This window comes from Xenophilus sp. Marseille-Q4582, from assembly GCF_916700565.1.
In the GTDB taxonomy this organism is placed as follows: domain Bacteria; phylum Pseudomonadota; class Gammaproteobacteria; order Burkholderiales; family Burkholderiaceae_C; genus Xenophilus.
The window spans coordinates 548059-604244 of record NZ_CAKAKO010000006.1 but is presented as its reverse complement, the minus strand read 5'-3'; the positions used below and the strand labels follow the sequence as shown (position 1 = coordinate 604244).

General features: G+C 70.2%; 50 protein-coding genes (2 of these 50 only partly in view). 34 read left to right on the top strand and 16 right to left on the bottom strand.

What is annotated here, in order from left to right; translation table 11 throughout:
• The 6 genes in view from LG388_RS23070 to LG388_RS23045 are tightly spaced (at most 30 nt apart) and all read left to right on the top strand, a layout consistent with a single transcriptional unit that may run on beyond the window.
• On the top strand, positions 1-210 hold the 3' portion of the coding sequence (locus LG388_RS23070) for an ABC transporter ATP-binding protein (RefSeq protein WP_225784893.1). It extends 843 nt beyond the left edge of the window; the window shows 210 of its 1053 coding nt (coding positions 844-1053); its start codon lies off the left edge, out of view; it ends in the stop codon at positions 208-210.
• Between the two features lie 30 nt (positions 211-240).
• Positions 241-1275, top strand: a complete 1035-nt coding sequence (locus tag LG388_RS23065) for an ABC transporter ATP-binding protein (protein ID WP_225784892.1) — start codon at positions 241-243, stop codon at positions 1273-1275.
• Between the two features lie 20 nt (positions 1276-1295).
• Entirely contained in the window at positions 1296-2477 is a 1182-nt protein-coding gene (locus tag LG388_RS23060; RefSeq protein WP_225784891.1) for an amidase, read from the top strand.
• Between the two features lie 16 nt (positions 2478-2493).
• Positions 2494-3780 (top strand): Zn-dependent hydrolase, encoded by a 1287-nt coding sequence (locus LG388_RS23055; RefSeq protein ID WP_225784890.1) that lies wholly within the window; start codon positions 2494-2496, stop codon positions 3778-3780.
• A 2-nt stretch (positions 3781-3782) separates the two neighbouring features.
• Positions 3783-4289, top strand: a complete 507-nt coding sequence (locus LG388_RS23050) for an ureidoglycolate lyase (RefSeq protein ID WP_225785178.1) — start codon at positions 3783-3785, stop codon at positions 4287-4289.
• Positions 4290-4308: 19 nt separating this feature from the next.
• On the top strand, positions 4309-5091 hold the full coding sequence (locus tag LG388_RS23045; protein WP_225784889.1) for an aspartate/glutamate racemase family protein: 783 nt from the start codon (positions 4309-4311) through the stop codon (positions 5089-5091).
• Between the two features lie 43 nt (positions 5092-5134).
• Here LG388_RS23045 and LG388_RS23040 read toward each other — a convergent pair whose 3' ends face one another.
• On the bottom strand, positions 5135-6037 hold the full coding sequence (locus LG388_RS23040; RefSeq protein WP_225784888.1) for a LysR family transcriptional regulator: 903 nt from the start codon (positions 6035-6037) through the stop codon (positions 5135-5137).
• A gap of 162 nt (positions 6038-6199) precedes the next feature.
• Here LG388_RS23040 and LG388_RS23035 point away from each other — a divergent pair, with 162 nt between their 5' ends.
• From LG388_RS23035 to LG388_RS23000, 8 genes are all read left to right on the top strand, one after another.
• A complete protein-coding gene (locus tag LG388_RS23035; protein ID WP_225784887.1) occupies positions 6200-7723 on the top strand; it encodes a CoA-acylating methylmalonate-semialdehyde dehydrogenase in 1524 nt (507 codons plus the stop codon).
• On the top strand, positions 7720-8112 hold the full coding sequence (locus LG388_RS23030) for a lysozyme inhibitor LprI family protein (protein WP_225784886.1): 393 nt from the start codon (positions 7720-7722) through the stop codon (positions 8110-8112). Before LG388_RS23035 ends, LG388_RS23030 begins: the two co-directional genes overlap by 4 nt.
• Before the next feature lie 67 nt (positions 8113-8179).
• Positions 8180-9334: an acyl-CoA dehydrogenase family protein gene (locus LG388_RS23025; protein WP_225784885.1), complete on the top strand. Its 1155-nt coding sequence runs from the start codon at positions 8180-8182 to the stop codon at positions 9332-9334.
• 19 nt (positions 9335-9353) lie between these two features.
• Positions 9354-10469: an enoyl-CoA hydratase/isomerase family protein gene (locus tag LG388_RS23020; RefSeq protein ID WP_225784884.1), complete on the top strand. Its 1116-nt coding sequence runs from the start codon at positions 9354-9356 to the stop codon at positions 10467-10469.
• Positions 10470-10540: 71 nt separating this feature from the next.
• Entirely contained in the window at positions 10541-11428 is an 888-nt protein-coding gene (gene mmsB, locus LG388_RS23015; RefSeq protein WP_225784883.1) for a 3-hydroxyisobutyrate dehydrogenase, read from the top strand.
• 133 nt (positions 11429-11561) lie between these two features.
• Positions 11562-12467: a methionine ABC transporter ATP-binding protein gene (locus tag LG388_RS23010; protein WP_225784882.1), complete on the top strand. Its 906-nt coding sequence runs from the start codon at positions 11562-11564 to the stop codon at positions 12465-12467.
• Positions 12460-13122, top strand: coding sequence for a methionine ABC transporter permease (locus LG388_RS23005; RefSeq protein WP_225784881.1), 663 nt, complete (start codon positions 12460-12462; stop codon positions 13120-13122). The genes LG388_RS23010 and LG388_RS23005 overlap by 8 nt, the downstream gene beginning before the upstream one ends.
• A gap of 79 nt (positions 13123-13201) precedes the next feature.
• A complete protein-coding gene (locus LG388_RS23000; RefSeq protein ID WP_225784880.1) occupies positions 13202-14014 on the top strand; it encodes a MetQ/NlpA family ABC transporter substrate-binding protein in 813 nt (270 codons plus the stop codon).
• Between the two features lie 113 nt (positions 14015-14127).
• On the opposite strand, the gene bfr is transcribed toward LG388_RS23000, so the two are convergent.
• On the bottom strand, positions 14128-14604 hold the full coding sequence (bfr, locus tag LG388_RS22995; RefSeq protein ID WP_225784879.1) for a bacterioferritin: 477 nt from the start codon (positions 14602-14604) through the stop codon (positions 14128-14130).
• Between the two features lie 326 nt (positions 14605-14930).
• On the opposite strand from bfr, the gene ahpC reads away from it, so the two are divergent.
• On the top strand, positions 14931-15506 hold the full coding sequence (ahpC, locus tag LG388_RS22990; protein ID WP_225784878.1) for an alkyl hydroperoxide reductase subunit C: 576 nt from the start codon (positions 14931-14933) through the stop codon (positions 15504-15506).
• 135 nt (positions 15507-15641) lie between these two features.
• Entirely contained in the window at positions 15642-17258 is a 1617-nt protein-coding gene (gene ahpF, locus LG388_RS22985) for an alkyl hydroperoxide reductase subunit F (RefSeq protein WP_225784877.1), read from the top strand.
• 68 nt (positions 17259-17326) lie between these two features.
• On the opposite strand, the gene LG388_RS22980 is transcribed toward ahpF, so the two are convergent.
• Positions 17327-18148 (bottom strand): pyruvate, water dikinase regulatory protein, encoded by an 822-nt coding sequence (locus LG388_RS22980; RefSeq protein ID WP_225784876.1) that lies wholly within the window; start codon positions 18146-18148, stop codon positions 17327-17329.
• 190 nt (positions 18149-18338) lie between these two features.
• Between LG388_RS22980 and ppsA the strand changes: the two genes are divergently transcribed.
• The 8 genes from ppsA to LG388_RS22940 all read left to right on the top strand — a co-directional run bounded on the left by ppsA (position 18339) and on the right by LG388_RS22940 (position 25921).
• Positions 18339-20732 (top strand): phosphoenolpyruvate synthase, encoded by a 2394-nt coding sequence (ppsA, locus tag LG388_RS22975; RefSeq protein ID WP_225784875.1) that lies wholly within the window; start codon positions 18339-18341, stop codon positions 20730-20732.
• Between the two features lie 211 nt (positions 20733-20943).
• The gene (locus tag LG388_RS22970) at positions 20944-21411 is read left to right on the top strand and encodes a hypothetical protein (protein WP_225784874.1); all 468 of its coding nucleotides are present in this window, start codon (positions 20944-20946) and stop codon (positions 21409-21411) included.
• A gap of 161 nt (positions 21412-21572) precedes the next feature.
• A complete protein-coding gene (gene rpsF, locus LG388_RS22965) occupies positions 21573-21947 on the top strand; it encodes a 30S ribosomal protein S6 (RefSeq protein WP_225784873.1) in 375 nt (124 codons plus the stop codon).
• Between the two features lies 1 nt (position 21948).
• Positions 21949-22254 (top strand): primosomal replication protein N, encoded by a 306-nt coding sequence (gene priB / locus LG388_RS22960; protein WP_225784872.1) that lies wholly within the window; start codon positions 21949-21951, stop codon positions 22252-22254.
• An 18-nt stretch (positions 22255-22272) separates the two neighbouring features.
• Entirely contained in the window at positions 22273-22554 is a 282-nt protein-coding gene (rpsR, locus tag LG388_RS22955) for a 30S ribosomal protein S18 (protein ID WP_225784871.1), read from the top strand.
• A 10-nt stretch (positions 22555-22564) separates the two neighbouring features.
• Entirely contained in the window at positions 22565-23017 is a 453-nt protein-coding gene (rplI, locus tag LG388_RS22950) for a 50S ribosomal protein L9 (protein ID WP_225784870.1), read from the top strand.
• Between the two features lie 187 nt (positions 23018-23204).
• Complete coding sequence (gene dnaB / locus LG388_RS22945; RefSeq protein WP_225784869.1) at positions 23205-24611, top strand: replicative DNA helicase; 1407 nt, start codon at positions 23205-23207, stop codon at positions 24609-24611.
• A 155-nt stretch (positions 24612-24766) separates the two neighbouring features.
• The gene (locus LG388_RS22940; RefSeq protein WP_225784868.1) at positions 24767-25921 is read left to right on the top strand and encodes an EAL domain-containing protein; all 1155 of its coding nucleotides are present in this window, start codon (positions 24767-24769) and stop codon (positions 25919-25921) included.
• 48 nt (positions 25922-25969) lie between these two features.
• Here LG388_RS22940 and LG388_RS22935 read toward each other — a convergent pair whose 3' ends face one another.
• From LG388_RS22935 to LG388_RS22900, 8 genes are all read right to left on the bottom strand, one after another.
• Complete coding sequence (locus tag LG388_RS22935) at positions 25970-30511, bottom strand: cellulose biosynthesis protein BcsC (RefSeq protein WP_225784867.1); 4542 nt, start codon at positions 30509-30511, stop codon at positions 25970-25972.
• Positions 30487-31734 (bottom strand): cellulose synthase complex periplasmic endoglucanase BcsZ, encoded by a 1248-nt coding sequence (gene bcsZ, locus LG388_RS22930; RefSeq protein WP_225784866.1) that lies wholly within the window; start codon positions 31732-31734, stop codon positions 30487-30489. The genes LG388_RS22935 and bcsZ overlap by 25 nt, the downstream gene beginning before the upstream one ends.
• Positions 31731-34064 carry a cellulose biosynthesis cyclic di-GMP-binding regulatory protein BcsB gene (gene bcsB / locus LG388_RS22925; protein WP_225785177.1) on the bottom strand — a complete coding sequence of 778 codons (2334 nt, stop codon included), beginning with the start codon at positions 34062-34064 and terminating at the stop codon, positions 31731-31733. The genes bcsZ and bcsB overlap by 4 nt, the downstream gene beginning before the upstream one ends.
• Positions 34065-34066: 2 nt before the next feature.
• The gene (bcsA, locus tag LG388_RS22920) at positions 34067-36247 is read right to left on the bottom strand and encodes a UDP-forming cellulose synthase catalytic subunit (RefSeq protein WP_225784865.1); all 2181 of its coding nucleotides are present in this window, start codon (positions 36245-36247) and stop codon (positions 34067-34069) included.
• Positions 36248-36452: 205 nt separating this feature from the next.
• A complete protein-coding gene (gene bcsQ, locus LG388_RS22915) occupies positions 36453-37268 on the bottom strand; it encodes a cellulose biosynthesis protein BcsQ (RefSeq protein ID WP_225784864.1) in 816 nt (271 codons plus the stop codon).
• Between the two features lie 87 nt (positions 37269-37355).
• Positions 37356-37838, bottom strand: a complete 483-nt coding sequence (bcsR, locus tag LG388_RS22910) for a BcsR/BcsP family cellulose biosynthesis protein (protein ID WP_225784863.1) — start codon at positions 37836-37838, stop codon at positions 37356-37358.
• The gene (gene bcsD, locus LG388_RS22905) at positions 37835-38302 is read right to left on the bottom strand and encodes a cellulose biosynthesis protein BcsD (protein WP_225784862.1); all 468 of its coding nucleotides are present in this window, start codon (positions 38300-38302) and stop codon (positions 37835-37837) included. Before bcsD ends, bcsR begins: the two co-directional genes overlap by 4 nt.
• Before the next feature lie 130 nt (positions 38303-38432).
• Positions 38433-39446, bottom strand: a complete 1014-nt coding sequence (locus LG388_RS22900; protein WP_225784861.1) for a diguanylate cyclase — start codon at positions 39444-39446, stop codon at positions 38433-38435.
• Positions 39447-39740: 294 nt separating this feature from the next.
• Between LG388_RS22900 and LG388_RS22895 the strand changes: the two genes are divergently transcribed.
• The gene (locus LG388_RS22895) at positions 39741-41888 is read left to right on the top strand and encodes a sensor histidine kinase (protein ID WP_225784860.1); all 2148 of its coding nucleotides are present in this window, start codon (positions 39741-39743) and stop codon (positions 41886-41888) included.
• Between the two features lie 52 nt (positions 41889-41940).
• Here LG388_RS22895 and LG388_RS22890 read toward each other — a convergent pair whose 3' ends face one another.
• The 3 genes from LG388_RS22890 to LG388_RS22880 form a co-directional block, all read right to left on the bottom strand.
• On the bottom strand, positions 41941-43689 hold the full coding sequence (locus tag LG388_RS22890) for a PhoH family protein (RefSeq protein WP_225784859.1): 1749 nt from the start codon (positions 43687-43689) through the stop codon (positions 41941-41943).
• Between the two features lie 205 nt (positions 43690-43894).
• The gene (locus tag LG388_RS22885) at positions 43895-44371 is read right to left on the bottom strand and encodes a peroxiredoxin (RefSeq protein WP_225784858.1); all 477 of its coding nucleotides are present in this window, start codon (positions 44369-44371) and stop codon (positions 43895-43897) included.
• Positions 44372-44562: 191 nt separating this feature from the next.
• On the bottom strand, positions 44563-44958 hold the full coding sequence (locus LG388_RS22880; RefSeq protein WP_225784857.1) for an Mth938-like domain-containing protein: 396 nt from the start codon (positions 44956-44958) through the stop codon (positions 44563-44565).
• Between the two features lie 93 nt (positions 44959-45051).
• Here LG388_RS22880 and LG388_RS22875 point away from each other — a divergent pair, with 93 nt between their 5' ends.
• From LG388_RS22875 to moaD, 6 genes are all read left to right on the top strand, one after another.
• Positions 45052-46275, top strand: coding sequence for a pyridoxal phosphate-dependent aminotransferase (locus tag LG388_RS22875; RefSeq protein WP_225784856.1), 1224 nt, complete (start codon positions 45052-45054; stop codon positions 46273-46275).
• A 111-nt stretch (positions 46276-46386) separates the two neighbouring features.
• A complete protein-coding gene (locus LG388_RS22870) occupies positions 46387-47721 on the top strand; it encodes a homoserine dehydrogenase (protein ID WP_225784855.1) in 1335 nt (444 codons plus the stop codon).
• A complete protein-coding gene (gene thrC / locus LG388_RS22865; RefSeq protein WP_225784854.1) occupies positions 47721-49136 on the top strand; it encodes a threonine synthase in 1416 nt (471 codons plus the stop codon). The genes LG388_RS22870 and thrC overlap by 1 nt, the downstream gene beginning before the upstream one ends.
• 19 nt (positions 49137-49155) lie before the next feature.
• A complete protein-coding gene (gene mobB, locus LG388_RS22860; protein WP_225784853.1) occupies positions 49156-49701 on the top strand; it encodes a molybdopterin-guanine dinucleotide biosynthesis protein B in 546 nt (181 codons plus the stop codon).
• The gene (glp, locus tag LG388_RS22855; protein ID WP_225784852.1) at positions 49694-50971 is read left to right on the top strand and encodes a gephyrin-like molybdotransferase Glp; all 1278 of its coding nucleotides are present in this window, start codon (positions 49694-49696) and stop codon (positions 50969-50971) included. The genes mobB and glp overlap by 8 nt, the downstream gene beginning before the upstream one ends.
• On the top strand, positions 50968-51219 hold the full coding sequence (gene moaD, locus LG388_RS22850) for a molybdopterin converting factor subunit 1 (RefSeq protein WP_225784851.1): 252 nt from the start codon (positions 50968-50970) through the stop codon (positions 51217-51219). The genes glp and moaD overlap by 4 nt, the downstream gene beginning before the upstream one ends.
• Before the next feature lie 45 nt (positions 51220-51264).
• Here the strand turns inward: moaD and LG388_RS22845 are convergent, their stop codons facing one another.
• Positions 51265-52170, bottom strand: coding sequence for a 4-hydroxy-tetrahydrodipicolinate synthase (locus LG388_RS22845; protein ID WP_225784850.1), 906 nt, complete (start codon positions 52168-52170; stop codon positions 51265-51267).
• A gap of 307 nt (positions 52171-52477) precedes the next feature.
• Between LG388_RS22845 and LG388_RS22840 the strand changes: the two genes are divergently transcribed.
• Entirely contained in the window at positions 52478-52981 is a 504-nt protein-coding gene (locus LG388_RS22840; RefSeq protein ID WP_225784849.1) for a molybdenum cofactor biosynthesis protein MoaE, read from the top strand.
• Between the two features lie 287 nt (positions 52982-53268).
• Positions 53269-54231 carry an IS110 family transposase gene (locus tag LG388_RS22835; RefSeq protein WP_225784848.1) on the top strand — a complete coding sequence of 321 codons (963 nt, stop codon included), beginning with the start codon at positions 53269-53271 and terminating at the stop codon, positions 54229-54231.
• 16 nt (positions 54232-54247) lie between these two features.
• On the opposite strand, the gene ilvD is transcribed toward LG388_RS22835, so the two are convergent.
• On the bottom strand, positions 54248-55939 hold the full coding sequence (gene ilvD, locus LG388_RS22830) for a dihydroxy-acid dehydratase (RefSeq protein WP_225784847.1): 1692 nt from the start codon (positions 55937-55939) through the stop codon (positions 54248-54250).
• A 108-nt stretch (positions 55940-56047) separates the two neighbouring features.
• On the opposite strand from ilvD, the gene LG388_RS22825 reads away from it, so the two are divergent.
• A protein-coding gene (locus tag LG388_RS22825; protein WP_225784846.1) for a LysR family transcriptional regulator crosses the window boundary here: on the top strand, positions 56048-56186 show its start. Its footprint extends 824 nt past the window's final position; only the first 139 of its 963 coding nucleotides appear in the window; the start codon lies at positions 56048-56050; its stop codon lies beyond the right edge, outside the window.

The window sequence follows — 56186 nt, the reverse complement described above, 5'->3', positions numbered from 1 at the left end:
GCCGGCGACCCGCCCAACCCCATCAATCCGCCTTCGGGCTGCCGCTTCCATCCGCGCTGCCCGCAGGCCGCGCCGGTGTGCGCGCGCCAGGCGCCCGTGCTGGCGCCCACGAGCCTGCTGCATGCGGTGAGCTGCCTGATGCACGAGCCCGGCAGCGGCCACCCGCAGGCCCAGGTGCTGGTGCCGCGCGCTGCCTTGAAAGCCGCCTGATCAATCCCCCCCAGGCCAGGAGATACCGCCATGCCGAATCCCATCCCGGTGACCGAGAACGACCCGCCCATGGTGCAGGTGCGTGAGCTGCGCGTGACCTTCAGTGGCGGCCGCAAGCCCGTGCAGGCCGTCAGCGGCGTGAGCCTGACGGTGCAGCGCGGCGAGGTGGTGGCGCTGATCGGCGAATCCGGCTCCGGCAAGAGCGTGACCCTGCGCACGCTGCTGCGCCTGCACCCCGAACGGCGCACCCGCATGGAAGGCGAGGTGCGTGTGGCCGGCCGCAACCTGCTGGCCATGGGCGGGCGCGAGCTGGCCGATTTCCGCGGCAAGGTGGCGTCCATGATCTTCCAGGAGCCGCTGCTGGCGCTGGACCCGGTCTACCCGGTGGGGGCGCAGATCGTCGAATCGATCCGCCGCCACGAGCCGGGCGTGAGCAAGCAGCAGGCACATGCGCGCGCGCTGGCCCTGTTCGAACGGGTGCGCATTCCCAGCCCCGAGCGGCGCCTGCAGGCCTATCCGCACGAGATGTCGGGCGGCATGCGCCAGCGCGCCATGATCGCGCTGGCCCTGGCCTGCAACCCGCAGCTGCTGCTGGCCGATGAGCCCACCACGGCGCTGGACGCGACGGTGCAGATCCAGATCCTCTTGCTGCTGCGCGAGCTGCAGCGCGACCTGGGCCTGTCGGTGATCTTCGTGACGCACGACATCGGCGCCGCCGTCGAGGTGGCCGACCGCATCGCCGTGATGTACGCGGGCCGCATCGTGGAGGAGGGCACGGCGCGCGAGCTGATCCGCAGCCCGCGCCACCCCTACACCATCGCCTTGCTCAAGAGCCGCGCCCATGGCGCCCTGGCGCGCGGCACGCGGCTGGAAACCATCGGCGGTTCGCCGCCCGACCTGTCGGCCCTGCCGCCGGGTTGTTCCTTCGCCGATCGCTGTGCGCTGGCGGTGGACGCCTGCCGCGCGTCCCAGCCGCAGCCGGTCGAATTCGAGCCCGGCCATCGGGCACGCTGCATCCGCACGGCCGAGGCGAGCGCCACGGCGCCCACCCTGCTCGCCGCCTGAGCCCTTGCCCGTCCTCTGCCATGCCCCTGCACGACCCCGTCCACGCCTTCGTTCCCTATCCCGACGTGCCCGTCCCCCGTGCCGCGACCGGCCCGCTGGCCGAGCTGAGCTTCGGCGTGAAAGACCTCTACGACGTGGCCGGCTACCCCACGGGCGGCGGCAACCCCCTCGTGCTGGCGATGTCGGGCATCAAGACCGGCACGGCGCCGGCCGTGCAGAAGCTGCTGGACGCCGGCGCGCGCTTCGTCGGCAAGACCGTGACCGACGAGCTGGCCTTCTCGATGAACGGCAACAACGCGCATTTCGGCGCGCCCATCAACGGCGCGGCGCCGCAGCGTATCACGGGCGGCTCCTCCTCGGGCTCGGCCTCGGCCGTGTCGGCCGGCCTGTGCGACTTCGCGCTGGGCAGCGACACGGGCGGCTCGGTGCGTGCGCCGGCCAACCACTGCGGCCTGTACGGCATCCGGCCCACGCATGGGCGCATCCTCCTCGAAGGCGTGCTGGACCTGGCGCCCAGCCTGGACACCTGCGGCTGGTTCGCGCGCGACGCGCTGACTTTCGCGCAGGTGGGCGAGGTGCTGCTGGGCGAAGACAGCGCGCCCTTGCCGTCTCGCGTGCGCCTGCTGCAGCCCACCGACGTGTGGGCGCTGGCCGTGCCGGCCGCGGCCGAGGCGCTGCAGCCCGCGCTGGCGCGCGTGAGCGCCGTGCTGGACAGCGAGCTGCAGCCCACCGCCGCTGCGCTGGAGTCCTTCGAGACGATGTACTGGAACTTCCGCTACATCCAGTCGCGCGAAGCCTGGCTCACCGACGGCCCGCTGATCGAGCGCTTCGCGCCCCCTCTGGGGCCGGGCGTGGCCGAGCGCTTCGCCTGGTCCCAGGCCGTGAACGACGCGCAGGTGGCGACGGCCCGCGCCTTCCGCGGCCGCTTCCGCGCGCACCTGGCCGCGCTGCTGGGCACGGACGGCGTGCTGGTGATGCCCACCATGCCCGACATCGCGCCGCTGCGCAGCGAGAGCGAGGCGGCGCTGGAGGACTACCGCAACCGCGCGATCCAGATGCTGTGCATGGCTGGCCTGTCGGGCTTCCCGCAGATCAGCCTGCCGCTCGCCACGCGTGAGGGCGCGCCGCTCGGCCTGTCGCTGCTGGGGCCCGCGGGCAGCGACCGCTCCCTGCTGGCGCTGGCGCAGCGCCTGGATGCCTGATGCTTGCGAGTTCCACATGACCCCCTACGTGCTTTCCGCTCCTGCCGCTGCTTCCACCACTTTGTCCATCGATGGCGACCGTCTCTGGGCATCGCTGATGACCCTGGCGCGCATTGGCGCCACCGACAAGGGCGGCGTCTGCCGCTTGGCGCTCACCGACCTGGACCGCCAGGGCCGTGAACTCTTCGTGCGCTGGGCACAGGAGGCCGGCTGCCGCGTGCGCGTGGACGCCATCGGCAACCTCTTCGCGCGCCGCGAAGGCAGCGACCCCGCGCGCGCCCCCATTGCCACCGGCAGCCACATCGACACCCAGCCCACGGGCGGCAAGTTCGACGGCAACTACGGCGTGCTGGCGGGCCTGGAAGTGCTGCGCACGCTCAACGACGCGGGCATCCGCACCCAGGCGCCGCTGGAAGTCTGCGTGTGGACCAACGAGGAAGGCTCGCGCTTCGTGCCCGTGATGATGGGCTCGGGGGTGTACGCAGGCGACTTCTCGCTGGCGACGGCCCTGGCCGCGACCGACCGCGAAGGCGTGTCGGTGGCCGACGCGCTGCGCCGCATCGGTTTTGCCGGCGACGCCCCGGCCGCGGTGGCCGACGGCGCGCCGCGCTTCGGCGCCTATTTCGAGGCGCACATCGAGCAGGGCCCGGTGCTGGAAGACGCCGGCATCCCGCTGGGCGTGGTCACGGGCGCGCTGGGCCAGCGCTGGTACGACGTGACGGTGACGGGCCAGGAGGCCCATGCCGGCCCCACGCCCATGCGGCTGCGCCGCGATGCGCTGCAGGCGGCCACCGGGCTGATGAACGAGGTGGTCGCCATCGCGATGGCCGAGCAGCCGCACGCGCGCGGCACGGTGGGCTACGTGCAGGTGCATCCCAATTCGCGCAACGTGATCCCGGGCCGCGTGACCTTCACCGTGGACCTGCGCCACGGCGACGACGCGGGCCTGTCGCGCATGGACGCGCGCCTGCGCGCCGCCTGCGCCGCGCTGCAGGCCGACGGCCGCTTCGCCGTGGACCTCGTGCAGACCGTGTACTACCCGCCCGCGCATTTCGCGCCCGAGCTGGTGGCCGCGGTGCGCCAGGGGGCCGAGCGCGCGGGCCTGGCGCACCTGGACATCGTGAGCGGCGCCGGGCATGACGCGGTCTACGTGGCGCGCACCGCGCCCGCGGCCATGATCTTCGTGCCCTGCAAGGACGGCATCTCGCACAACGAGATCGAGGACGCGAAGCCCGAACACCTCGCGGCCGGCTGCAACGTGCTGCTGCACGCGATGCTGGAGCAGGCGGGCATCGCCGCCTGAGCCTGACGGTGCGCACGCTGCATCCCCAGGCGCTCACGGCCGAGGCCTTCGCGCCCTACGGCCAGGTCGTGCAGGCGCGTGCGGGCGCATCGGGCCGCGCGATCAATGCCGGCACGACCGAGCGCTTCGACCTCGTGGACGACCTGCAGCTGCACGCGGCAGGCGGACGCGCCACGCTGGCCCTCTTTCGCGCGCAGGCGCGCCGCTTTCCGCTGCCCCTGCGCGAGATGGAGCGCCACGCGCTGGGCAGCCAGAGCTTCGTGCCGCTGGGCGCCAGGCGATTCGTGCTGGCGGTGGCGCCTGCCGGCGATCCGCCCGGGGCCGGGGACCTGGCCGCCTTCCTGAGCGACGGCCTGCAGGGCGTGGTGCTTGCGCCGGGCACCTGGCACCACGCGCTGCTGGCGGTGGACGCGGGGGATTTCGTGGTCATCGAGCGCGCGGGTGCCGCCGTCGACTGCGACCTGCATGCGCTGGCCGTGCCGGCGCTGCTGGCACTGGCGCCGGGCTGATCGCCGCGTGGAGCCCCGGATGCGCCTGCTGATCATCAACCCCAACACCTCGGCGTCGGTCAGCGAACTGCTGCGCGCGCGGGTGCAGGGCCTGTGCGTGGCGCGTGCCGAGGTCGAGGTGGTCACGGCCCGTTTGGGCGCGGCCTACATCGCCAGCGAATGCAGCTTCGCCATTGCCGCCCATGCCGCGCTGGACGCCTGGGCCGCCGCCACGCATGCGCTTCCTGCGACCGTCGGGGCCGGCCAGGCCGATGCGATTCAAGCCTCGGAGCCCGATGCCGTGCTGATCGGCTGCTTCGGCGACCCGGGCCTGTTCGCGCTGCGCGAATGCAGTGCGGCGCCGGTGACCGGCCTGGCCGAGGCGGCGTTCCGGCAGGCCTCGCGGCACGGCCGCTTCGCCATCGTGACCGGCGGGGCGGCCTGGGCGCCGCTGCTGCAGCGCCATGCCCTGGCGACCGGCTTCGGCCCGCTGCTGGCCGGCGTCGTGACGGTGGCGGAAACAGGCGCCACGCTGGCGGCCGACCGGGCGCTGGCGCAGGCCGTGCTGTCCCGGGCCTGCCTGGAGGCGGCCCTGCTGCCCGGTGTGCAGAGCGTGATCGTCGGCGGGGCCGGGCTGGCGGGCATGGCCGCATGGCTGCAGCCGCAGGTCTCGCTGCCGCTGATCGACAGTGTGGATGCCGGCGTGGGCGAGGCGCTGGCCCTGGCCGCCGCCGGGCGCCCGCCGCCGCCCGCCGTGCCCCTGCCGCCGTGGCAGGGCGTGTCGGCCGAGATCGAGCGCTGGGCGCAGTCCGCGCGGCGCTGAAGCGGGAAGCGCGGGCTGGAGGCGCTGCCAGGAAGGTCCGGCGTCAATCCGGCGGTGGCGGCAGCAACTGCGCCTGCCGCGCCTGCACCGCCTCGCGCAGGAAGTCCCACACCGCCTTCATGCGCGCCACGGACTTGGCCTCGGCCGGCATCGACATCCAGAAGCTGCGCACGAAGCGCGCCTGCGCGGGCAGCACGCGCGCGAGCAGCGGGTCGGCCTCGGCCACGAAGGCCGGCAGCACGCCCAGGCCCGTGCCCGCCTGCACGGCGCGGTGCTGGGCCAGCACGCTGGTGCTGCGCAGCGCGAAGGCGTCGGGCGCGTACAGCTCGCCCAGGAACTGCAATTCCTTGGAAAAGAGCAGGTCGTCCACATAGCTGACGAAGCGGTGGCCGCGCAGGTCCTCGCGCGCGCGGATGGGCGCATGCGCCGCGAGGTAGCTGCGCGCGGCGTACAGGTGCAGGCTGTAGTCGCACAGGCGCACGCCCAGCACCGGGCCGCGCGCCGGCCGCTCCAGGGCGATGACGATGTCCGCCTCGCGCCGCGACAGGTGCACCTGGCGGGGCAGGGCCAGCAGGTCGATCACCAGCCGCGGGTGCCGCCGGCCGAAGCTGGCCAGCGCAGGCGCCAGCACGACGGTGCCGAAGCCTTCGGTGGCGCCCACGCGCACCAGGCCGGCCAGGTCCTCGTCGGCCAGCGGCACGGCACTCTGCTCCAGGGTGCGGAAGGCGCGTTCCATCGCTTCCACCTGCGGCTGCAGCCGGCGGCCGCTCTCGGTCAGGCGGTGGCCGCCGGCCTCGCGCGCGAAGAGCGGGGCGCCCAGCGACTTTTCCAGCGCCTGGATGCGCCGCGCGACCGTGGTGTGGTCCACGCCCAGGCGGCGCGCGGCGGCCACCAGCGTGCCGGCGCGCGCCAGTTCCAGGAAGTAGCGCAGGTTGTCCCAGTCCATGCGGTCTCCGTCGGCCGCAGCAGGGCGCGGCGCGATCTGCATTTTTGCAGAGCCGACGCGCACCCTTGGGCATTGCCATCGCAAATCTGCAAAGCTAGCATGCATGGATCGCGCGTCGCACCGACGACGCGGGCCATGAACCCATCCAGGAGACAAACGCGCATGGACGCCCCCACCCGAACCGCGACGAAGGTCGCCACCGTCAAGCTGCTGATCGGCGGCGAATTCGTGGAATCGAAGACCACCGAATGGCGCGACGTCGTCAACCCGGCCACGCAGGAGGTGCTGGCGCGCGTGCCCTTCGCCACGCCGGCGGAAGTGGATGCCGCGGTGGCCAGCGCGCAGCAGGCCTTCAAGACCTGGAAAAAGACGCCCATCGGCGCGCGCGCGCGCATCTTCCTGAAACTGCAGCAGCTGATCCGCGAGCACATGGGCGAGCTGGCCGCCATCCTCACGGCCGAGCAGGGCAAGACCCTGCCCGACGCCGAGGGCGACGTGTTCCGCGGCCTGGAGGTGGTGGAGCATGCCGCCGGCATCGGCAACCTGCAGCTGGGCGAGCTGGCCAACAACGTGGCCGGCGGCGTCGACACCTACACGCTGCTGCAGCCGCTGGGTGTGTGTGCGGGCATCACGCCCTTCAACTTCCCGGCCATGATTCCGCTGTGGATGTTCCCGATGGCCATTGCGACGGGCAACACCTTCGTGCTCAAGCCGTCCGAGCAGGACCCGATGGTGACCATGCGCCTCGCCGAACTGGCGCTCGAAGCCGGTGTGCCGCCCGGCGTGCTGAACGTGGTGCACGGCGGCGAGCAGGTGGTCAACGCGATCTGCGACCACAAGGATATCAAGGCGATCAGCTTCGTGGGCTCGACCAAGGTCGGCACCCATGTCTACAACCGCGCCAGCCTGGCCGGCAAGCGCGTGCAATGCATGATGGGCGCGAAGAACCACGCCATCGTGATGCCCGACGCCAACAAGGAGCAGACGCTCAACGCGCTGGCCGGCGCGGCCTTCGGCGCGGCGGGCCAGCGCTGCATGGCGGTGTCGGTGGCCGTGCTGGTGGGCGAGGCGCGCAGCTGGATCCCCGACCTGGTGGCCAAGGCCAAGACCCTGAAGGTCAGCGCCGGCACCGAGAAGGGCACCGACGTGGGCCCGCTGGTCTCCTGCGCGGCGCGTGACCGCGTCACGGGCCTGATCGAGCGCGGCGTGGCCGACGGCGCCACGCTGGAGCTGGACGGCCGCAACCCCGAGGTGCCCGGCTACGAGAAGGGCAACTTCGTGGGCCCGACGGTGTTTTCGGGCGTCAAGCCTGGAATGGCCATCTACGACCAGGAGATCTTCGGCCCCGTGCTGTGCCTGGCCGGCGCCGAGACGCTGGACGAGGCCATCGACCTGATCAACAGCAATCCGAACGGCAACGGCACCGCCATCTTCACGCAGTCGGGTGCGGCGGCGCGCAAGTTCCAGGAGGAGATCGACGTCGGCCAGGTGGGCATCAACGTGCCGATCCCGGTGCCGGTGCCGCTCTTTTCCTTCTCGGGTTCGCGCGCGTCCAAGCTGGGCGACCTGGGGCCGTACGGCAAGCAGGTGATCCTGTTCTACACCCAGACCAAGACGGTGACGGCGCGCTGGTTCGACGACAGCACCACCTCGCACGGCGTGAACACCACCATCAGCCTCAAGTGAGGCGCGCGGCGTGGCTGCTGCTGGCCTGGGCCGCGGCGCCGCTGCAGGCGGCCTGGGCCCAGGCCGGCGCCGCCTGCGTGCCGGGCGGCACGGCCGAGCAGGTGAATGCCTGCGCGCTGCGCGACTTCCAGGCCGCGGACACGCAGATCGGCATGCTCTATTCGGACGTGATGCGCGCGCTGGCCGCGCATGAGCGCCCGCAACTGCGCCGCGAGCACACCGGCTGGATGCAGCAGCGCAACGCCGGCTGCAAGCAGGCCACGCGCGCTTTCGAGCAGCAGGCCGAAGGCCCGCGCCGCTACCATGAATGCCTGACCGAAAAGACCCTGGAACGCCGGCGCGGCCTGATGCGCTGGCTGAGCCTGGACACGCCGGCCAGGGACGAATGAATGCAGCAGCAGCGGGGGCAGGTCGGTGCGGCCGGCCCCGCCGCACGAAGCGAGAAGGCAAAACGCCATGGACTTTGAACTGAGCGAAGAGCAGCGCGCCTTTGCCGATAGCGCGCGCGAGTTCGCGCGCCACGCGCTGGCGCCGCATGCGGCCGAATGGGACCGCGGGGCGATCTTCCCGCGCGAGGCCATCGCGCAGGCCGGCGAGCTGGGCTTCTGTGGCCTGTACGCGCCCGAGCGCATCGGCGGCCTGGGCCTGCCGCGCCTCGATGCGGCGCTGGTCTTCGAGGAGATGGCGGCGGTCGATCCCTCGACCACGGCCTTCATCACCATCCACAACATGGCGACCTGGATGCTGGGCACCTGGGGCACGGACGCCGTGTGCGCGAAATGGGGGGACCAGCTCACCAGCGGGCGCAAGCTGGCGTCGTACTGCCTCACGGAGCCGGGCGCGGGCTCGGATGCGGGCTCGCTCAAGACACGCGCCGAGCTGCAGGGCGGCGAGTACGTCATCGACGGCGGCAAGGCCTTCATCTCGGGCGCTGGTTCCACCGACGTGCTGGTGCTCATGGCGCGCACGGGCGGCAGCGGGCCCAGTGGCGTCTCGGCCTTCGCCGTGCCGGCCGACGCGCCCGGCATCAGCTATGGCAAGAAGGAACACAAGATGGGCTGGAACAGCCAGCCCACGCGCACCATCAGCTTCGACCACGTGCGCATCCCGGCCGACCATCTGCTCGGCAAGGAAGGTGAGGGTTTCCGCATCGCCATGAAGGGCCTGGACGGCGGGCGCATCAACATCGCGACCTGCTCGGTGGGCGCGGCGCAGGGCGCGCTCGATGCCGCGCGCCGCTACCTGCACGAGCGCCAGCAGTTCGGCAAGCCGCTGGCCAGCTTCCAGGCGCTGCAGTTCAAGCTGGCCGACATGGCGACCGAGCTGGTGGCCGCGCGCCAGATGGTGCGGCTGGCCGCGAGCAAGCTCGACGCGCAGCACCCCGACGCCAGCACCTATTGCGCGATGGCCAAGCGCTTCGCGACCGACGCCGGCTTCCACGTCGTGAACGAGGCGCTGCAGCTGCACGGCGGCTATGGCTACCTGGGCGAGTTCCCGCTCGAGCGCCTGCTGCGCGATGCGCGCGTGCACCAGATCCTCGAAGGCACCAACGAGATCATGCGCGTGATCGTTTCGCGCAAGCTGCTCGAAGGCGACGCCGACATCCGCTGACTTGCTGTCCAATCCCCCCATGACTGACGCTGTAGTTCTCTTCGACACCCTCCCCACGGCCAACGGCAAGCGCTTCGGCGTGGCCACGCTCAATGCGCCGGCTTCCCTCAATTCGCTCTCGGTCGCGATGGTGCGGCTGCTCACGCCGCAGCTGCGCGCATGGGCCGCCGATCCGCAGATCGTGGGCGTGCTGCTGCAGGCCGCGGGCGAGAAGGCCTTCTGCGCCGGCGGCGACCTGCGCCAGCTCTACCAGACGCTGCGCGATTGCGGCCCGAACCGCAACGAATACGCCGAGCGCTTCTTCGGTGAGGAGTACGAGCTCGACCACCTGATCCACACCTTCCCCAAGCCCTTCCTGTGTTGGGGCCACGGCATCGTGATGGGCGGCGGCGTGGGCCTGATGGTGGGCGCCTCGCACCGCGTGGTCACTGAAGGCAGCCGCGTGGCCATGCCCGAGATCAACATCGGCCTGTTCCCCGACGTGGGCGGCAGCTGGTTCCTGCGCCGCGCGCCGGGCCGCACGGGCCTGTTCCTGGCCTTCACGGCGGCGCAGGTCAACGGCAGCGACGCCATCTTCTGCGGCCTGGCCGACGTGCTGGTGCCGCATGCGCGCAAGGCGCAGGTGCTCGAAGCCATCGGCGCCACGGCCTGGAGCGGCGCCGACCGCGCCGACCGCGCGCTGCTCTCGCGCATCCTGGCCACGGCGGCCGAGGGCGTGGAGCGCCCGGCCTCCAAGATCCGTGCGCATTACGACACCATCGAAGCGCTGATGGCCGGCGAGAGCCTGGCGGACATCGCCGAGCGCTTCGCCCGCTTCCAGAGCGAGGACGCCTGGCTGCAGGGCGCCGTGCAGGCCTTCGCCAAGGGCGCGCCCAGCTCCATCGCGCTGAGCTGGGAGCTGTGGCAGCGCGTGCCGCGCATGTCGCTGGCGGAGGTCTTCCGCCTCGAATACTGGGCCGCGCTGGGCTTTTGCGCGCACCACGACTTCGCCGAGGGCATCCGTGCGGTGCTGGTCGAGAAGGACCGCAATCCGAAATGGCAGCCCGCGCGCCTGGCGGACGTCACGCAGGACTTCGTCGACGACCACCTGAAGCCGCGCGGCGAGATGGCGCCGGAGCTGGTGCCGCTGCGCTGAGCACCTGATCGCCTTGCAGACACGGCCCTCGCGCCGCCCCTTTTTCCAGAACAAGCACGGAGACAAGAAGCATGAAGATCGCATTCATCGGCCTGGGCAACATGGGCGGCCCGATGGCCCTGAACCTGCACAAGGCGGGCCACAGCGTGAGCGCCTTCGACCTGTCGAGCGCGGCGTGCGACGCGCTGCGCGCGCAGGGGGTGCCGATTGCCGATTCGGCCGCCGGCGCCGTGGCGGGCGCCGACGCCGTCATCAGCATGCTGCCGGCCAGCGCGCATGTGGAATCGCTGTACCTGGGCGACGGTGGCCTGCTCGCGAAGATCGCGCCTGGCGCGCTGGTCATCGACAGCAGCACCATCGCGGCCGCCACCTCGCGCAAGCTGGCCGAGGCCGGCGCGGCGCGCGGCATCGCGGTGATCGACGCGCCCGTGTCGGGCGGCACCGGCGGTGCGATCGCGGGCACGCTGACCTTCATGGTCGGCGGCAGCGAGGCCGACCTGGAACGCGCGCGGCCCTTGCTGGAAAAGATGGGCGCCAACATCTTCCATGCCGGCGGCGCGGGCGCGGGACAGACGGCCAAGATCTGCAACAACATGCTCCTGGGCATCCTGATGATCGGCACCTCCGAGGCCATCGCGCTCGGCGTGGCCAACGGACTGGACCCGAAGGTGCTCTCGGAGATCATGCGCCGCAGCTCGGGCGGCAACTGGGCGCTGGAGAAGTACAACCCGCTGCCCGGCGTGATGGAGAACGCCCCCGCGTCCAAGGGTTATGCGGGCGGCTTCGGCACCGACCTGATGCTCAAGGACCTGGGCCTGGCGCAGGAGAACGCGGCGGCCGTGAAGGCCGCCACGCCGCTGGGTGGCATGGCGCGCAACCTGTATGCGGCGCACAGCCTGGCCGGCCATGGCGGGCTGGATTTCTCCAGCGTCATCAAGCTGTTCCAGAAGCCCGGTTGAGTCCGCGAGGGCTGGAATAAGCTGCTAACCAAAGATTCGTTCGTTTGTGTAAGCGAAGCGCGGACAATCGGGCGTTTTGAGTTGGCGGCGCGTGCTTTCTGGCCCGGATGTGGGTCCATGCGCTGCTCCCCGAATGACTGCTCATCCTGTCCCTCTACGGGCGGGCGCTGCCCAGGCCCCTGGCGCAGCATCCGACCCGGTCATCCGCCTGCAGGCGGTCCAGAAGACCTTCCAGCTGCCCGATGGCCAGCGCTTCGATGCCGTGCGTTCCGTCTCGCTGGACATCGCGCCCGGCGACGTGTTTGGCCTGATCGGCAAGAGCGGCGCCGGCAAGTCCACGCTGCTGCGCCTGATCAACCTGCTGGAGCGGCCCGACGCGGGCCAGGTGCTCGTCGGCGGGCGCGACCTCACGGCCCTGTCGCGCAAGGAGCTGCGCGAGACGCGCCAGAACATCGGCATGATCTTCCAGCAGTTCAACCTGCTGCAAAACGCCACGGTGTTCGAGAACGTGGCCTTCCCGCTGCGCATCCACGGCCGCAATGCCCGGGCCGAGATCGATGCCCGCGTGCGCGAATGCCTGGCGCTGGTGGGTCTGGAAGAGAAGATCCACAGCTACCCGGCGCAGCTGTCGGGCGGCCAGAAGCAGCGCGTGGCCATTGCGCGCGCCCTCGCGCCCCGGCCGCAGGTGCTGCTGTGCGACGAGCCGACCTCGGCGCTGGACAGCGAGACCACGCAGTCCATCCTGGACACGCTGCGCGAGATCAACCAGAAGATCGGCGTGACCATCGTGATCGTCACGCACGAGCTGTCGGTGGTGGAAGCGCTGTGCCGCCATGTGGCCGTGGTGGAGCAGGGGCGGGTGGTGGAGCAGTTCGCCGTGCGCGAAGCCGGCGCCGAACGGGTGACCGTGCTCGGCCGCGAACTCGATGCGCTGGTGCGCCGCCGCGTGCGCGAGGCCGCGCTGGATCTGGAGCTCGCGCAGGAGGCGGCCCAGCTGCCCGCCGCGCTGCGCGTGGCCGGAGGTGCCGCCCATGTCTGAGAACATCATTGCCATCCTTCCCGAGCTGTGGCTCGCGGCCGGCCAGACCTTCCTGATGCTGGCCATCGGCCTGTCGGCGGCCGTGGTCGTCGGCGGCCCGCTGGGCGTGCTGATCTTCCTGCTCGGCCCGGGCCAGTCGCTGGAGAACCGGCCGCTGTACCTGGTGCTGAACTGGATCGTGAACACGGTGCGTTCCTTCCCCTTCATCATCCTGCTGGTGGCGCTGGTGCCGTTCACGCGCATCGTGGCGGGCACCTCCATCGGCCCGCTGGCGGCGGCCGTGCCGCTGTCGGTGGCGGCCATCCCGTACTTCGCGCGCCTGGTCGACCAGTGCATCCGCGAGGTGCCGCGCGGCGTGATCGAGGCGGCGCATGCCATGGGCGCCTCGGAGCTGCAGATCGTCTGGCGCGTGCTGGTGCGCGAGTCGCGCTCGGGCCTGGTGCTGGCGCTGACGGTGCTGGCCGTGAGCTTCCTGTCCTACTCGGCCGTGGCCGGGGTGGTGGGCGGCGGCGGCATCGGCGACCTGGCCATCCGCTACGGCTACTACCGCTTCCAGACCGACGTGATGCTGCTGACCGTGGCACTGCTGGTGGTGCTGGTGCAGATCATCCAGTTCGTCGGCAACCACATCGCGCAGCGGCTGGACAAGCGCTGAGTCTCTGGCCGTCGTCACGCGGTGCGTGTGCCCAGCGCGCGGCCTTCCTTTTTTTCGTTCTCTTCACTCTGGAATTCCCATGCTTCGTCGTTCCCTCATCGCCCTGTCCGTCGCCGCCCTGAGCCTGGGCGGCCTGCCGCTGCATGCGCAGGCCCAGGCGGCCAAGAAGGACCTGGTCATCGGCGGCACCGCCGGCTCCAACGTGGACCAGCTCAAGCAGGGCATCGTGCTGATCCTCGAAAAGAAGGGCTACAAGGTCCGCGTGGTCGAGTTCAACGACTACGTGCAGCCCAACCTGGCGCTGGCCCAGGGCTCGCTGGACGCCAACTTCTTCCAGCACCTCGTGTACCTGAAGAAGTTCGCCGCCGACCAGAAGCTGGACATCACCGAGCTGGTGCAGGGCCCGATCGCACCCATGGGCGTGTACTCCCACAAGCGCAAGACCCTGGCCGAAGCCAAGGAAGGCGACCGCGTGACCCTGCCCAACGACCCGAGCAACCTGGCGCGCGCGCTGCTGCTGCTGCAACAGAACAACCTGGTGACCATCAAGGAAGGCATCGATCCGCTGCGCGTGAGCGAGAAGGACCTGGCCACCAATCCGCGCAAGCTCAAGCTGATTCCGCTGGAGGCCGCCCAGCTGCCGCGCTCGCTGGGTGACACCGAGTACGCCATCATCAACGGCAACTTCGCGATTTCTTCGGGCCTGAAACTGACCGAAGCCGTGCTGCTGGAAAAGACCCCCGATCACTACCTGAATGTGGTGGCCGTGAAAACCGCCGACAAGAACAGCGCCTGGGCCAAGGACCTCATCGAGGCTTACCGCTCGCCCGAATTCAAGGCCGTGGTGGACAGCAAGTTCAAGGGCTACGCCAAGCCCAGCTTCCTGCAGTAAATCGCAGAGCGCCAGGGCCGGCAGGCCCGGGCCCCGCCCCGCAAAAAAGCCCCGCCACCGGTTCGCCGATGGCGGGGCTTTTGTTGGACTGCCGCACTGCCGCGGCCGACGAATCAGTCGGCGTCGCCCATCTGGGATTGCAGGTAGTTCTGGAGGCCGACCTTGCCGATCAGGTCGATCTGCGTTTCAAGGAAGTCGATGTGCTCCTCGGTGTCGTCCAGGATGCCCTGCAGCAGATCGCGCGAGACGTAGTCGCGCACCGATTCGCAGTGCGCGATGCCGGCCTTGATCGTGGCCTGCGCGCCCAGCTCGCTGCGCAGGTCGCATTCGAGGATCTCGGGCACGTCCTCGCCGACCTGCAGCTTGGCCAGGTCCTGCAGGTTGGGCAGGCCGTCCAGCATGAAGATGCGGTCCATCAGCTTGTCGGCATGCTTCATCTCGCCGATGGATTCCTCGTATTCCTTCTTCGCCAGCTTGTCCAGGCCCCAGTGCTTGAGCATGCGGTAGTGCAGGAAGTACTGGTTGATGGCCGTCAGCTCGTTCTTGAGCTGCGCCTGCAGGTGGTCGATGACTTGCGGGTCGCCTTTCATGGTGTTCTCTCTCGTTCGTGGCGGATGCGCGCCATTGTCCGGGCGCCCCGTGGCACGCTCAAGCCAAGCCCCCGCACTGGCGGTCTGCATGCGTTTGATGGTGAGTGCGGTTCGCAATCGTGTGGCCGCACAGGGCGGCGGTGCGCGGGCATGGCGATTGCCCGGCCGCGGCTGGCAGCCCCCGGGTTGCTGGCCGCGTCTTGAGCCTGACACGCGGCTTCTCCATAGTCACCGCGCCCCTCGTGAATAGTTTATTTCTATTGAATTGAGTGGTGCGATGCATATAATGAGTGCTCGTTTGTTTCACTGACCTACAAGGAAGCGCAATGTCCCTGATCAATACCCAAGTCCAGCCCTTCAAGACCACCGCCTACGTGAACCGCAACGGCAAGGGTGAGTTCATCGAGGTGACCGAGGCGAACCTGAAAGGCAAGTGGTCCGTCCTGATCTTCATGCCGGCGGCCTTTACCTTCAACTGCCCGACCGAGATCGAGGACGCCGCCGAGAACTACGCCGAGTTCCAGAAGGCCGGCGCCGAGGTCTACATCGTGACGACCGACACGCACTTCTCGCACAAGATCTGGCACGAGACCTCCGAAGCCGTCGGCAAGGCCAAGTTCCCGCTGGTCGGCGACCCCACGCACCAGCTGACCAACGCCTTCGGCGTGCACATCCCCGAAGAAGGCCTGGCCCTGCGCGGCACCTTCGTGATCAACCCCGACGGCGTGATCAAGACCATGGAAGTGCACTCCAACGAGATCGCCCGCGACGTCTCGGAAACCCTGCGCAAGCTCAAGGCGGCCCAGTTCACCGCCGCCAACCCGGGCCAGGTCTGCCCGGCCAAGTGGAAGGAAGGCGCCAAGACGCTGACGCCTTCGCTGGACCTGGTCGGCAAGATCTAAGCCGCAGCCGGCAACGACGGGGCGCTGCGAGCGCCCAGCAGCCGGACAGCGTCATGGCGCGCATGCGCCATGCCGTCCGGCTTTTTTTCGCCCGTTCGATCCCCATCTAGAACTCGACACTGAAAGGAATCCACCATGCTCGACGACCAACTTAAAGCCCAGCTCGGCGCCTACCTGGAGCGCGTGACGCAGCCGTTCGAACTGGTGGCTTCGCTGGACGACAGCGAGACTGCGCGCGACATGCGCAGCCTGCTGGAAACGATCCAGGGCCTGCGCAGCGACAAGATCACGCTGCGCTTTGACGGCGCCGACGCGCGCAAGCCTTCGTTCAGCCTGCAGCGCACCGGCGCCGGCACGCAAGACCTGAACCTGCGGTTCGCCGGCCTGCCGCTGGGCCACGAATTCACCTCGCTGGTGCTGGCGCTGCTGTGGACCGGCGGCCATCCGCCCAAGGTCGAGCAGGACGTGATCGACCAGGTCAAGGCGCTGGATGGCGACTACCAGTTCGAGGTTTTCATGGGCCTGGACTGCCACAACTGCCCCGACGTGGTGCAGGCCCTGTCGCTGATGGCCGTGCTGAACCCGCGCGTGAAGACCGTCGTCATCGAAGGCAATGCCTTCCACAAGGAAGTCACCGAGCGCGAGATCATGGCCGTGCCCATGGTGTTCCTGAACGGCGAGGCGTTCGGCGCGGGTCGCATGTCTCTGGAAGAGATCGTCGCCAAGCTCGACACCGGCGCTGCCGCGCGGGAGGGCGCCAAGCTGTCGGCCAAGGACCCCTACGACGTGCTGATCGTGGGCGGTGGCCCGGCCGGCGCCGCGGCGGCCGTGTATGCGGCCCGCAAGGGCATCCGCACCGGCGTGGCAGCCGAGCGTTTCGGCGGCCAGGTCAACGACACGCTGGCGATCGAGAACTACATCTCGGTGCTGGAGACCGACGGGCCCAAGTTCGCCGCGGCGCTGGAAGCCCACACGCGCGCTTACGACGTGGACATCATGAACCTGCAGCGCGCCGAGAAGCTGGTGCCGGCCGCGGAGCCCGGCGGCCTGGTCGAGGTGCACCTGGCCAATGGCGGCGTGCTCAAGGGCAAGACCGTGATCCTGTCCACCGGGGCGCGCTGGCGCAACGTGAACGTGCCCGGCGAGGCCGAGTACCGCAACAAGGGCGTGGCCTACTGCCCGCATTGCGACGGCCCGCTGTTCAAGGGCAAGCGCGTGTCGGTCATCGGCGGCGGCAACTCGGGTGTCGAGGCCGCGATCGACCTGGCCGGCATCGTGAGCCATGTGACGCTGATCGAGTTCGCCGAGCAGCTCAAGGCCGATGCCGTGCTGGTGCGCAAGCTGCTGAGCCTGCCCAACGTGACCGTGCACACCAATGCCCAGACCACCGAGATCACGGGGGCCGACGGCAAGGTCAACGGCCTGCGCTACAAGGACCGCGCGACCGGTGCCGAGCATCTCGTGGCGCTGGAAGGCGTGTTCGTGCAGATCGGCCTGGTGCCCAACACCGAATGGCTCAAGGGCACGGTGGAGCTGTCCAGGTACGGCGAGATCGTCGTGGACGCCAAGGGCCAGACCTCGGTGCCCGGCGTGTTCGCGGCCGGCGATGCGACCACCACGCCCTACAAGCAGATCGTGATCGCCGCGGGCGAGGGCGCCAAGGCCGCGCTGTCCGCGTTCGACCACCTGATCCGCAGCTCGGCGCCGGCGGCGGCTGCCCCTGCGGCGGTGAAGGAAGCCGTCGCGGCCTGAACGGGGCGGGCTTGTCGCAGGCGGTGGCGCAAGGGCGCCGCCTGCGGGCAGCTTCTCTCAGCGCCTGTTCAGTAGCTCAGCCGCTCGGGCCGCAGCTCCTGCAGGATGGTGGTCGCGATCTCTTCGATGGACTTGGTGGTGGTCGACAGCCAGCGGATGCCGGCGCGGCGCATCATGGCCTCGGCCTCGCTCACCTCGTGGCGGCAGTTCTCGAGGCTGGCGTAGCGCGAGTTGGGCCGGCGCTCGTTGCGGATCTCCGAAAGCCGCTCGGGCTGGATCGTGAGGCCGAAGATCTTCTTGCGGTGCGGCACCAGCGCGGGTGGCAGCTGACGGCGCTCGAAATCCTCGGGAATCAGCGGGTAGTTGGCCGCCTTCAGGCCGTGCTGCATGGCCAGGTAGAGCGAGGTCGGCGTTTTGCCGCTGCGGCTCACGCCCACCAGGATGACATCGGCGCCCTCCAGGTCGCGGTTGCTCTGGCCGTCGTCGTGCTGCAGGCTGAAGTCGATGGCGGCGATGCGGTCGTTGTATTCCTTGCTCTTGCTGACGTCGGAGAAGCGGCCGATGCGGTGGTTGGACTTCATCGCCAGCTCGATCTCCAGCGGCCGCACGAAGGTGCCGAACATGTCCAGCAGCATGCCCTTGCAGCCGGTCTCGATCACCTCCAGCACCTCCATGTTCGCGAGCGTCGTGAACACGATGGGCCGCAGGCCTTCGATTTCCGCCGTGTGGTTGATCTGCCGCACGGCCTGGTGCGCCTTGTCCACCGTGTCGGTGAAGGGCAGGCGCACGTGGCGCGGCTTGAACTCGAACTGGGCGAGCACGGCATTGCCGAAGGTTTCGGCGGTGATGCCGGTGCCATCGGAGACGTAGAAGACGGAACGGGTGCGCATGGGAGTGGGTCGCTGTCCTGCACGCGCAAGCAAAGGCCGCGCCTACAATCCCGTGCATTATCGGCACCCCCGACGTGTCCTGCCCCCTCTCTCCCATGCAGCCCCGCCGCGCACCCAGAGCAACGAGAACGATCGTGCCGCCGGCCCGCCTGCATGCGCGCCCCCGGTTTTTAAACTCTGGAGCTTTCCCATGTCTGCACTCTTCGATGCGACCGCCCTGGTCGTTCCGTTTGAGAACCTGAGAATGAGCGACGTCGAGGCGGTCGGCGGCAAGAACGCCTCGCTCGGCGAAATGATCTCGCAGCTGCCGCAGGGCGTGCGCGTGCCCACCGGCTTCGCGACCACGGCGCACGCCTTCCGCCAGTTCCTGGCGCACGAAGGCCTGAGCGAGCGCATCAGCCAGCGCCTGGCGGCGTTGGACATCGAGGACGTGCGCGCGCTGGCCGCGGCCGGCGCGGAGATCCGCGGCTGGATCGAGGCGCAGCCTTTCCCCGCAGACCTGGAACAGGGAGTGCGCGAGGCCTTCGCCAAGCTTTCGGCCGGCAACGACCAGGCCAGCTTCGCGGTGCGTTCGTCGGCCACGGCCGAAGACCTGCCCGACGCCTCCTTCGCCGGCCAGCAGGAGACCTTCCTGAACGTGGTGGGCATCGAGGACGTGCTGCACAAGATGAAGGAGGTGTTCGCCTCCCTCTACAACGACCGCGCGATCAGCTACCGCGTGCACAAGGGCTTCGCGCACGACGTGGTGGCGCTGTCCGCCGGCGTGCAGCGCATGGTGCGCTCCGACCTGGGCGCCGCGGGCGTGATGTTCACCATCGACACCGAATCGGGTTTCGACCAGGTGGTCTTCATCACCTCCAGCTACGGCCTGGGCGAGACGGTGGTGCAGGGCGCGGTGAACCCCGACGAGTTCTACGTGCACAAGCCCATGCTGGAAGCCGGCAAGAAGGCCGTGATCCGACGCAACCTGGGCTCCAAGCTGATCCAGATGGAGTTCTCCACGCCCGAGGAGAAGAAAGCCACGGGCAAGCTGGTCAAGACCACCGACGTCAAGGCCGAGCTGCGCAACCGCTATTCGCTCTCCGACGAGGACGTGGAGCAGCTGGCGCGCTATGCGCTAGTGATCGAGAAGCACTACGGCCGCCCGATGGACATCGAGTGGGGCAAGGACGGCACCGACGGCCAGCTCTACATCCTGCAGGCCCGTCCCGAGACGGTGAAGAGCCAGCAGCAGGGCAAGGCCGAGCAGCGCTTCAAGCTCAAGGGCAAGAGCACCGTGCTGGCCGAAGGCCGCGCCATCGGCCAGAAGATCGGCACCGGCCCCGTGCGCCTGGTGCACAGCATCAGCGAAATGGACAAGGTGCAGGCCGGCGACATCCTGGTCACCGACATGACCGACCCGAACTGGGAGCCGGTGATGAAGCGCGCCAGCGCCATCGTGACCAACCGCGGCGGGCGCACCTGCCACGCGGCCATCATCGCGCGCGAGCTGGGCATCCCGGCCGTGGTCGGCTGCGGCGACGCCACCAGCCTGCTCAAGGACGGCACGCTGGTGACGGTGAGCTGCGCCGAAGGCGACACCGGCTTCATCTACGACGGCCTGCTCGAGACCGAGGTCACCGAGGTGCAGCGCGGCGAGATGCCGCCCATTGCCACCAAGATCATGATGAACGTCGGCAACCCGCAGCTGGCTTTCGACTTCGCGCAGCTGCCCAACGGCGGCGTGGGCCTGGCGCGGCTGGAGTTCATCATCAACAACAACATCGGCGTGCACCCCAAGGCCATCCTGGACTATCCGCAGGTCGATGCCGACCTGAAGAAGGCCGTGGAATCCGTGGCGCGCGGCCATGCCTCGCCCAAGGCCTTCTACGTGGACAAGGTCGCCGAGGGCGTGGCCACGATCGCGGCGGCCTTCTGGCCCAAGCCGGTGATCGTGCGCCTGTCGGACTTCAAGTCCAACGAGTACCGCAAGCTGATCGGCGGCAGCCGCTACGAGCCCGAGGAAGAGAACCCGATGCTGGGCTTCCGCGGCGCGGCGCGCTACATCAGCGAAGACTTCGGCGAGGCCTTTGCGATGGAGTGCGAGGCGCTCAAGCGCGTGCGCGAGGACATGGGCCTGACCAACGTGCAGATCATGGTGCCCTTCGTGCGCACCCTCAAGCAGGCCGAGCGCGTGACGGGCCTGCTGGCCCAGCATGGTCTCAAGCGTGGCGAGAACGCGCTCAAGGTCATCATGATGTGCGAGGTGCCGAGCAACGCCATCCTGGCCGACGAGTTCCTGCAGTTCTTCGACGGCTTCTCGATCGGCTCGAACGACCTGACCCAGCTCACGCTGGGCCTGGACCGCGACTCCGGCCTGGAACTGCTGGCCGCCGACTTCGACGAGCGCGACCCGGCGGTGCAGGCCATGCTCAGCCGCGCGATCAAGGCGTGCAAGGCGCAGGGCAAGTACGTGGGCATCTGCGGCCAGGGGCCCAGCGACCACCCGGACTTCGCGCAGTGGCTGGCGGCCGAGGGCATCGAATCGATCTCGCTGAATCCGGACAGCGTGATCGACACCTGGCAGCGCCTCGCCCAGGGCTGACCGCCCGCCGCATGATGGCAGGCCGCAGCCGCGCTCGGGCGGCCGTGGCCCGGCGCCCGCATCTCGGGGTTTGCCCGCCCCGGGTGTGCCATAGGCTTCGGATGTGAGAAGAAATGTCACAATTTGACACTTCTGCGTGATGCGCACTCACATGGGCGCGTGGACGCGGCAGGCGCGCCGCTTCACCCGCCCTGGCCTGGAGACTTCGCCAATGATCTTGGTCAAAACCGAAATGGGCCATCAGGTGCTCAAGGACCGCTCGGTGCGGCTCACGCCGCGGCAGCGTTCGGCCTTCATCCTGTTCGATGGCAAGCGCAGCGTCGCCGAGGTGCTGCAAGCCAGCCAGGCGCAGCAGGACGACGTGGACAACTTGGTCAGCTTGGGCCTGCTGGCGCGGCCGCCGGCCGATGATGCGGCGCCGTCGCCTGGCGCCGCGACCGGGGCTGCCCCTGCGGCGGCCCCGACCGCGGGCGGTGAGCGCTCCGCGCAGGCGCGCTACCAGGCCGCCTATCCCATCGCCACGCAGCTCACGGCCAGCCTGGGGCTGCGCGGCTTTCGCCTCAACCTGGCGGTGGAGGCGGCCACCACCTGCGAGGAACTGCTCGCGCTGGTGCCCAAGATCCGGGCGGCCGTGGGCGCCGACAAGGCCGCGCCGCTCGAGCGCGCGCTGGCCCCCTGAGCGCGCTTGCTGCTATACTCGCGGGCTTTCCTTGCCACACCGCCTGGACGCGGCGGGTGGCTTTTCCGGCCCGAGCCTATGCAGATGGCGCGCCCTCGGGGCGCCAGCCAGACAGCCCGAAGCGGCTGCTGCGGGCAGGGCGCCAATCCTCAAGGAGTGTCATGCGTCACTACGAAATCATCCTGCTGATCCACCCGGATCAGAGCGAACAGGTTCCGGCCATGCTGGAGCGCTACAAGGGCATGATCGCCGCCGGCAACGGCAAGGTGCATCGTGTCGAAGACTGGGGCCGCCGCCAGCTGGCCTACCAGATCAACAAGCTGAACAAGGCGCACTACCTGTGCGTGAACATCGAGGCTGACCAGGCCGTGATGGCCGAGCTCGAGCACGCCTTCAAGTTCAACGACGCCGTGCTGCGCCACCTGACGGTGCAGAAGAAGAAGGCCGAGACCGGCCCGTCGGCGATGATGAAGACCGTCGAGCGCGAGGAAGCGCGCAAGGCCGCCCAGGCCGAGTACGCCGCCAACAACGGTTGATGTGGGTCCGTCGGGTGCGGTCAACCAGCTGCTGCTGAGTGCCTGCATCACCGAACTGGCCGCCTTGCGTTTCACCCCCGCAGGCATCCCCGCCCTGGACGTGCGACTCGAACACGAGTCCACGCACATGGAGGCAGGGCAGTCCCGGCAGGTGAAGGCGGCCTTGAAGGCAGTGGCCTTCGCTTCGGTGGCAGAGCGCCTGGCGCGGCAGCCCCTGGGCAGCCAATGGCGCTTCCAGGGCTTCCTGGCCAACCCGCGCAACGGCAAGCACCCGGTGCTCCACATCACTGAGTTCCAGCAAGATTAAATTTTCAAGGGGTCCCAGATGGCCACGTTCAAGAAGTTCAACAAGGACAAGCGTCCGAAGCGCAATACCCAGTCGCTGCTGTTCAAGCGCAAGCGCTTCTGCCGCTTCACCGTCGCCGGCGTTGAAGAGATCGACTACAAGGATGTCGACGTGCTGCGCGATTTCATCAGCGAGAACGGCAAGATCATCCCCGCGCGCCTGACCGGCACGCGCGCGATCTACCAGCGCCAGCTCAACACCGCCATCAAGCGCGCCCGCTTCCTCGCGCTGGTGCCGTACACCGACCAGCACCGCATCTGAGGAGAAGAGCATGCAGATCATTCTTCTGGACAAGGTCGTCAACCTCGGCAACCTGGGCGAGATCGTCAAGGTCAAGGATGGCTACGCCCGCAACTTCCTGATCCCGTCGGGCCGTGCCCGCCGCGCGACGGAAGCCGCCAAGGCTGAATTCGAAGCCAAGCGCGCCGAGCTGGAAAAGGCCGCTGCCGCCAAGCTGGCCGAAGCGCAGAAGCAGGGCGAGAAGCTGGGCGGCACGACCGTCAAGCTGACGCAGAAGGCCGGCGTCGACGGCCGCCTGTTCGGCTCCGTGACCAACCACGACGTGGCCGACGAGCTGAAGAAGCAGGGCTATGACGTCGTCAAGTCGCAGGTGCGCCTGCCCAACGGCCCGATCAAGACCGTGGGCGACACCACCGTGGCCGTGCAGCTGCACACCGACGTGGTGGTCGAGATCACGGTGACGGTGTACGGCGAAACCGCCTGAGTCCGCCCGCACGGGAACGGGGCTGCGCTGCAGCCTCGTCCTTCGAAAAGCCGCCCCTTCGGGCGGCTTTGTTTTTGGTGCGCCGGGTTGTCCCGCGCCACCCACTGGAAAGGCACCGCTTTTCCACAGCCTTATCCCATGACTGGAGCGCTGCGGCGGCCTAGCATGGCGGGTTGCAAGGAGCCTCATGTCCGCCGTCTTTTCCTATGCCGACAACGATCCCTCGGACGACCGCCAGGTCGCCCAGCTGCGCGTGCCGCCGCACAGCATCGAAGCGGAATCCAGCGTGCTGGGCGGCCTGCTGCTGGACAACGGCGCCTGGGACCGCGTGGGCGACCTGCTGGTCGATGGCGACTTCTACCGCCATGAGCACAAGCTGATCTACGCGGCCATCGGCAGCCTGATCAACGGCAACAAGCCGGCCGACGTGATCACGGTCCACGAGCAGCTGCAGACGATGGGCAAGGCCGACGAGGTCGGCGGTCTGCAGTACCTCAATTCGCTGGCGCAGTACGTGCCCAGCTCCAGCAACATCCGCCGCTACGGCGAGATCGTGCGCGAGCGCTCGATCCTGCGCAAGCTGATCTCGGCCGCGGACGAGATCGCCACCAACGCCTTCAACCCGCAGGGCAAGGCCGTGGACAAGCTGCTCGACGAGGCGGAGCAGAAGATCTTCAACATCGGCGAGGAAGGCTCGCGGATGAAGCAGGGCTTCCAGAGCATGGACTCCCTGGTGGTCGAGCTGCTGGACCGCGTGACCGAGATGGCTGACAACCCGAACGACATCACGGGGGTTCGCACCGGCTTCTACGAGTTCGACAAGATGACCTCGGGCCTGCAGCCGGGCGACATGATCGTGCTGGCGGCGCGCCCTTCGATGGGCAAGACCTCGCTGGCCATCAACATCGCCGAGCACGTGGCGCTGGAAGAGGGCCTGCCCGTGGCCGTGTTCTCGATGGAAATGGGCGCCGCGCAGCTTGCGGTGCGCATCGTGGGCTCCATCGGCCGCATCGACCAGGGGCACCTGCGCACCGGCAAGCTCACCGACGAGGAATGGCCGCGCCTGACCGAGGCCATCGAGAAGCTGCGCACCATCTCGCTGCACATCGACGAGACGCCGGGCCTCACGTCGAGCGAGCTGCGGGCCAATGCGCGCCGCCTTGCGCGCCAGTACGGCCGGCTCGGGCTGATCGTGGTCGACTACCTGCAGCTGATGAGCACCTCCAGCAGCATGAGCGACGAGAACCGCGCCACGGCCGTGGGCGAGATCTCGCGCGGCCTCAAGATGCTGGCCAAGGAACTCAAGTGCCCGGTGATCGCGCTGTCGCAGCTGTCGCGCGGCGTGGAGTCGCGCACCGACAAGCGGCCCATGATGAGCGACCTGCGCGAGTCGGGCGCCATCGAGCAGGACGCGGACCTGATCATGTTCATCTACCGCGACGACTACTACAACAAGGACTCCAAGGAGCCGGGCGTGGCGGAGGTCATCATTGCCAAGCACCGCAACGGCCCCACCGGCAGCGTGAAGCTGGCCTTCCTGAAACCGCTGACCAAGTTCGAGAACCTGGCGATGGGGATGGGCGACGACTATTGAGCGGCGCCAGGCGCCGGCTGCGCGCCATGGGCGCGGCGGGGCCGGCGTCGGGCACCGGGCGGGCTGCGCGCCGACACCCGGTGTGTCGGCGGCGGCACAGAATGGGACCGTCACACCCGCGCTCGCCTGACAATGGGCGAGCCCCAAGGCCCTCCATGCCGCACCGTCTTCTTCCCGGCCACTTCACCGTCAGCGACCAGACGATCGGCTGGGCCGATGCGGGCGCGCATGCCTTGCTGGACCATGAGCCCGGCACCTTGATCGGCCGGCCCGTGCACCTGCTGCTGGGCGAAGGCTCGCCCTGGCTGGGCCACCTGCCGCGCGGCCACGCGTGCGACGTCGATTTCGCCCGTGCGCCCTTGCGCACCGCCGGGGGCGCCTTGCGCCTGCTTGGCCTGCACGGCGAGCGCATGGACGCCCGCACCGTGCTGTGGACCTGCTGGCCGGCTTTGCCGGCGCACGGCGAAGCCGCGGCCGGGCAGGCCGGGCCCGCCGCGCTTTCGCGCGCGCAGATCGCCCAGGGCCTGGCGGCCGGCGAGTTCCGGCTCGTCTACCAGCCCAAGGTGGACCTGCAAGAGGGCCGCGTAATCGGCGCCGAGGCCCTCGTGCGCTGGGAGCACCCCGAGCACGGCTGGCTGCAGCCACGGCATTTCGTGCCCTCCATCGAGGACGACACGCTGATCGAGGCGGTGGGCGACTGGGTGCTGCAGGAGGCGGCCCGGCAGTGCCGGCGATGGGCCCATGCCTGGACGGCGCCGGGGCGGCGCATGCCGGTCGCCGTCAACATCAGCCCGCGGCACCTGGAGCGCGCGGACTTCATCGAGCGCCTGACCCGGCACCTGGAGGCTGGCGACGCGACGAACCCCGTGCCGCTGGAGCTGGAACTGCTGGAGACGCCCGCGGTGCAAGACCTGGACGAGGCCGCGCGAATCATCACCGCCTGCCGCGACATGGGCGTGCCGGTGACCCTGGACGACTTCGGCACCGGCTACGCGATGCTCAGCTACCTGCGCACCCTGCCGGTGTCGGGCCTCAAGCTGGACCGCTCCTACGTCGGCGGCCTGCTGGACGACGTGCGCGACCGGGCCATCGTGCGCAGCCTGCTGGCGCTGGCGCGCAGCTTCGATTGCGAGGTGGTGGCCGAAGGCGTGGCCACGCCAGCGCATGCGCGTGCGCTGCTGGAACTGGGCTGCACGCGCGGCCAGGGTTTCGGCATCGCGCCGCCCCTGCGCGCCGAGGACCTCCCGGGTTGGGTGGCCGCCTTCGAAGCGGCGCCGCCGCCCTGGTCTTCTTCGCCGCCGCCCGGCTGAGTTTCCGCGGCGGCGAAAGGGCGGTCAGCGCCGTCTCACGGCGCCTTCTCACAGCGGCGTGTACGGCGAGGTCAGCGGCGACAGGCTCGGCGGCGTGCCCAGGATGGACGTGCCCTGCGTGCCCAGCATGTAGCGCAGATAGACGTTGCCCGTGAACTGGCGGTAGTTGCGCGCGTTGCTCAGGCCGACCGTGCCGCCCAGGTAGAGCTGCGGCGCCACCTGGTATTCCAGGGCGGCGCCCAGGTTGTAGGCCAGGCCCGTGCGGCTGCTGGAGGGGTAGTAGCCCGTGAAGATGGTGTTGTTCAGCCCCACCCGCGTGGCCTGCGCCATCGCGGCCTGCACCTGCGACTGGCGGGTCGAGTCGGTGGGGAAGTAGGGCGCTTCGTCCTGCGTGAAGGACTGCACGCCCAGCGACGCGTTCACGCGCCAGGCCAGCCGGTTCTGTCGGCCGCTCCAGGTGACGGGAAAGTCCAGGCCGATGTAGCGCTGCGGGCTGAAGTAGCCGCCGTGGCCGTAGGTGAAGTGGCTCAGGTTCTTGTCGTAGTGCAGCAGGCCCACGTTCATGCCGGCCGTGAGCGTGTGCGTCTCGTTGCGCAGCAGGTGCGCGTAGAAGCCGCCGCCGCCCTCGACGCGGAAGTTGTCCGCGACGTTGGTGCCCGTGAGCGCGTGGTAGGAGCCGTAGCCGTAGATGCCGAAATCGCCCGCATCCCAGGTCAGGTCGCCGCGCCCGCCGGTGGCCACCACGCCGCCCCAGCGGTCGCCGGTGCGCGTGTCCTCGGTGCCGGCGAAGGACAGCAGGCTGTCCGTCACCGGGCGGCGCGACAGCTCGCCCTTGAAGCTCAGCGCATCGGTGAAGCTGCCACGGTAGCGCAGATGGCCGATGACGTTGCTTTCCTTGAAGCCCAGCGGCGTGGTGCCGATGGCGGCATCGAAGTTCTTGCTCTCGTAGCCCACGCTCAGGCCGACGCCGCTGGCCGACTGCGGGCTGGGCAGCGTCGCCGCACCGTAGGCTGCCGCCAGCGCCGCCGCCGGCCCAGCGCCGAAGCGGCTGGCGGTCGAGAAGTCGTAGGCCGCGGTGCCCGCGTCCAGCGTGGTCGGCGTGGCCGCCACCACGATCTTGCCGTCGCCCACGGCGATGCGTCCTTCGATGGGGATCTGGATGTCCGAGAGGCGGCTCAGGCCGTCCTCGCCTTCGCGGTTGCGGTAAACCATGCCCATGCTGACCGAACTGCTGCGCTCGCTGCGCAACTGGTCCAGTTCGGCGCGCAGCGGATCCACCGGGGCGGCAGACGTGTTGCGCTGCATGGGCCACAGGCCGCTGTCCGCCGCGGCACCCGGCACGGGCAGCGGGTAGGGCAGCCCGCCCGCAGTGGGCGCGGGCCAGAGTTGCGCCTGCGGCTGCGCCCCGGCCGGCACTGGCAGTGGCAGCTGGGCCGCCGGATACGCGGGCTGGACCGGCGCGGGAATGCCGCCATCGGCCGCGCCCAGGCCCGACTGGGGCAGAGGCGCTGCCGGGTATGCCAGGGTGTTGGCGTAGACCGGCGCGCCGGTGCCGGCCGGCGGCGCCAAGTAGGCCGACGCGTCGGGCCGGTTCGCGGGCGCGCCCGCCAGTGCCTGCCCAGCCGTGGCTCGGCCGTTCGTGCTGCTGCTGCCGCTGCTGCGGCGGGCCGCGCCGCTGGTGCCGGTGGCGCTGCGGCCGGTGCCGCTTGTCGCGGGCGCGTCGCGCACGGGCGGGTTCTCGGGCCAGGGCGCGGCTCCCCCCATCGGTGCGCCCGCGGCGGCCGGGGCTGTTGCGGGAAGGCCGGTCCAGGCCGGCGCAGGCGGCAGCGCCACGCCGCTCGGCCCGGCGAAAGCCGGCGGCGTGTTCATGGCCGGCAACCCGGCGCCGGAAGTCGGCAGCATCACGGGCGCTGGCAGCATGGCACCCGCAGCCACGGCATTGGGCATGGGCAGGGCGCCGGGCACCTGGCGGCCCGTCATGCCGGCGAAAGGGTTGGCCGCGCCGGCCGCCAGGGCGGGGGCACCCAGTGCGCCGGGGCGCGTTGCGCTCCACGGCTGGGCCAGGCGCTGGTCGGCCTGGATCGCCGCCTGCAGGTATTGTTCGGCCTGCCGGTTGTCGCCTGCGTTGCGGAAGACGCGGCCGGCGGCGGCCAGCACGCGCGACTGGTCCGGCGCCTGCTTGAGCGCGGCCATCACGTAGGACTGCGCGTCGCCATGCGCGCGCGCTGCGCTGGCGCTGGCGGCGGCGGCCAGCAGCGTGTCCAGGTCGGTCGGGTTGCGCTGCAGGATGCGCTGGTAGAGGGCCAGCGCCTGGGCCTCGTCGCGTGCGCTGGAATACAGGCGGGCCAGCGCGCCCAGCGCGCCGGGGTCGTCGGGCTGCGCGGCCAGCAGCGGCGACAGCATGTTGAAGGCTGCTTCGAGGTTGCCCGATTCGCGCAGCACGTCCGCCTGGCGCAGCAGGTAGCCGGTGCGCAGCCCGTCGAACTGCGCGCGCTGCGCGGGCGTCATCGGCGTGGCCTGCAGCTGGCGCAGCAGGGCGGCCAGTTCCACGTCCTGCCGCGTCTTGACCAGCACCGAGGCGTACAGCAGTCGGTCGCCGATGGCCGGGTTGGGGCTGCGGGCCAGCAACTGGCGGCTCATGGCCAGGGCGCGCGGCGCATCGCCGACTTCGGCATAGGCCTCGGCCAGCGGGCCCCAGATGTCGGACGTCATGTCGCGCCCGAGCGCGGACTCGGCCGCGGCCAGCACGGCGCGCGCCGCTGCGGCCTGACCCTGGCGCGCCAGCGCCAGGGCGCGCTGGCTCTGCGTCTGCACGTACAGGCGCCGCTGCAGATCGCGCATCTCGCGCGTGCGCGAAGCGGCGGGAATGCGCTCCAGGTATTCGAGCCCGGCCGCGCCGTCGCCCGCATCGGCGGCCAGCAGCGCACTGGCGAACAGCACGTCGGGCATGTTCGGCTGCGACATCAGCAGCCCGTCCATCACGCTGCGCGCCTGCGGCAGCTGGCCCGCGCGGCGGTAGATCTGCGCCAGGTCCAGGCGCAGCCACGGATCGTCCGGGTTCTGCAGCATGGCGTCTTCGAGCAGGCGCTGCGAGCCGGCGACGTCGCCCGCTTCCAGCCGCGCGCGGGCCTGCGAGCGCGCCTGCGTGGCGCGCAGGTTGCGCAGGCCGCCGGCCTCGCGCAGCTGCTCGGGCGTGAGGCGCGCCATCAGCTGCTGTGCTTCATCGGCGCGGCCGGTCTGCGTGTAGACCACGATCAGCCCGCGCAGCGCCTGCGCGTCGTCGGCCTTGGCCTCGAGCACGCGGCGGTAGTGGCGCTCGGCCTCGGTGTAATTGCCGTCGGCGGCTTGCAGATCGGCCAGCGCGTTGAGCCCGGTGGGCTCGCGCTCGTCCACGCGCACGGCGCGCTCGTACAGCGCGCGGGCGTTGGTCAGGTCGTTGCGCTCGCGCGCGGCATCGCCCTGGCGCATGAGGTTCCAGTACGTGGCGCTGCGCAGGGCGGCGGCGAAGCGATTGCCACCACCGCGCGAGGCCTGTTCCAGCAATTGCTGCGCCTCGGCGAAGCGGTCCTGCCGCAGCCGCACGATGCCCAGGCCGCCCTGGGCCTCGGCATAGCCGGGCTGGCGGCGCAGCGCGTCCTGGAAGCGCTGCTCGGCGCCCGCGAGGTCGCCGCGGTCGATGGCGCGAAAGCCCTCAGCCACAGGCTGCGCGGCCGGCGAGGCGAGCGTGCCCTCCGCCACCGCGGGCGTGCGGATGGCCTGCAGGCGCGCGGCCACGGCTTCGTCCTGGCCCGAGGCCAGGAAGGCTTCGTACAGCGGAATGTCGCGCTCGCGCGCGTCCAGCCAAATCAGCGCCTGGCGCCAGCTGGCGCGCGCCGGCCCGGCCGCGCTGCCGCCCGCCGCGGCCAGCTCGGACAGGGTGCGGATGCCGTCGCGGCGTGCCGATTCGCGGTAGGTCTGGGCGCGCGCCACGGCCAGCTTGAGCTCGGCGTTGTCGGGTTGCTGGCGCAGCAGTTCTTCCAGGCCCCGGCGGCCTTCTTCCCAGCCCTGCGGGCTGCCGGCCAGCAGCTCGTAGTACTCGCGCGCCAGGTTGGGCGGCGGGGCCTGGTTGCCGATCACGGTGCGGTACAGCTGCAGGGCCTCGGCCACGCGGCCGGCCTGCGCGGCGGCGCGCGCACGCTGCAGATCGCTCATCGCCGGCCCGCCGGCCTGCAGGCGTGTCAGGCGCGCATCGCGCGGGTGGGCGGCGCGCAGGCGGTCGATCCAGGGTTGCGCGGCGTCGGCGCGCCCGCGCGTGAGCTCGACCTGGGCCATGCCGTAGAGCGCGTCGGCGGCGTTCGGGTCCAGCCGCAGCAGCTTGCGCCAGTTCTCCTCGGCCAGGTCGATGCGGCCCATGTTCTGCCAGTAGGCCCCTTGCTCGGCCAGGGCGGCCCGGCCGTCGTCCTGCGCCTGGGCCTGCAGCGCGGCGCTGGCGCACAGCAGCCCGCCGGCCGTGAGCGCGGCGGCCAGCCGGCGGTGGGCGGCGCCGGGGCGCGGCGGCGACTCGAAAGGAGCGATGAGCGCTCGCGTCAGGGCCTTCGTGCGGGAGGGCATGCTCGTTTCCAGTGGGGTTGCAGTTGGCCGTGGCGGTCGAAGGCATAGTCGCCTTCGAGCCAGCCCAGGCCGAACAGGATCAGGTTGCGCTCGTAATAGGGCAGCGGCTGCGTGCCGGGCGGGTTCACGCCGCCGCGCGTGTCGATGCGCGCCAGGGCGGCGCCCACGGCCGCATCCTGGCCCAGCGCACGCAGATAGGGCAGGCAGGCGCCGTAGAAGCCGGCCGGCGCGGTGCCGGTGGCGGCGCCGCTGCGCGTGTCCACGTATTCGGGCAATTGGCCGGTCGCTTCCAGCGCGCGGCGCGGGCCGTCCAGGCTGGCCAGCAATGTGGCGCGGGCCGGGTCCTGCGCATGCAGCATGCCGGCCCACAGGTAGACGCGGATGGCGTCGTAGCTCGCCATGCTGCCCTTGTCCGGGTCGGGGACGAAGGTCCGCTCGTCGCTGGACCAGGCGCACCAGTCGGGTGCCCAGCCGCGCGGTGTGGTGGCGACGAACATGCGCACGGTGTTCTCGGCCATCGCCTTCCAGGGCCCGTTCGGGTCTTCCTGCTCGAAGCGGCGCAGCTGCTGCAGCGGCAGGTAGCTGGGGTTGAGCCGCCAGTTCGGGCCCTGGGCGACGGCGCGCGGCCAGGGCAACAGCATGGCGCCCAGGCCGTCGAGCACGGCCACTTCCTCGGCCACCACGCGCGCCAGCAACTGCCGGCCCAGCGTGCGGTAGGCCGGCACCGACCACAGGCGCGCGGCTTCCAGCAGCGCATAGGCGATCCACAGGTCCGCGTCCGAGGCGGCGTTCGCATCGAGCACGCCCCAGCCGCCGGCCGGCAGGCGGCCCCATTGCCAGGCCGGCAGGCGCTGCGCCAGGCTGCCGCCGCTCAGGTTGGCCTGCGTCCAGGCCAGCACGCGGTCGAACAGCGGCCGGTCGTTGTGCACCAGCGCGAAGAACAGCGCGTAGGACTGCCCTTCGGAAGTGGAATGCTGCTGCGGCGTGTCGAAGTCGATCACCCGGCCGTCGGGCTGCACGTGCCGCTGCACGAAGGCCTGCCAGTGCAGGGCGGACTGGCCGCCGCCGCAGCCGGCGGCCGGGCGCGCCGCGCCGCGCGGTGACTGGGCGCAGGCCCAGCCCGGCAGCAGGGTCGCGAGCGTCAGCCCGGCCAGGTGGCGGCGGCGCAGGCCAGGGGCTGCGGGTTCATCGGGCTGAAGGGTCACGGGACGGTGCTGGCTCATGCGTTCTGCAGGCGGCGCCGCGCGCGCAGGCGCAGGCTGGCATAGGCGGCCGCGGCGCCCAGCACGGCCACGGCCAGGGTGATCGCGAACAGGGCGAGCGGGCTGCGCGACATCTGCCAGCGCAACCAGGCGATGGGCGGCAGCCGGCCCACGTAGTAGACCTGGCTGCCCAGCACGCTGTGGACCTGCGTGTCGCGCACGATGGCCAGGCTGCCCTGGATGTCGGCCAGCCGCTCGGGCGTGAGCAGCGCGTCCATCAGGCTCGCGTGCGAGCCCTCGGGCGTGATCACGGCCACCACGCTGCGGCCGGGGCGCAGGGGCGATTCGAAGCCCGCGATCATGGCGCGCCGGCCGTCGTCGGCCACCGACATGGGCGGGGCCGCGGTGGGCAGGTCGCCGCGGGCGCGCGTGCCGATCACCAGCTTCACGGCATCGTCCAGCCAGCCGGCCAGCTGCCATTGCGTGGTACCGGCGCCAGGCTGCTGCACGGGCATGTGCGGCGCCCACTGGTTCAGGAGCGGCTGGCGCTGCGGGCTGCCGAGCACCAGCAGGTCCTTGTCGGCCCACTGCGGCGCGTCGCCCGCGCGGCCCACCTTCATGCGCAGCGCCGGGTAGCCCGTGGCGCGGCCCACCACGCCCATCAGGCCCAGGTAGGTTTCCAGGTCGGCGGCGGCGGGCTGGTCCGGCAGGATGACGGCGGTCTCGGCCAGGTCGGCCAGGCGCGTGAAGGGGAAGCCGCTGTTGGCGAAGGCCGCCAGCTCGGGCATGGCGATGTAGTGCGGCAGGCCCGACAGGTCGATGGTGGAACGCGGGTCGATGGTGCCGCTGGCGTTGTCCAGCAGCTGCGTGCACTTCTGCGCCTTGGGCTCGAAGTAGTAGTGCAGGCGCAACTGATTGCGCGCGCTCAGCGCCAGCGGCGGCAGCGTCACGGTCTTTTTCGACACCGTGGTGCCGTCGGCCATCAGCGGCGTGGCCAGTGGGTTCCACCAGGCGTCGCCGCCGGGGTAGGCCGCGCGCAGGGGCAGGGCGCCCACGAAGGTCTCGTTGACGTTGACGTTCAGCGTCGACTGGTCCGGCCGCGGCCGCGGGGTGTAGCGGTACTGCAGCTCGACCGGCACGCCGTCCTTGCGCCAGGTGAAGAGATCGGGCGGCAGCTGGAAGTTCACGCGCACCACGTCGGGCGTGTAGCCCGAGACCGTGAAATCGCCCGCCTGGCCCAGCTCCCCGAACTGCACGGGGCGGTCGGTGGGCAGCCAGCGCGGCGCGTCGTAAGGCTTGCGCGCGGCCGGCGGCTGGAACTCGGTGACGCGCGCCGTCGGCCCGCTGAAGGCGCGCGCATTGAGCGCCAGCGCACTGGCGGCGCTGCGCAGTTCATCGGCATTGCGGCCTTGCACCAGCAACAGCTTGGCGGTCGGGTCGCCCGGGTGGTCGACCATGCTGAGCGAGGGCCCCTGCACGGGCGGCAGCGTGAGGCCCTGGATGGGCGTGTCCGCCAGCGCGAAGACGACGGCATGCCCGCTGGCCGGCAACGCGGCCAGCGAAACCGGGAACTGCGCGCCGCGGTAGTCGGCCTGCGCCCCCAGCCAGGACGAGACGATGCCCGCCGATTCCAGCAGCGCCGAGCTGCTGTTGCCCAGCACGACGGGGATGCGCGCACGGCGGATGTCGCGCGCGTCGAAGAAGGGCTGCGGCAGCGAGCCCAGCTCGTTGCCCAGCCTGAGCGGCTGCAGGTGCAGCCGCAGCGTGCTGGCCGCGTCGATCTTGGCCCACAGGCTGCTGTGCATCGTGTCCTCGCAGTCGCGCGTGTAATGGCCGACCAGCTGCACGTTGATGCGGTTGAATTCGGCGATCAGGCGCCGGTCGATGGGAATCTCGCGCACCAGCGGCTTGCCGGCATCGGCCGCCGCGGCCGGCAGCGTGGCCACGAGCACGTCGTTCACGCTGACCTTGAGGTGCGACAGCTCCGGAATGAGCGAGGGCGAGTACGAGTAGTGCAGCCGCAGCGCGGCCTGCGTGACCAGCTCGTCGGCGCGGATGCTGAAGGGAATGCCCACGGTGGCGCTCACGCCCTGCAATTGCACGGCGTAGTTGATGCCCAGTTGCATGAGATTGAACTCGCGCGTGCCGTCGGCCTGCGTGCCGGCGGAGGCCATCGCGCCGGGCAGGGCGGACGGCGGGATCAGCGGCACGCCCGGCGCAGGCGCCGCGCCTGCCGTGGTGGCGGCGCGGTCCTGCGCCATGCCGGCGCTCCAGACCAGGGCCAGGCAGGCCAGGCCGATGCGGGCGCTGTGGCCGTGCGCCAGCACACGGCGGGCCATCGAAGGGGACATCTTCACGTGGGGTCCTTAGCGAGGGAGCCGGCCGGCTTGCGGGCGGCGGGGCGCAGGCGGCTGGCGGCCGCGCGGGCGTAATGCGCGAACATGTCGCGGAAACCGGTCAGGCTGATGCGCATGAGGCGGCCCAGCACGCGGTGGATGGGCATGCGCGGGTAGTTGCCCCAGCGCATGGACCAGAGGTCGGCGCGCGCCGTGGTGCATTGCACCAGCGCGCGCTCCTGCGCCAGCGTCAGCGGCTCGAACTGCAGCCCCATGCGCCGGCCGGCGTTGAAACGCACACGCGCGGGGAAGCGGTACTCGGCCTCGCCGCGGTACAGCGCCACCTCGAGGGGCGAGTCTTTCTCCGCTTCCACGCTCGCCGGCAGGTCGATGCCCAGGCCGCCCGACGAAAAGTCGAAGGTCTGGCAGCGCACCGAGGGCGCGCCAGGCCGGTACAGCGTCGCCGGCACGTTCAGCGTCACGCGGTGCGCGTTGCGCACCTGGCGCGACTCGTTGGCCGCGGCCACGCAGGCGCCCAGCATCATCAGGTTGTACGCGGTCCAGGCCAGGTTCAGCCAGACGGTGGCGATGTTCTGCGGGTCCACCCAGGTCAGGCGCCACAGGCCTGCCAGCACGCCCAGGAAGTTGAGCGCCAGCAGGAACAGGCTGGCCTTGGCGATCTGGGCGTCGAAATACTCCTCGCGGATCAGGCCGCCCTTGGCCGTGACGTTGAAGCTGCCCAGCTTGGGATTGATCAGCGCCACCAGCGTGGGCCGGAAGATGTACCAGGCCAGCACCGCCTCGTAGACCTCGTTCCACAGCAGGTAGCGAAAGCGCCCCTGGATGCGCGAGTTGGTCAGGTTGGCCTGCAGCAGGTGCGGCAGCGCATAGGCGAAGATCATCGCCGCCGAGGCGTGGATGATGCTGGCGCCGAAGAACAGGTAGGCCAGCGGCGCCGTCAGGTAGATCAGCCGCGGCAACCCGTACAGGAAGTGCAGCATCGCGTTGATGTAGCACAGCCGCTGCGGCCAGGAGAGGCCCTTGCCCAGGAGCGGGTTGTCGACGCGGAAGATCTGCGTCATGCCGCGCGCCCAGCGGATGCGCTGGCCCACGTGGCCCGACAGGCTCTCGGTGGCCAGGCCGGCCGCCTGCGGCAGCGCGAGGTAGGCCGTGTTGTAGCCCTTGCGGTGCATCTTGAGGGCCGTGTGCGCGTCCTCCGTCACCGTTTCCACCGCCACGCCGCCCACGTCGTCGAGCGCCGTGCGCCGCAGCACCGCGCAGGAGCCGCAGAAGAAGGTGGCGTTCCACAGGTCGTTGCCGTCCTGGATCAGGCCATAGAACAGCTCGCCTTCGTTGGGCACGGTGCCGAAGGTGTCCAGGTTGCGCTCGAAGGGGTCGGCCGAGAAGAAATAGTGCGGCAGCTGCACCATGCTGAGCTTCGGGTCGCGGCCGAACCAGCCCATGGCGATCTGCAGGAAGGAGCGCGTGGGAATGTGGTCGCAGTCGAAGATGGCGACGAACTCGCCGTCGGTGTTCTTGAGCGCCGCGTTGATGTTGCCGGCCTTGGCATGCTTGTTGTCGCCGCGGGTGACGTGCGTCACGCCGGCCTGCTCGCAAAAGGCGCGGAATTCCTCGCGCCGGCCGTCGTCGAGCACGTAGATGCGCAGCTTGTCGCGCGGCCAGTCGATCGACTGCGCGGCCAGCACCGTGGAGCGCACCACCGCCAGCGGCTCGTTGTAGGTCGGGATGAACACGTCCACCGTCGGCCAGGTGGACGCGTCCGCCGGCAGCGGCACCGGCTTGCGCTCCAGCGGCCAGGCGGTCTGCACATAGCCCAGCACCAGCACCACGAAGGCATACAGCTCCGCCATCAGCAGCCCCACGCCCAGCACCAGGTTGAGCGGGTTCGCGAAGTCGTTCATCGTCTCCGTGAGGCGCCAGAAGATGTAGCGCGCGGACACCACCACCGACAGGAACATCATCACCAGGCTGGCGAAATGACCCTTGAAGCGGTTGACGATGAAGGCGACCGCGAACAGCGCGACGGACAGCACCAGCTGCTGCTCCAGCGTCATCGGCGCCATGATGATCACGGGCAGCACGATGAGCGTCACGGCCCAGGCCAGCAGGCGCAGCGGCGTCACGCGTTGCAGGAGCGGGATGCTGCGCGGGGGGCTGGCTTCGGAGGTCGTCGTCATGGAGGAATCGAAAGGCGGGCTGCCGGTCAACGGATGGGAGGGCTCAGAAGGTGTGAATGAATCCGGCGTGGCCGAGCAGGCCGCGAAAACGCGACCGATCAAGGCGCAAAGCGCAGCCATAGCTCGGGCTATGGCGAGCATTTGCAACGCAGAGCGGGTGTGTTTTGGCGGAATGAGCGGGCATGTCGGGTTCGTTCACACCTTCTCAGCCGTGCACCGGCGAGGCGGCGGCCGGCGCGCCGCCCGCGTCGGCCGCGTCGGCCGCGGCCAGCCGCTGCAGCAGGCGCTCGGCACAGGCGGCGAAATCCTGCGCGGCCTGGCTCCACGGCGCGTACTGGCGCACCGGCATCGCGCTGGCCAGCGCCTCGCTCACGCCGGGGTCCAGGTGCACCGTGCCCAGCCACTCGGCCTGCAGGCGCCGGCGCTGCAGGTTCAGCACGTCGTTGTTGAGCCGCTGGCCGGGGTCGGTCTGGTTCAGCAGGTAGGCATTGCCGGCGAAGTCCGGCCGCGGGCGGCAATAGCGCTCGATGCGCTGCTCCAGCAAGGGCGCCGCGGCCGCCGACCCGGCGTCCGCCAGCATGACCACGACATTGAGCCGCGACAGGCGCAGCACCTGCTGCAGGTAGACGGACGGGCCGGGCGGCGTGTCGACGATGACCAGCGTGTCGCTGGGCAGCGCGAAGCCGGCCAGCAGCTCGCCCAGCCAGCCCGGGTGCGCGGCCAGGTGCTGTTCCAGCGCGACCAGCGGCTCGTCGTCCAGTTGGCCGAAGGGCAGCAGCACCACGCCCTGGCGGCCCGGCACCATGGCGTCGCGCCAGCTGCGCTGGCGGCGCAGCACGCTGGCCAGGCCGCCGTCGGCGCAGCCCGGGTCCGGCGCCAGATGGAAGCGCAGCGCGCTCTGCGGATCCAGGTCGATGGCAAGCACGCGCCGGCCGCTTTCGGCCAGCGTGGTGCTCAGGTTGGCGGCCACGGTGGTCTTGCCGACCCCGCCCTTGGCGGAAACGACGGGGATCAGCTGCATGGCAGTGCGGCGGGCGGGCCCGCGGGCAAGGAGGCGCCCGCGCGGGGCTGCGCGATGCGGCGCGGGCACTGGAGAGAGCGCGCCATGTCAGGGGGATGGGCGCCAGTGGGCCAGCAGCGAATGGCGCGCGCGGCCGTCGGCCGCCGGGGCGGCGGCCAGGCGCTCGAAGAGGACGGCCAGGGGTGTGCCGGCCGTTGCATCGGACGGGGCGGGGGCGGGTACCGACGGGGCGGCCGCTGCGGCCGATGGTGCAGCGCCGGCCGGGGTGGCCACAGCGTGGGCGGGGGCAGGGGCCGGGTCCGCCGCCGGCGCGGCCGGAGGCCGGGCGGGCTGGAAGATCGGATCGCTCCGGACACTCGGATCCGGAGCCAGGGCCTGCGCCAGGGGCGCCGCGAGCGGGGCCGCAGCAGCCGCTTCCTGCGCTCCCGCGCCCAGCGTCTGGAGCAGCGGCCAGTCCGGGGCGGCTCCCGATGTCGGCGGCTGCTCGAATTCCTGGTAGCGCCCGGCGTCGCCGCCGAAGGCGGAGAACAGGCTGGCGATGTCTTCGGCGTGGCGGCTCTTGTCGTTCATGCGGCGTTCCGGGCCAGACGCAATTCGATCCAGGCGGCCGGCGCCTGCGCGGGCAGGGCGCGCACGCTCAGCGTCGGGGGCAGGCCCTGCGACTCGAACCAGCGGCCATAGACGCCTTCGAGCAGGCCTTCGGCCCAGGCCGTGCCGTCGGGCCCGAACTGCCGGGCGACGGGGCTGCAGGCATGCACGATGCGCAGGGCCGCGCTCTGCTCCTCGAGCACCACCACGCCCCAGCCCAGCGCGGCCCAATGGGCGTTGAAAGCCTGCTGCAGCTGGCCGGTGTCTTCGCAGCGCGCCACCGGCAGGGCCTCGGCCATGCGCTGGCCGATGCGCCGGAAGAGCCGCCGGATCTCGGTTTCGGGAAGGCCCGCCGACAGCTCGCTCGCCAGGGCCCGGTGGAAAGGCAGCCACTGCGGGGTGGCGGCCTGTTCGCTGTAATGGAGGAGCGGCGCGGTGAGATCCATGTACCTTGCTTCGTGTGTGCGCGGCTGCCCGGGCTGTCAGAAAAAAGACAACTATCGAACAATGTTTCCTGGAAACCAAATGCGCCGCGCATTCTGTCGCAATGCTGCGACATGTCGGCGGAAAATCTTGTCAGTCAGCAACCACACAGTTGCGGCCCTGCCGCTTGGCCGCGTAGAGCCGGCTGTCCGCGAGCTGGATCAGATCCTGCGAAAGCGTGAAGGCATCGGCGCGCAGCGCCCCGGCCCCGATGCTCACGCTCAGGGCGGCGTGCGGCGAGGCCGGCGCCGCCGCGATGCGCAGCTGCTGCACCCCGCTTCGCACCGCCTCCGCATGCGCGCGCGCCTGCGCCGAGGAGGTGCGCGGTGCCACCAGCGCGAATTCCTCGCCGCCGAAGCGCGCCGCCACGCCCTCGTGCGCCCGCGCCACCTGGCGGATCACCGTCGCCACGCCCTGCAGCGCCGCGTCGCCGGCCAGGTGGCCGAAGTGGTCGTTGTAGGCCTTGAAGTAGTCGACGTCGATCATCAGCAGCGCCAGCTCCGTGCCTTCGAGCGCCGCCAGCGTCCATTCCTGGGCGAAGCGCTCGTCGAAGTAGCGCCGGTTCGACACGCCCGTGAGCCCGTCCAGCTGGGTGAGCCGCCGCAGCTCGTCGTTGCGCTGAAGCAAGGCCTGGCGGCTGGCATGCAGGGCCTCGTAGGCGCTGTTGCGCTCCAGCAGCGTGCGGTAGGAGCGCGAGTGGTAGCGGATGCGGGCCGTCAGCTCGATGGGTTCGGGCAGCTTGACCAGGTAGTCGTTGGCGCCGGCCGAGAAGGAGGCGCGCTTCATCAGCGGGTCGTCGTTGGCCGAGAGCACGATGATGGGCACGTCGCGCGTCTCGGGCGTGTCGCGGTAGGCGCGCACCAGGTCCAGACCGTCCATGCCGGGCATGAGCAGGTCCTGCAGGATCACCGTGGGCTGCAGCTGCCGCGCCAGGGCCACCGCCTCCCCGGCCTGCTGGCAGGTCTGCACCTCGATGTCCGGGTCGGTGGCCAGGATGGTGCGCAGGATCACGCCCACGATGGCCTGGTCGTCGACCAGCAGCACCCGCACCGACGGCTGCGAAGGCTCGGCGGTGTCCGGAGTGAAGGTGGGAACGCCCTGGGACATGTTCTGGTGCGGCCTGCACCCGCCCCGTCCGTCGGCGGTCGCCGAAGGGCCAGGCGGGCGGCATGCGCTGCATTGTCTCAGCGCCAGGATGGGAAGCGGCGCGCCGCCGGCCGTCGGCCGGGCGCGGGATCGCCCTGGGAGGCTTTTTTCCCGACAGCCGCGCGGAGAAGGCCGCGCCCTGGGCGCCTGGGGGGACCTGAGGGACCTGGGGGAAGCTTGGGGAAGTTGGGGGGGAAATGGGGCGCCGGCCAGCCGCGGCGCCCGACAATCGGGCGGCCGCCCGGCTCGCCCGCCATGACTTCCTCCGCACTTCCAGCTCCTTTTGCCGACGACGCGCCCGCGTTGCAGGCGCGCCTGCAGGCGCTGGAGGCCGAACTGGCGGCCGCCCGGGCGCAGTTGCAGGCGCAGGCGCTGCAGCTCGACGAGGCGCGCCGCCTGCGCACGCTCGCGGCCAGGCATCAACTGGTGGCCGAAGCCGCGCGCGCCGCGCAATGGGAATGGGACCTGCGCACCGACCGCGTGCTCCTGAGCCGCCGCTGGGGCGAGATCGTGGGCGAGGCGCCCCACAGCCGCGCCTGGGACCTGGAAGAGCTGCGCGCCCGCGTGCACCCCGATGACCTGCCCGCGCTGAAGGAGGCGGCGCGCGCCGCCATCAGCGGCGCCGCGCCGCGCTATTTCGCCGAGCACCGGGTCGCCACGCGCGACGGCTGGGCCTGGATCGAGAGCGTGGGCCTGGTCACGGCGCGCGACGCGCAGGGGCGGCCGGTGCACATGAGCGGCTACAACATCGACATCACGCCGCGCCGCCAGCTGCACGAGGAAATGGCGCGCGCCCGCGCCCAGGCCGAAGCCAGCAGCCGTGCCAAGAGCGAATTCGTGGCCAACATGAGCCACGAGGTGCGCACGCCGCTCAATGCCGTGCTGGGCCTGGCCCGCCTGCTGCACCAGTCGCCGCTGGACAGCGAGCAGCGGCACTACGTGGCGCTGATCGACAGCGCCGCCACCTCGCTGCTCGCGCTGCTCAACGACGTGCTCGACCTCTCCAAGGTCGAAGCCGGCAGATTGCTGTTCGAGCAGGTGCGCTTCGACCTGCGCCAGTGGGTGCGCGACGCAGTGGAGCTTCACGCCGTGGGCGCGCGCGACAAGGGCCTGCAGCTGCGCCTGTCGATCGCCGAGGACCTGCCCGAGGCGCTGGAGGGCGATCCGGGCCGGCTGCGGCAGGTGATTTCCAACCTGGTCGCCAATGCCGTCAAGTTCACCGCGCAGGGCGAGGTCGAGGTGACCGTGGCGTGCGCACCCGACCAGTCCGGCCTGGAGGCGGACGCCCTGCGCGTGCACTTTTCGGTGCGCGACACCGGCATCGGCATCGCGCCCGAGATGCAGGGCGCCGTTTTCGACGCCTTCACGCAGGCCGACTCGTCCATCACCCGCACGCACGGTGGCACGGGGCTGGGCCTGGCCATCTGCGCGCGCCTGGTGGCCCTGATGGGCGGGCAGATCACCCTGCGCAGCGAGCCGGGCCGCGGCAGCACCTTCGCCTTCGACGCGGTGCTGCGCCGCGCCGCGGGCGCCCCGAGCGTGCTGCCCGAATCGCAGCCGCAGGCCAGCGTGGTGCTGCGCGGCCTGCACGTGCTGCTGGCCGAAGACCATGCGGTCAACGTGCTGCTGATGCGCAAGCTGCTGGAGTCCATGGGCTGCCGCGTGAGCGTGGCCGGCGATGGCGCCGAGGCCGTGCGCCTGTGGGCCGAAGGCGATGTCGACCTGGTGCTGATGGATCTGCAGATGCCGGTGCTCAGCGGCTTCGACGCCGCCGTGCAGATCCGTGCGCGCGAGGCGGCCGAGCCCGCGCTGGGCCACACGCCCATCGTGGCGCTCACGGCCCATGCGATGGAAAGCCACCGCCAGCGAAGCCTCGCGGCCGGCATGGACGCCTACGCGTCCAAGCCCGTGTCGCCCGCGACGCTGGTGCAGGCCATCGAGCAGGCCATCGTCGCGGCCTACGAGTGGGCCGAGGGCGCGCCGGAGGCCGCCGAAGCGCCCGGCCGGGTGCAGGCACCCGCCGCGCCGGTGCCGCCGCCCGCCATGGCGCAGGCCCCTGCGCCCGCCGTGGACCGCGCCGGCCTGCTGGCGCTGCTGGGCGGCAACGGTGCGGCGCTGCAGGAGGCCGCCCGGGCCATGCGCGAGGACCTGGCGCTGCGCCTGCAGTGCCTGCAGCGCGCGCTGCCGGCGCGGGATCGCCCGGCGCTGATCGCCGATGCGCATGCCCTGCGCGGTGCGCTGTCGGCGGTGCAGGCGCCGTGGGCGGCCGAGCTGGCGCGCACGCTGGAGGCGCGGGTGCAGGCCGGCGACTGGCCGGGCGCGGAAGATGCCGCGGCACCGCTGCTGGCCGAGCTGGCGCGCGTGGACGCCGAGCTGCAGGACTGGCTGCGTCCCGCCGCCTGACGGGGCCGGGCGCTCCGGTGCCGCCGGGCGCAGCCGGCGGCACCGTGGGCGCTCAGAGCACTTCGCTGGCGAAATCGGCCAGGCGCGAGCGTTCGCCGCGCGCCAGCGTGATGTGGCCGCTGTGCGGCCAGCCCTTGAAGCGGTCCACCGCGAAGGTCAGGCCCGAGGAGCCTTCGGTCAGGTAGGGCGTGTCGATCTGCGCCAGGTTGCCCATGCAGATGATCTTGGTGCCCGGGCCTGCGCGCGTCACCAGCGTCTTCATCTGCTTGGGCGTCAGGTTCTGCGCCTCGTCGATGATCACGTACTTGTTCAGGAAGGTGCGCCCGCGCATGAAGTTCATGCTCTTGATCTTGATCTTGGCGCGGATCAGCTCCTGGGTGGCGGCACGGCCCCATTCGCCGGCGCCCGAGCCATCGCCCTTGGCCAGGAACTCGAGGTTGTCGTCCAGGGCGCCCATCCAGGGGCCCATCTTCTCTTCCTCGGTGCCGGGCAGGAAGCCGATGTCCTCGCCCACGCTCACGGTGGCGCGGGTCATGATGATCTCGGTATAGCGGCGGTCGTCCAGCACCTGCGTCAGGCCCGAGGCCAGTGCCATCAGCGTCTTGCCGGTGCCGGCCGTGCCGGTCAGCGTCACGAAATCGATGTCCGGATCCATGAGCAGGTTCATCGCGAAGTTCTGCTCGCGGTTGCGCGTGTTCACGCCCCAGACGGCGTTCTTGCCCGAGCCGAAGTCCTTGAGCGTCCTGAGCACGGCCGTCTTGTCGCGGATCTCGGTCACGCGCGCATACATGCTGGGCTCGCCCGGCGCTTCGAAGTAGACGAACTGGTTGATGTGCAGCTGCGGCACCAGCGGCCCGCTGATGCGGTAGAAGGTGCTGCTGCCGCTTTGCCAGCTTTCCACCGATTTGCTCTGGCGCGTCCAGAAGTCGGCCGGCAGGGCCAAGGCGCCCGAATAGAGCAGGTCGCCGTCTTCCAGCGCCTTGTCGTTCTGGTAGTCCTCGGCCGCCAGGCCCAGCGCGCGCGCCTTGACGCGCATGTTGATGTCCTTGGACACCAGCACCACCTCGCGCGCCTCGGCGCCGGCCTTGGGATGCGCATGCAGGTCGCGCAGCGCCTGCACCACGCCCAGGATCTGGTTGTCGGCCTTGCCTTGCGGCAGGCTGGTGGGCAGCCGGTAGTCCAGCGGCTCGGTCTGGAAGAACAGGCGGCCGCCGGCCGCGCTGTGGCCGGTGGAGTCGAGCTTGAAGCCCTTGCCGATGTCGGCGCCCTGCGCGCCGGCCAGGGCATCGAGGGTGCGGCTGGTCTGCCGGCCGTTGCGCGCGACTTCGGTCGTGCCCTTCTTGTGGCCGTCCAGTTCCTCCAGCACGATCATCGGCAGGTAGATGTCGTGCTCCTCGAAGCGGAACAGGCACATCGGGTCGTGCAGCAGCACGTTGGTGTCGAGCACGAAGAGCTTGGCCGGGCCGCGCGGTTTTTTCTTGCGCTCGCGCGCGGCGGGGGTGTGGGCCCCTGGCGTGCTGGCCGGCTCGGCGGCCATGACGGGGGCGGGCGCCGGCCTTGCCTGCGCGGCAGCGGTGCGCGCGGGTGCGGGCAGGGCCTTGGCGCGTGCCGGTGCGCCGCCGGGCAGTGCGGCCGGACGCTCGTCGAGCAGTTCGAGCCCTCTGCCGGTGGCACTGGCGTCTTCCGGGCCCTGTTCCGGGACGGCGCGGCGGCCGGTCTTGGGGCGCGCGCGCGCGGGAGCGTCCAGCGCGTCAGGCGAGAGAAGGGCGGCGCGCTGGGTCGGGGCGGGAGGCAGGGGCATGGAGGAGGGGGCTCGCGGGCGAAGGCGGAAGAAGCGGGGAAGAGAAAGGGCCGTGGCTGGAAAAAGAAAAAGCCGCCTGGAGGCCAGGGCGGCTTGATTCGTCGGGCGATGCGGTCGCGGCAGTCAACGGCATGGGCCCATTATGCACAGCCCCGCCGGGCCCCCAGCAGGCCGCGGCCGGGCCGCGCACCCGCCAGGCGGGCGCTCAGGCGGCCTTCTTGAGGGCCTTGACTTCCTTGAGCACCTCGTCCACATGGCCGGGCACCTTCAGGCCGCGCCACTCGGCCTTGAGCACGCCGTCCGGGCCGATGAGGAAGGTGCTGCGTTCGATGCCCTTGACCTTCTTGCCGTACATGATCTTGTTCTTGACCACGCCGAACATGTGGCACATCTTTTCCTCGGTGTCGGCGATCAGCTCGAAGGGCAGTTCCAGCTTGGCCTTGAACTCGTCGTGCGACTTCATGTTGTCGCGCGAGACGCCGAACACCGTGGCGCCGGCCTTCACGAAATCCTTGTAGTGGTCGCGGAACTGCATCGCTTCGGTGGTGCAGCCGGGGGTGTTGTCCTTGGGATAGAAGTACAACACCACGATCTGCCCGAGGTGGGAGGTGTTCGAGACCTTGATGCCGCCCGTGGCACTGGCATCGAATTCGGGAATGGGTTTGTTGACAACGATCGCCATGAAAATTGTTTTCTCCGCTGGTGGTTCCCGAGTAAGAACAGGATGCGCGATGCCTGGAGGCCCGACATGCCATACTGCGAAGACCACGCGCGAACGCAGCCGCAGAACGATCGTCTGGCCGGGCCGCTGCCCCTCCACACGGGGGCAGCTTGCACAGTCCGGTCTGCAACCCGCTATTTTAACCCGGATTGTTAACCGGCACTCGCGGCCGTCGCGCAAGGCTCGATGAGCAGCGCGGCCACCACGTGGCGGCCTTCGCCCGCCAGGATGTTGTAGGTGCGGCAGGCGGCGGCGGTGTCCATGGTTTCCACGCCCACGCCCTGGCGCACCAGCGCCTCCAGCCAGGCCGGCCGCGGGAAGCGGATGCGCCCTCCGCTGCCGAAGATGACCACCTCGGGCCGCATTCCGGCCAGCAGGGCGAAATGCTCCGGTCCCAGCTCCTCGAAGCGCTCGCAGTGCCAGGGCTGGCGCTCGTCGCGCGAGCCCACCACCACGCTGTGCGCCACGCGCTCGCCGTTGATCGCCACCCAGCCCGGCCCGTGCGCGGTCAGGGTCTGCACATCGGCTTTGTCGGGCTGGAGTTTCATGAGGGGGCCAGGTGGTGCGCGAAGCGGCGCGGTGGGCGGGAACTGTGGTCAAATTCTACGTTTTTCCCCTTGCGCAGCGCCCGCGGAGGCATCTTGAAACCCATCCAGAAATCGGCCAAGCTGGCCAATGTGCTCTATGACGTTCGCGGGCCGATCGTCGACGCCGCCAAGCAGATGGAGGACGAGGGCCAGAAGATCATCAAGCTGAACATCGGCAACATGGCGCCGTTCGGCTTCGACGCCCCGGAAGAGATCCAGCAGGACATGATCCGCAACCTGCCGAACTCGGCAGGCTATTCCGACAGCAAGGGCATCTTCGCGGCGCGCAAGGCCGTCATGCACTACACCCAACAGCTGGGCATCGAAGGCGTGACGCTGGAGGACATCTACCTGGGCAACGGCGCGAGCGAGCTGATCGTGCTGGCCACCAACGCGCTGCTCAACGAAGGCGACGAACTGCTGGTGCCGATGCCGGACTACCCGCTGTGGACGGCGGCCACGTCGCTGTCGGGCGGCACGCCGGTGCACTACAAGTGCGACGAGGACAACGGCTGGCTGCCCGACCTCGAGGACATGCGCGCCAAGATCACGCCGCGCACGCGCGGCATCGTGGTCATCAACCCCAACAACCCCACCGGCGTGATCTATCCGGATGCGATGCTCAAGGGCATTGTGCAGATCGCGCGCGAGCACGGCCTCGTGCTGCTGGTGGACGAGGTCTACGACAAGGTGCTCTACGACGGCGTGAAGTTCACCGCCATGGGCAGCCTGTCGACGGACGTGCTCACGCTGACCTTCAATTCGCTCTCGAAGGCCTACCGCTCCTGCGGCTACCGCGCGGGCTGGATGGTGGTGTCGGGCCCCAAGCATGCGGCCACCGACTACATCGAGGGCCTGAACATGCTGGCCAACCTCAAGCTCGGCTCCAATGTGCCGGGCCAGTGGGCGATCCAGACGGCGCTGGGCGGCTACCAGAGCATCCACGATCTGGTGAAGGAGGGCGGCCGCCTGCGCCGCCAGCGCGACCTGGCCTACGAGCTGATCACGGCGATTCCCGGGGTCACTTGCGTCAAGCCCTCGGCGGCGCTCTACATGTTCCCGCGGCTGGATCCGAAGATGTATCCGATCCAGGACGACCGCCAGTTCTTCATGCAGGTGCTGCGCGAAACGCGGGTGATGCTGGTGCAGGGCTCGGGCTTCAACTACCCCGACCACCAGCATTTCCGCATCGTGTTCCTGCCTCACGAGGACGACCTGCGCGAGGCCATCACGCGCATCGCCAAGTTCCTCGAGCGCTACCGCACGCGCTTCGCCTGAAGGCGCTGATCGCGTCCGAAACCGAGCGGCAGCGCCTGACCGACCCTTTTCCTTCCAGCCGCCTTCCGTGGGCGGCGCCATGCTCGTTGTGAGTGCGATATGAGTGAATCCATGAAACCCCTCCAGGTCGGCCTTCTGGGCATCGGCACCGTCGGCAGCGGCACCTTCCAGGTGCTCCAGCGCAACCAGGAAGAGATCCGCCGCCGTGCGGGTCGCGGGATCGAGATCACCATGGTGGCCGACCTCGACGTGGCGCGCGCCAAGTCCGTGGTGGGCGAGGGCGTGAAGGTGGTGGGGGATGCGCGTGAAGTCATCGCCAATCCCGACATCGACATCGTCATCGAACTGATCGGCGGCTACGGCATCGCCAAGGCGCTGGTGCTCGAGGCCATCGCGGCCGGCAAGCACGTGGTCACCGCCAACAAGGCGCTGCTGGCCGTGCACGGCACCGAGATCTTCGCCGCAGCCCATGCCAAGGGCGTGATGGTGGCCTTCGAGGCCGCGGTGGCCGGCGGCATCCCGATCATCAAGGCGCTGCGCGAGGGCCTCACGGCCAACAGCATCCAGTGGATCGCCGGCATCATCAACGGCACCACGAACTTCATCCTGTCGGAGATGCGCGACAAGGGCCTGGACTTCGACACCGTGCTCAAGGAAGCGCAACGCCTGGGCTACGCCGAAGCGGACCCGACCTTCGACATCGAAGGCGTGGACGCCGCCCACAAGGCCACACTGATGAGCGCCATCGCCTTCGGCATCCCCGTGCAGTTCGACAAGGCGCACGTGGAAGGCATCACGAAACTCGCCGCACAGGACATCAAGTACGCCGAGCAGCTGGGCTACCGCATCAAGCTGCTGGGCATCACCAAGCGCAGCGCCAAGGGCATCGAGCTGCGCGTGCATCCGGCGCTGGTGCCCTCCAAGCGGCTGCTGGCCAACGTGGAAGGCGCGATGAACGCGGTGGTGGTGAACGGCGATGCCGTGGGCACCACGCTGTACTACGGCAAGGGCGCGGGCAGCGAGCCCACCGCCAGCGCCGTGATCGCCGACCTGGTCGACATCACGCGCCTGCACACGGCCGACGCGGCGCACCGCGTGCCGCACCTGGCCTTCCACCCGGACGCCATCCTGGCCAACACGGGCGACCTGCCCATCGTGCCCATGAGCGAGGTGGTGACCAGCTACTACCTGCGCCTGCGCGTGGCCGACGAAGCCGGCGTGCTGGCCCGTGTCACCACCTTGCTGGCCGAGGCCGGCATCAGCATCGACGCCGTGCTACAGCGCGAAGCCGACGAGGTGGGCGGCGAAGGTTCGACCCAGACCGACCTGATCATCCTCACGCACGACACGCGCGAAGGCACGCTGGACGAGGTGCTGGCGCGCGTGCAGAGCCTGCCCAGCGTGCTGGCGCCGATCGTGCGCCTGCGCAAGGAAGAGTTGTCCTGATGCGATACATCTCCACCCGCGGCGACCAGACGCCGCGCCGCTTCTGCGAAATCCTGCTCGAAGGTCTGGCGCCCGACGGCGGGCTGTACTTGCCCGAGCGCTACCCGCAGGTCGATGCCGCCACGCTCGCGCAATGGCGCGAGCTGCCGTACCACGAGCTGGCCTTCCAGATCCTGTCGCTCTACATCGACGACATCCCGGCCGAGGACCTGCGCGCCCTGTGCGCCAAGACGTACACGGCCGAGGTCTTCGGCGACGCCGACATCACGCCCCTGCGCGAACTGGAGGACGGCCTGTACCTCCAGGGCCTGTCCAACGGCCCCACGCTGGCCTTCAAGGACATGGCCATGCAGCTGCTGGGCAACCTGTTCGAGTACGAACTGGGCCGCCGCGGCGAAGAGCTGAACATCCTGGGCGCGACCAGCGGCGACACCGGCAGCGCGGCCGAGTACGCCATGCGCGGCAAGAAGGGCGTGCGCGTCTTCATGACCTCGCCCGACGGCCGCATGAGCCCTTTCCAGCAGGCGCAGATGTTCAGCCTGCAGGACGCCAACATCCACAACCTCGCCATCGCTGGCGTGTTCGACGACTGCCAGGACATCGTCAAGGCCGTGAGCAACGACCTGGCCTTCAAGCGCCGGTACCGCATCGGCACAGTGAACTCGATCAACTGGGCGCGCCTGCTGGCGCAGGTCGTCTACTACTTCAAGGGCTGGTTCCTGGCCACCGGCCCGCAGGGCGGTGAGGTGAGCTTCACCGTGCCCAGTGGCAACTTCGGCAACGTCTGCGCGGGCCACGTGGCGCGCATGATGGGCCTGCCCATTCGCAAGCTGGTGGTGGCGACCAACGAGAACGACGTGCTCGACGAGTTCTTCCGCACGGGCGTGTACCGCGTGCGCGGCAGCGCCGACACGCACGAGACCTCCAGCCCGTCCATGGACATCAGCAAGGCCAGCAATTTCGAGCGCTTCGTGTTCGACCTGCTGGGCCGCGATGGCAGCCGCACGCGTTCGCTGTTCCACGACCAGATCGCGAGCACGGGCCAGTTCGACCTGAGCGCCGATCCGGTGTTCGCCGACGCGGCCGGCAAGTTCGGCTTCGCCAGCGGCCGCAGCACGCATGCCGATCGCCTGGCCACGATCCGCGACACCGACAGGCGCTTTGCCGTGCTCATCGACACGCACACGGCCGACGGCCTGAAGGTGGCGCGCGAGCAGGTGGAGCCCGGGGTGCCCATGGTGGTGCTCGAAACCGCGTTGCCCATCAAGTTCGCCGCCACCATCGTCGAAGCCCTGGGCCGCGAGCCCGAGCGGCCCGCCAAGTTCGAGGGCATCGAAGCCCTGCCCAAGCGCGTGGTGAAGCTGCCGGCCGACGCCGAGCGCGTCAAGCAGTACATCGCCGAACACTGCGCTTGAGCACGACGGGGCGCGCGGCATGAAGGTGGTGGCCTTCGCGGGCTATTCCGGGGCGGGCAAGACCACCCTGGTGGAAAAGCTGATCCCGCTGCTGCGCGCGCGCGGCCTGCGGGTGTCGGTGATCAAGCATGCGCACCACCGCTTCGACGTCGACCAGCCCGGCAAGGACAGCTGGCGCCATCGCGAGGCCGGCGCCTTCGAGGTGCTGGTCGCTTCCGACCGGCGCTTGGCGCTGATGCGCGAGTACGAGCAGGTGGCCGAGCCGCAGGTGCATGCGCTGATCCGCGAGATGCATCCGGCCACTGACTGGGTGCTGGTCGAGGGCTTCAAGCACGCCGACCTGCCCAAGGTCGAGGTGCTGGGTCCGGCGGCCGCCGGGCAGGAGCCCCGGCCCGTGCTGTATCCCGACGACCCTTTCGTCTGCGCCCTGGCCGTCGACCGGCCGGATCGCCTGCCCGTGCCCACCCTGCGCCCGGTCTTCCAGCGCGACGATGCGCCGGGCCTGGCGCAGTGGCTCGTCGAGCAGTCCGACCGCTTTGCCTATGAGGAGAGCCCGCATGGCTGAACCCGCCGCCGGCGCGCCCGCGCGCCCCGCCTTGCGTTCGCTGGACGATGCACTCGCGCAGCTGCTGTCGCATGCGGCTGCGCTGCCGACCGAACGCATCGGCACTTTCGACGCCGACGGCCGTGTGCTGGCCGAAGACCTGGTGGCCGCACTGACCGTGCCGCCGGCCGACAACAGCGCCATGGACGGCTATGCCGTGCGCGCGGCCGATTGCGCCGCCGCCGGGGCCGTGCTGCGCGTGACGCAGCGCATCGCCGCCGGCAGCGTGGGCGCGCCGCTGCAGCCCGGCGAGGCCGCCCGCATCTTCACCGGCGCGCCCATTCCGCCGGGCGCCGATGCGGTGGTGATGCAGGAAGACACGCAGCTGCTCGAGGCCCCGGCCGGCTCGGACGTGCCGCAGGTGCGCGTGCAGCTGCCGCCGTCCGCCGGCCAGTGGATCCGCCGCGCCGGCGAAGACGTGAGCGCGGGCCGCACCGTGCTCTCGCGCGGCCTGCGCCTGACGCCGCAGGCGCTGGGGCTGGCCGCCAGCATCGGCGCCGACCGGCTGCAGGTGTCGCGCCGCCCGCGCGTGGCGCTGCTGTCCACCGGCGACGAGCTCGTGATGCCCGGCGACGTGCCGCCCGAGGCCATGAAGCCGGGCGCCATCTACAACTCCAACCGCTTCTTCCTGCGCGCGCTGCTGCAGCGCCTGGGCTGCGAGGTGCAGGACCTCGGCATCGTGCCCGACCGCCTGGACGCCACGCTGGAGGTGCTGCGCGCCGCCGCGGCCCGCAACGACCTGATCCTGAGCACGGGCGGCGTGTCGGTCGGCGAAGAAGACCACATCAAGCCGGCCGTGCAGGCGCTGGGCGAGCTGCAGCTGTGGTCGGTGGCCCTCAAGCCCGGCAAGCCTTTCGCCTTCGGCGCCATTGCGCGCGAGGCGGGCGGGGTGTGCCACGTGTGCGGCCTGCCGGGCAACCCGGTGTCCAGCTTCGTCACCTTCGTGATGCTGGTGCGTCCCTTCCTGCTCGCGCTGCAGGGCTGCACGGCACTGCAGCCGCCGCGGCTGGCCATGCGGGCCGACTTCGACTGGCCGCGCGCCGACCGGCGGCGCGAATTCCTTCGCGCGCGGCTCAACGCGGCCGGCGGCCTGGAGCTGTTCGCCAACCAGAGCTCGGGCGTGCTGACTTCCACCGTGTGGGCCGATGGCCTGGTCGACCTGCCGGCGGGGCAGACCGTGCGGCGCGGCGATACGGTGTCCTTCGTCCCGCTGTCGGCGCTGCTCGCATGAAGCTGAACCTGCGCTATTTCGCCGCCGTGCGCGAGGCCCTGGGCCGCGCCGAGGAGACGCTCGAATCGCAGGCCGCCACGCTGGGCGCACTGCGCGACGAACTCATCGCGCGAGGCGAACCCTATGCCACGGCGCTGGCCCGCGGCCGCGCCGTGCGCATGGCGCTGGATCAGGTGATGCGCACCGAAGACGCGGCGCTGCGCGACGGCGCCGAAGTCGCCTTCTTCCCGCCCGTCACGGGCGGTTGAGCGGCTCGCGTGCGCTGCCGCTGACCGGCTGCGGCGCGCCGGGGCTCAGGCGCCGCCCGCGGTGGTCGCCAGTGCCCGCAACCTTTCCAGCAGGGGCGCCGGGGCGCGCGTCATCGGCGCACGCAAGATGTTCTGCAACTCGCCCTGGTCGGCCAGCAGGGCCTTGATGCAGGCCGGGTTGGGATGGGCGAACAGCGCTTCGATCAGCCCCGGCAGCGGGCGCCAGCGCTCGCGCGCCGCATCGAGCTTGCCGGCGCGCAGCAGGGCGATCACCTCGGCGAAGCGCGCCGTCTGGATGTGGGCGCTGGCCGAGATCGCGCCCACGCCGCCCTCGGCCACGGTGCCGAAGATCTGCAAGTCTTCGCCGGCCAGCACCTGCAATTCGCCGTCCTGCAGCAGCGCACGCAGCTTGGCCGCATCGCCGCTGCAGTCCTTCAGGGCCTGGATGCGCGGATGGCGCGCCAGCGCCCGCAGCGTCTCCAGCGCCAGGGTGGCCCCCGTGCGGTACGGAATGTCGTAGAGGACCACCGGCTGCGCACTCGCGTCGGCGATGCGCGTGAACCAGGTGTGCAGGCCATCCTGGGCCGGGCGGACGTAGGAGGGCGCGGGCACCAGCACGCTGTGCAGGCCCTGGGTGTTGAGGCGCTCCAGGCGCTTCAGCACATGGCCCAGGTGCTCGCCGCCCAGGCCCATGATGAGCGGCAGCTGCGGCACGGCCTCGCGCACGCTGGCGAGCACCGCGAGCTGCTCGGCTTCGTCGAGGGCAGCCGCCTCGCCGGTGGAGCCGCAGACCACCAGACCCGCCACGCCCTGGCCCGCGAGCCGCCGCGCCAGCGCGGCCAGCGACGCGAAGTCGACCGCATCGCCATCGAAGGGCGTGACCAGCGGAACCCAGAGGCCCGAGAAATCGGAGAGCGCGCACGGCGGCGTGATGGCGTGGGCAGAAGACATGGAACTTTCCTTTGCAAAAAACACGGACGAAGGGACACGACCGAGGAAGAACCGCCGGTGGACGTGCGCATCGCGTGGCAGGGAAGGATCCGGACCTGGAAAGGTGCCTGCGGGCTCCGTCGCTCATCCGACGACGGAACCGCAGCTCCGGTCAGACGAGCTGGGGTTTCTGGGCTTTGGCCGCGGCCGGGCGCACGGCGGCCCGGACTTCGGGACGAGTCCGGATGCGTGAGCGGGCGGGAATCACGGCCATGGCGGCGAGTGTAAGGCCGGCGGACGGCGCCGCTGGCGCTGCCACAATCCGGCGATGAGCCATGCTTTTGCTGCCCCGCGCGTGCGCGTCCAGACCGAGGATTTCGACCTGTCGGCCGAGGTGGCCGCCTTGCGGGCCGGCGACCCGCGCGTGGGCGCCGTGTGCAGCTTCGTCGGCACGGTGCGAGACCGCCACGTGGCGCAGGGTGGCGCGGCGGGCAGCGTGCGCACGATGGAGCTGGAGCACTACCCCGGCATGACCGAAAAGGCCATCGAGGCCATGATCGACGAGGCGCATGCGCGCTTCGACATCCTGGCCGCGCGCGTGGTGCACCGCGTGGGCCGGCTGCAGCCGCTGGACCAGATCATGATGGTGGCCGTGAGCTCGGCGCACCGCGGCGAGTCCTTCCAGGCCTGCGAATTCCTGATGGATTACCTCAAGACGCAGGCGCCGTTCTGGAAGAAGGAGGACACGGCCGAGGGCGCGCGCTGGGTCGATGCGCGCGTGGCCGACGACGCGGCGCTCGCGCGCTGGGGCATCGCGTCGAACAACGCCTGACGCGCTGCCGCCGCCCGCCCGAGCGCGTGGCACGGCGGCGCGCGGCGGTCCAGGGCCCGCGGCGGCGCCGCCGGGCGTGCGGCTTGTATCTTTAAACCAGACCAGCGCGGTAGAGTCTGACCGCCGTTGAGGCGGCCAGACCGGCCCGTGCAGTTTGGTAGCGGCTGGGGTGATCGAGCCCGTTTCTGAGTACAGAACGCACGGCCGCCGCGCTGGTCTCCGTCAAGCCCGAACGGTTACGCGCGCCTTCGATGAGTGCGCATGCACAAGCAAGGGTTCTGGAGATCATGTCTGTTTTGTCAGTGACGGTGGGCATCGACGTGGCCAAGGCGCACGTGGATGTCTGTGTGCTGGGTGCCAAGAGCGAAGCCCAGCGGTTGAACAACGATGCCGAAGGCCATTCGGCGCTGGCGGCGATGCTGCTGCCTGTGGGCGTGGGCCTGGTGGTGATGGAGGCCACCGGCGGTTACGAGGCGGCGCTGGCCTGTGCGCTGCAGGCAGCGGGCCTGCCCGTGGCCGTGGTCAATGCGCGCCAGGCACGCGAGTTTGCCAAGTCCATGGGCCGTCTGGCCAAGACCGATGCGGTGGACGCGCGCATGCTGGCCGAACTGGCGGCGGTGCTGGTACGCCGTGAGGACCTGGAGCGTTTCCTGCGCCCGCTGGCCGACGAGCGCCAGCAGTGGCTGGCAGCCCTGGTCACGCGCAGGCGTCAGCTGTTGACCATGATGCATTCGGAGCGCCAGCGGCTGCAGATCACACCCAAGAAGCTGCACGTCAGCATCGATGCGATCGTGGCGGCAATCAAAGCACAGCTCGACGAGATCGAGGCGCAGATGCTCACCCACGTGCGCGAGCACTTCGCAGAGCTGGACAGCTTGTTGCAGTCCACGGCGGGGATCGGCCCGGTGGCCAGTGCGACGCTGATTGCCGAACTGCCAGAGCTGGGCAAGCTGAATCGACGCGAGATCGCTGCGCTGGTGGGCGTGGCGCCCATGGCCAACGACTCGGGCAGCAGCAAGGGGCGAAGGCGCGTGCAGGGCGGACGCTTTGAGGTCCGGCGCGTGCTGTACATGGCCACGCTGACAGCCACACGCTACAACCCGGCCATCAAGACCTTCTACGAGCGATTGAAGGCCGCGGGCAAGCTGCCCAAGGTCGCCCTGGTCGCCTGCATGCGCAAGCTGTTGACCACGCTCAACGCCATGGCCCGAACCGGCAAACATTGGGATAAATCGCTTCACGGCGCTTGACTTCAAAGACGGTTACTCAGAACTTGTCGAGCACCGCGCCCGAGCTGGCGCTGGAGGCGTTGAAGGCGAACTTGGCCAGCACGCCGCGCTTGTAGCGGGCATCGGGCGGCGTCCAGCCTTCCTTGCGCTTGGCGATCTCGGCCTCGGGCACGTTCAGCTCCAGCTTGAGCTGGTGCGCATCGATGGTGATGGAGTCGCCTTCGTTCACGAAAGCGATCAGGCCGCCCACGGCCGCCTCGGGCGCCACGTGGCCCACCACCATGCCCCAGGTGCCGCCCGAGAAGCGGCCGTCGGTGATCAGGCCCACCGACTCGCCCAGGCCCGCGCCGATCAGCGCGCCCGTGGGTGCCAGCATCTCGGGCATGCCGGGGCCGCCCTTGGGGCCCAGGTAGCGCAGCACCATCACGTCGCCGGGCTTGATCTTGCCGTCCAGAATGGCCTGCAGGGCCGACTGCTCGTCGTCGAACACGCGCGCCGGCCCGGTGATGACGGGGTTCTTCAGCCCCGTGATCTTGGCCACCGAACCTTCGGGCGACAGGTTGCCCTTGAGGATGGCCAGGTGGCCTTCGGCGTACAGGGGGGTGTTGATCGGGCGGATCACGTCCTGATCGGCGCGCAGCGGCGGCACGTCGGCCAGCGTCTCGGCGATGGTCTTGCCCGTGATGGTCATGCAGTCGCCGTGCAGCAGGCCGGCATCCAGCAGCACCTTCATCACGGCCGGAATGCCGCCGGCCTTGTGCAGGTCCACGGCCAGGTACTTGCCGCTGGGCTTCAAGTCGCAGATCACCGGCGTGCGCTTGCGGATGCGCTCGAAGTCGTCAATCGTCCATTCCACGCCGGCCGCATGCGCGATCGACAGGAAGTGCAGCACCGCGTTGGTCGAGCCGCCCGTGGCCATGATCACCGCCACCGCGTTCTCGATCGCCTTCTTGGTCACGATGTCGCGCGGCTTCAGGTCCTTCTTGATGGCCTCGATCAGCACCTTGGCCGATTCCTTGGCCGAGTTCTGCTTCTCGTCGTGCGGGTTGGCCATGGTGGAGGAATAGGGCAGGCTCATGCCCAGCGCCTCGAAGGCCGAGCTCATGGTGTTGGCCGTGTACATGCCGCCGCAGGAGCCGGTGCCGGGGATGGCGTGCTGCTCGATCTCCTTGAGGTCGGCGTCGCTGAGCTTGCCGGCCGCGTTCTGGCCCACCGCCTCGAACACGCTGACGATGTTCAGGTCCTGGCCGCGCCACTTGCCGGGCAGGATGGTGCCGCCGTAGACGTAGATGGCCGGCACGTTGGCGCGCAGCATGCCCATCATGCCGCCGGGCATGTTCTTGTCGCAGCCGCCGACCACCACCACGCCGTCCATCCACTGGCCGCCCACGCAGGTCTCGATGCAGTCGCTGATCACTTCGCGGCTGACCAGCGAGTACTTCATGCCCTCGGTGCCCATGGCCATGCCGTCGGAGATGGTGGGCGTGCCGAAGACCTGCGCATTGCCGCCCGCTTCCTCGATGCCGGCGATGGCCGCATCGGCCAGCTTCTGCAGGCCGCTGTTGCAGGGCGTGATGGTGCTGTGGCCGTTGGCCACGCCGACCATGGGCTTCTTGAAGTCGCCCTCCTGGTAGCCCATGGCGTAGAACATCGAGCGGTTCGATGCGCGCGCCTTGCCTTCGGTGATGTTCGCGCTGCGGCGGTTGATCTTCAGTTCCTTGGTGTCCATGCTCGTTCTCGGCGCCCCGGTGGGCTGTCAGTCGTGGAGCACGCATTGTCGGCGCGGCCTGTGATTGATGCCAATACGAAATGTCGGGTGGATTGATATGCTTGGCGAATGATTGACGAACCCCGCCCGGGCGGCGCCGCCTGGGTCGAGCTGCGCGTGTGGCGGCAGTTCCTGGCCGTGGCCGAGGAGCTGCACTTCGGCCGCGCGGCGCAGCGCCTGCACCTGACGCAGCCGCCGGTCACGCAGG

Coding starts and splice junctions, on each gene's coding strand:
- LG388_RS23065 (WP_225784892.1), top strand. CDS start 241: ATGCCGAATCCCATCCCGGTGACCGAGAACGACCCGCCCATGGTGCAG.
- LG388_RS23060 (WP_225784891.1), top strand. CDS start 1,296: ATGCCCCTGCACGACCCCGTCCACGCCTTCGTTCCCTATCCCGACGTG.
- LG388_RS23055 (WP_225784890.1), top strand. CDS start 2,494: ATGACCCCCTACGTGCTTTCCGCTCCTGCCGCTGCTTCCACCACTTTG.
- LG388_RS23045 (WP_225784889.1), top strand. CDS start 4,309: ATGCGCCTGCTGATCATCAACCCCAACACCTCGGCGTCGGTCAGCGAA.
- LG388_RS23040 (WP_225784888.1), bottom strand. CDS start 6,037: ATGGACTGGGACAACCTGCGCTACTTCCTGGAACTGGCGCGCGCCGGC.
- LG388_RS23035 (WP_225784887.1), top strand. CDS start 6,200: ATGGACGCCCCCACCCGAACCGCGACGAAGGTCGCCACCGTCAAGCTG.
- LG388_RS23025 (WP_225784885.1), top strand. CDS start 8,180: ATGGACTTTGAACTGAGCGAAGAGCAGCGCGCCTTTGCCGATAGCGCG.
- LG388_RS23020 (WP_225784884.1), top strand. CDS start 9,354: ATGACTGACGCTGTAGTTCTCTTCGACACCCTCCCCACGGCCAACGGC.
- mmsB (WP_225784883.1), top strand. CDS start 10,541: ATGAAGATCGCATTCATCGGCCTGGGCAACATGGGCGGCCCGATGGCC.
- LG388_RS23010 (WP_225784882.1), top strand. CDS start 11,562: ATGACTGCTCATCCTGTCCCTCTACGGGCGGGCGCTGCCCAGGCCCCT.
- LG388_RS23005 (WP_225784881.1), top strand. CDS start 12,460: ATGTCTGAGAACATCATTGCCATCCTTCCCGAGCTGTGGCTCGCGGCC.
- LG388_RS23000 (WP_225784880.1), top strand. CDS start 13,202: ATGCTTCGTCGTTCCCTCATCGCCCTGTCCGTCGCCGCCCTGAGCCTG.
- bfr (WP_225784879.1), bottom strand. CDS start 14,604: ATGAAAGGCGACCCGCAAGTCATCGACCACCTGCAGGCGCAGCTCAAG.
- ahpC (WP_225784878.1), top strand. CDS start 14,931: ATGTCCCTGATCAATACCCAAGTCCAGCCCTTCAAGACCACCGCCTAC.
- ahpF (WP_225784877.1), top strand. CDS start 15,642: ATGCTCGACGACCAACTTAAAGCCCAGCTCGGCGCCTACCTGGAGCGC.
- LG388_RS22980 (WP_225784876.1), bottom strand. CDS start 18,148: ATGCGCACCCGTTCCGTCTTCTACGTCTCCGATGGCACCGGCATCACC.
- ppsA (WP_225784875.1), top strand. CDS start 18,339: ATGTCTGCACTCTTCGATGCGACCGCCCTGGTCGTTCCGTTTGAGAAC.
- LG388_RS22970 (WP_225784874.1), top strand. CDS start 20,944: ATGATCTTGGTCAAAACCGAAATGGGCCATCAGGTGCTCAAGGACCGC.
- rpsF (WP_225784873.1), top strand. CDS start 21,573: ATGCGTCACTACGAAATCATCCTGCTGATCCACCCGGATCAGAGCGAA.
- rpsR (WP_225784871.1), top strand. CDS start 22,273: ATGGCCACGTTCAAGAAGTTCAACAAGGACAAGCGTCCGAAGCGCAAT.
- rplI (WP_225784870.1), top strand. CDS start 22,565: ATGCAGATCATTCTTCTGGACAAGGTCGTCAACCTCGGCAACCTGGGC.
- dnaB (WP_225784869.1), top strand. CDS start 23,205: ATGTCCGCCGTCTTTTCCTATGCCGACAACGATCCCTCGGACGACCGC.
- LG388_RS22940 (WP_225784868.1), top strand. CDS start 24,767: ATGCCGCACCGTCTTCTTCCCGGCCACTTCACCGTCAGCGACCAGACG.
- LG388_RS22935 (WP_225784867.1), bottom strand. CDS start 30,511: ATGCCCTCCCGCACGAAGGCCCTGACGCGAGCGCTCATCGCTCCTTTC.
- bcsZ (WP_225784866.1), bottom strand. CDS start 31,734: ATGAGCCAGCACCGTCCCGTGACCCTTCAGCCCGATGAACCCGCAGCC.
- bcsB (WP_225785177.1), bottom strand. CDS start 34,064: ATGTCCCCTTCGATGGCCCGCCGTGTGCTGGCGCACGGCCACAGCGCC.
- bcsA (WP_225784865.1), bottom strand. CDS start 36,247: ATGACGACGACCTCCGAAGCCAGCCCCCCGCGCAGCATCCCGCTCCTG.
- bcsQ (WP_225784864.1), bottom strand. CDS start 37,268: ATGCAGCTGATCCCCGTCGTTTCCGCCAAGGGCGGGGTCGGCAAGACC.
- bcsR (WP_225784863.1), bottom strand. CDS start 37,838: ATGAACGACAAGAGCCGCCACGCCGAAGACATCGCCAGCCTGTTCTCC.
- bcsD (WP_225784862.1), bottom strand. CDS start 38,302: ATGGATCTCACCGCGCCGCTCCTCCATTACAGCGAACAGGCCGCCACC.
- LG388_RS22900 (WP_225784861.1), bottom strand. CDS start 39,446: ATGTCCCAGGGCGTTCCCACCTTCACTCCGGACACCGCCGAGCCTTCG.
- LG388_RS22895 (WP_225784860.1), top strand. CDS start 39,741: ATGACTTCCTCCGCACTTCCAGCTCCTTTTGCCGACGACGCGCCCGCG.
- LG388_RS22890 (WP_225784859.1), bottom strand. CDS start 43,689: ATGCCCCTGCCTCCCGCCCCGACCCAGCGCGCCGCCCTTCTCTCGCCT.
- LG388_RS22885 (WP_225784858.1), bottom strand. CDS start 44,371: ATGGCGATCGTTGTCAACAAACCCATTCCCGAATTCGATGCCAGTGCC.
- LG388_RS22880 (WP_225784857.1), bottom strand. CDS start 44,958: ATGAAACTCCAGCCCGACAAAGCCGATGTGCAGACCCTGACCGCGCAC.
- LG388_RS22870 (WP_225784855.1), top strand. CDS start 46,387: ATGAAACCCCTCCAGGTCGGCCTTCTGGGCATCGGCACCGTCGGCAGC.
- thrC (WP_225784854.1), top strand. CDS start 47,721: ATGCGATACATCTCCACCCGCGGCGACCAGACGCCGCGCCGCTTCTGC.
- mobB (WP_225784853.1), top strand. CDS start 49,156: ATGAAGGTGGTGGCCTTCGCGGGCTATTCCGGGGCGGGCAAGACCACC.
- glp (WP_225784852.1), top strand. CDS start 49,694: ATGGCTGAACCCGCCGCCGGCGCGCCCGCGCGCCCCGCCTTGCGTTCG.
- moaD (WP_225784851.1), top strand. CDS start 50,968: ATGAAGCTGAACCTGCGCTATTTCGCCGCCGTGCGCGAGGCCCTGGGC.
- LG388_RS22845 (WP_225784850.1), bottom strand. CDS start 52,170: ATGTCTTCTGCCCACGCCATCACGCCGCCGTGCGCGCTCTCCGATTTC.
- LG388_RS22840 (WP_225784849.1), top strand. CDS start 52,478: ATGAGCCATGCTTTTGCTGCCCCGCGCGTGCGCGTCCAGACCGAGGAT.
- LG388_RS22835 (WP_225784848.1), top strand. CDS start 53,269: ATGTCTGTTTTGTCAGTGACGGTGGGCATCGACGTGGCCAAGGCGCAC.
- ilvD (WP_225784847.1), bottom strand. CDS start 55,939: ATGGACACCAAGGAACTGAAGATCAACCGCCGCAGCGCGAACATCACC.